This window comes from Brevundimonas sp. (assembly GCF_035935935.1).
Classification (GTDB): domain Bacteria; phylum Pseudomonadota; class Alphaproteobacteria; order Caulobacterales; family Caulobacteraceae; genus Brevundimonas.
Genome location: NZ_DASYWO010000008.1, coordinates 1 through 54,792, shown reverse-complemented (window position 1 = coordinate 54,792; position 54,792 = coordinate 1). Strand labels below are relative to the sequence as shown.

Here is a 54,792-nt window from a genome sequence, read left to right as displayed (position 1 = left end):
TGCGTCCATGGGAAGAAGGCGACGTCTATGACGCCGAGCAAGTCGCGGAGCTTGAGCGCCGGCTGCTGGAGACGGGCGTCTATGACGGCGTCGGCGTGGCGCTGGCGCCGGCGGAGCAGGTGACGGCCAACGGCCATCGTCCCGTGATCGTCACCCTGACCGACCGACCCCGCCGGATTCTTGAGGTGGGCGCCACCATCTCGACCGGCGAGGGCGCCGGCATCGACGCCATCTGGACGCACCACAACCGGTTCGGTCGCGCCGACACGCTGCGATATCAGGCGCGGATCGCGAACATCGACAGCCGCATCGGGGCGGACCTGAGCCTGCCGCACTGGCGGCGCCCGGGACGGACCCTGACGCTTTCCGGGGCCGTGGTGAACGAGGACACCGACGCCTATGTCCGCACTGCGCTGACGGCCTCCGCGGACCTGCGCCAGCGCATCGGCCGGACCTCCTATTTCACTTACGGCGTCGGGCTGGACGCGGGTCAGTATCAAGAGAACCGGTTCGATCCTCTGACGCAGCTGCCGGTCAGCTTCGACCGGGATCTGGTGATCCTGACCGCCCGCGGCAGCGCCTACACGGACGCGTCGAACGATCCGCTGGACCCGACCCGGGGCTGGCGGCTGTTCGTGTCGGCGCAGCCGACGGCCGTGGCCGGCGAAGACACGGTGCTGTTCGTGCGCGCCGAAGCGCAGGTGAGCGCCTATCTGCCGATCCAGGACGACGCGCGGACGGTGCTGGCCGGCCGCGTGCGCCTCGGCTCCATCCTGGGCGGCGACGAACTGACCGTGCCGTCCGATCGCCTGTTCTACTCCGGCGGCGGGGGATCGGTGCGGGGCTACAGCTATCAGGGGGTGGGTCCGAGGCTGCCCGACAACACGCCGCGCGGCGGCATCTCCCTGTTCGAGACGTCCATCGAGGCGCGCCACAAGCTTCGCGGCGCGCTGGGCGCGGCCGTCTTCGTCGATGCCGGCGCGGTCGGCTTCGAGGAGTACCCGGACTTCGGAGACCTGCGCTTCGGCGCGGGCGTCGGCGTGCGCTACGACCTGCCGTTCGGCCCCATCCGGGCGGACATCGCCTTTCCGCTGGACAAGCGCGACGGCGACGCCGACTTCCAGATCTACGTCAGCATCGGCCAGGCCTTCTGATGGTCGACACACCGCAAGCTCCGGAGACGGAAGACCCGCCCGCGGTGGTCGAGGAGAAGAAGAAGCGCACGCGGTTGCAGGCGATCGCCTTCTTCGGCGGCATGGGTCTGGCCGCCCTTCTGGCGCTGCTGATCGTCGCCCTCGTCGGCGGGCGGCTTTACCTGCTGTCGGGCCCCGGGCGCGAGCTTGTGACAAGCTTCGTGGCGGGCAAGAAAATCGGACGGTACGGCCGCATCAACGTGTACGACGTGCGCGGCGACCTGTTCGACGACTTCACCATCGGTCGGGTGACGGTCACCGACCGTCAGGGCGTCTGGCTGGAGGCCACCGAGGTCCGCGTCGACTGGAGCTATCTGCCGCTGATCATGCGGCGGTTCCACGCCGACGAGATCAGTGCGCGGCGGATCCGCCTGCTGCGCCGGCCCGAAGTGGAGCCGTCCACCGATCCGCCCCGCCCCATGCCGCTCGACGTAAACGTCGACGCCTTCCGCGCCGAGGTCGAGCTGCTGGAGGGCTTCAGCAAGGAGTACGGCCGCTGGCGCCTGTCGGGCGACGCCGCCGTGCCGCGGGTGGGCCCGAAGGAAGGGACGCTGGCCGCGACCAGCCTGTCGCGGCCCGGAGACTATCTGAACGCCCGCTTCACCCTGGGCGACAGGCTGGCCGATCTGCGTCTGAACCTGCGCGCGCAGGAGGCGCAGGGCGGCCCGCTGGCCGGCGCCATGGGATATTCGCCGGACCGGCCGTTCAGCGCCGTGGCGGTCGTGACGGACTCGGTGGTCAACGCACGGGTGGTCAGCGGGACCTTCGTGCCGCTGCGCGTCGTCGGCAACTTTGGGCTCGAAGGCTCCAAGCTGTCCGGCTACGTCGACTTCGGCGGGTCGGACCTGCTGGCGCCGTTCGCCGAGAGGTTGGGACGGACCGCGCGGTTCGGCGTGGCGAGCGTTCCCGATCGGGATCGGGACGGCGTGCATGGCGTGGCGTGGGACCTGCGCGCGGAGAACATCCAGACCCAGGCGCGCGGCTATCTGCGCCTGAAGGACCAGGCCGTGCCCGACGGACTGGACCTGCGCGTGGTCACGCCCAACCTGGCACGGCTGACCGGCACGTCGATGGGCGGCGGCGCCGCCATCCTCGGACGCTATTCCGGTGAGCCGGACGACTGGAGCTTCGACGGCCAGGTCAGCGTGCTGAACGCCGACGTCGCCAGCTGGCGCGCGGCGCGCGTGGCCGGCCCCGTCGAGCTGAAGGTGGCCGGAGGCCGCATGGATCTGGAGGGCCGTCTGAACGCCACGGGCGGATCCAGCGCCGGCCTGGTGGGCGGCCTTCTGGGGCGGTCCGCCTACATGGAACTGGCGGCGACCCGCGAACCCGCCGGCGCGGTGCTGCTGCGCCGAATCGACCTGACGGGTCAGGGCGTGAAGATCGAAGGTCAGGGCTCGCGCGGCCTGACCGGCGCGCTGGCCTTCCGCGGTCGCGCGGAGATCACCGACGTCGGCCGCATCCGGCCCGGGGGCTCGGGAGCCTTCGGCGGGCCGATCACGGCGACGGCGCCGGCCGCAGGCGGGCAGTGGCGCATCGCCTTCGACGGCCGCGGTCGCCGACTGGCCACCGGCGTCGGGGAAGTGGACCGGCTGCTGGGGCCGCAGCCGCGTCTGCAGGCCGCGGGCACGATCGACGGGACGCGCGTCCTGATCGACACGGCCGCGCTGACAGGCGCCGAGGGCTCCGCCACCACCAAGGGGATCGTCGGCTTCGACGGGTCCATGCGCCTGGCGCTGGCGTGGCAGGCGGAAGGCCCGTTCGGCGTCGGGCCGGTGGAGATCGCAGGGGGCATGCGCGGCGACGGGGGGCTGACGGGCACCTTCGCCCAGCCCCGCGCCGACCTGCGCGCGGCATTCGACCGGGTTGAGATCGGGGCGCTGGCCCTGACCGAGGCGAGGATGACCCTGACCTTCGCCAAAGGCCCGAACGAAACGGACGGCCGCATCGCGGTCACGGCGGGATCGCCGTACGGTCCGGCGCGCGCGGTGGCGGCGTTCTCGCTGGCGCAGAACCGGACGCGGCTGACGGGTCTGGACCTCAACGCCGGCGGCGTGACGGCCCAGGGCGACGTCACGCTGTCGCGCGGTTTCCCGTCCAGCGCGGACCTGACGTTCGCGGCGCGCCCGGGGGCGTTCCTGCGCTCCGGCACGCTGGACGGGCGCGTGCGCCTGACCGACGGCGCAGCCACGGAAAGCGCCGTGCTTGACGTGAGCGGGCGCAACGTGACCTTCGCCGGCTCGAACCTGTCGATCCGCACGCTGGAGCTGCAGGGCGCCGGCTCGCTGGCCAACCTGCCCTTCACCGCCTCGGTGGACGTCGGCGGCGGCACGCCGATCCAGTTCCAGGGCGATGGCGTCTATGCGCGCACGGGCGGCGCACAGACCGTCACGCTGAACGGCGACGGACGCGTGCGCGAAATCGCCTTCGCCACGCGCAGGCCGCTGGTGTTCGCCATGGCGGAAGACGGCCGCGTCGTGCGGGCCGACGTCGCGGTCGGTGGCGGCGTGCTGATCGGCGAATACCGGTCCGACGCGCGGGCCACGTTCATCCAGGCGGATCTGACCAGCGTCGAGCTGGGATCTCTTCTCTCCGACCTGCGAGGTCGCGCGACGGGCACCGTGTCCCTGCGGGGAACCGGGTCGGAACTGAACGGCTCGGCGCAGCTGAATCTCGAAGGCGTGCGGAGCGTGGACGCCCCGCGCGACGTGTCGGTGGACGGCGTTCTGAACGCCACGCTGATCGACGACCGCCTCAGGCTGGTCGCTCAGGCGCGCGACGAGGGAGCGGTCGAGGCGTCGGCCGACGTCACCCTGCCGGTCGTGGCGTCGGCCGCCCCGCTGCGTCTGGCGATCGACCGGACGCGGCCCCTGTCGGGCGAAGTCTTCGCGCAGGGCGAGATCCGGCCGATCTGGGACCTGTTCCTGGGCGGCGAGCGGTCGCTGTCGGGCCAGGTCCAGGCACGCGCCCAGCTGGGCGGAAGCCTGAACGAGCTGCGCCTGACCGGTCGCATGGATCTGACGAACGGCGCGTTCCGCGATGGTTCGTCCGGTCTGCGGCTGGAGGACCTCGGTCTGGCGGTCAGATTCGACGACGAAACCGCGCTGATCGAGACCTTCTCGGCTTCCGACGGCGACGGCGGAACCGTGTCCGGAGACGGCCGCTTGGGTCTGCGTCAGGGCAGCGCCTCCAGCTTCCGCCTGCAGCTGGCGAATTTCCGCGTCATCGACAACGATCTGGCCAACGCGCGCGCCTCCGGCCCGCTGACGGTGGAGCGGCGAACGGACGGCAACATCACTCTGGCCGGGCGCCTGGACGTGGACGAAGCGCGCATCGAACCGAACCTGCCCGGGTCACGGGGCATCGTCGCGATGGACGTCGTCGAGGTGAATCGCCCCGGCGGCGCGCCCGACGACGAAGCTGACGAAGCCGCGCCCGCCGGGCCGCAGATCGGGCTGGCCATCCAGATCCGGTCGCCCGGGGGCGACGTGCGCGTCGTGGGCCGCGGCCTGAACGTCGAGCTGAACGTCAATGCCGAGGTGCGCGGCACGGTCAGCCGGCCGATCCTTACGGGCGTCGCCCGCGTGGTGCGGGGAGATTACGAGTTCGCCGGCAAGCGGTTCGTCTTCGACGAGGACGGCCGCATCGTGCTGTCGACCGATCCGTCCCAGATCCGCCTGAACCTGGAGGCGACGCGCGACGACCCGGCCCTGACAGCCACAATCCGGGTCACGGGGACGGCGGCGAAGCCCGTCATCGCCCTGACCTCGACGCCCGCCCTGCCTCAGGACGAAATCCTGTCGCAGGTGCTGTTCGGCCGATCGGCCTCGCAGCTCTCGGCGGTCGAGGCGGCGCAGCTGGCGTCGGGCGTGGCCTCGCTGGCGGGCGGCGGCGGGTTCGACGTGTTCGGCAGTCTGCGCGAACTTGCCGGGCTGGATCGGCTGTCGTTCGGGGCCGAGGCGTCCGGCCTGACCATCGCCGGCGGGCGCTACATCTCGGATGACGTCTATCTGGAGATCATCGGCGGCGGCGAAGGCGGGGCGGCGGTGAGCGTCGAGTGGCAGCCGCGCCGCAACCTGGCGGTCCAGTCGAAGTTCGGCGGTCAGGGCGAGGCCAGCCTGTCCATCCGCTGGCGACGCGAAAGCGGCCGCACCGACGGCCGGCGCGACCGGCGTCCCAACCGGGAGCGCGACGCCGACTAGGTCAGGCTTCGCGCCGCAACTGGGCCATCCGCGATACGCCCCGAAGCGCCACGGCGTGCAGCAGGATGCACAGCGCCAGCAGCGGCACGCCGATCAGCGTCCAAGCGCTCGCCTCGGCAGGTTTGAGCACAAGCTCCAGCAGGCGGTCGCCGAGGCGGTAGACCAGCAACACGAGGAAGACGATCGGGATGAAGCTGCCCGGCCGGCGCCAGTGCAGGGCGGCGGCGAGCACCTGTAGAACCGCCCAGGCGGCCACGATGACGACGCCCATCTCGACCATGCCGTTCTCGACCATGCCCTGGAGGATGGCTGAGGTCTGGGGCGACTGCTCCGCGAAGCGCCGCGCTTCCTCTGACGCCGCCATCCGCATGGCGTCGACGTGCTGGCTCATCAGCACGGCCCCGACGGCCGACATGGCCCCGGAGATCACCAAGGCCACGCTCGACGCGCCCGCGGCAGCCCGGGCCTCGCCCTCCCCGCGCAAGGGCGCGAGGGGGTTGATCAGATAGGTCCATCGCGACATCGGCACCGTCTCCCCTGCGATTCCCTGCGAATGCTATCCCCGGTCCGGCCGTGAACGAAATCGCGGTCGCCTTCACCTTTCGGGCGGGGACGGCTAAGCCGGACGCATGTCGTTGCCGCCCCCCGAAAAGGCCGTGCTGGATCGCGTCGCGGCCGAAGCTCCACGTCTGGTCGATCGGGCGGTGGCATGGGCGGGCGTGAACTCCGGCAGCGGCAACGCGGCCGGGTTGGCGCGGATGCTGGACCTGCTGGAGACGGAGGCGAGCCGCCTGCCCTGCGCGGTCGAGCGCGTCGCCACGGCCGATTCGATCACCGTCGGCGAACAGGGCGAGGTGACCGCCCGGGCACATGCTCCCGCCCTGCGGCTGACCTGCCGGCCCGAGGCGCCGCTTCAGGTGGTTCTGACGGGACATTACGACACCGTCTTCCCCGTCGAATCGCCGTTCCAGACGGTCGTGACCCGCGCCGACGGCGCCCTGAACGGGCCGGGCATGGCCGACATGAAGGGCGGCATCTCGGTGATGCTGGGCGCGCTGGAGGCGTTCGAGACGCATCCCGCCCGCGAGCGCGTGGGATGGACGGTGCTGTTGTCGCCGGACGAGGAGATCGGATCGCCGGGCTCGGCGCCCCTGCTGGCCGAGCTGGGCGCGCGGGGCCATCTGGGCCTGACGTACGAGCCGTCGCTGCCGGACGGGACGCTGGCGGGCGCGCGCAAGGGCAGCGGCAATTTCCATCTGGTGGTGCACGGCAAGGCGGCGCACGCGGGGCGCGCCTTTCACGAGGGCGCCAACGCCGTCGCCGGCGCGGCGGTGGTGGCGACGCGGCTGCATGAGCTGAACGGCCGACGCGAGCGCGTGACGGTCAATGTGGCGAAGATTTCGGGCGGCGGCGCCCTGAACGTCGTGGCCGACCGTGCGGTGGTGCGCTTCAACGTCCGGGTCCCGGACAGTCAGTCCGCCGCATGGGTCACCGACGCGATCGGCGAGATCGCCGCCGCCCCTCCCCTGCCCGGGCTTTCGCTGCATCTGCACGGCGGCATGACGCGGGCGCCCAAGCCCATGGACGCGGCCCAGACCGAGCTGTTCGAAGCCGTACGCCAAGCCGGCGCCCTGCTGGGGCAGACGATCGCGTGGAAGCCGTCGGGCGGCGTGTGCGAGGGAAACAACCTGCATGCCGCGGGCCTGCCCAACGTCGACACCCTGGGCGTCGTCGGCGGAGACATCCATTCGGATCAGGAATTCGCCTGGCCGGACAGCTTCGCGGACCGCGCCCGCCTCAGCGCCCTGATCCTGTGCAGGGTCGCGTCCGGAGAGATCGACGCGGCGCGCCTGAAACGCCTTCGTCTGGAGACCGCGTAACCCGCATGCTCGTCGTTCGCCCCGCCGGCCCCGCCGACCTGGACTACCTGCTGGAACTGGCCATCCTTTCGGGACCCGGCTTCACCAGCCTGCCGGAGGACCCGGATCAGCTCAGCGAGCGTCTGGATCTGAGCCGCGACAGCTTCGCGGCCGCCGTGCCGAAGGAGCAGGCCTGGTACACTCTGATGCTCGAGGAGACCGACACCGGCGACGTCGACGGGGTGGGGTCGGTCAAGGCCACGGTCGGCCTGAAGCGCCCCTTCTTCAGCTTCCGCCTGCAGAACCATGTGCAGTCCTCGCCCAGCCTGGGCGTGCGGCTGGATCATCAGACCCTGAAGATCGTCAACGAGTGCACCGGCTGGACCGAGGTGGGCTCGCTGTTCCTGAAGGCCGACCGGCGCAAGGGCGGCGCCGGGCGCCTGCTCAGCCAGTCGCGCTACATGCTGATCGGGGCCCAGCCGGATCTGTTCGCCGAAAACGTGCTGGCCGAGCTGCGCGGCGTCTTCACGCCCGACGGCGCCTGCCCCTTCTGGGATCACGTGGCGCACAAGTTCTTCCCGATGGACTTCGACGAAGCGGACCGCATGACCGGGTCCACCGACAAGCAGTTCATCCTGGATCTGGCGCCGCGCGAGCCGATCTACGTCGAGCTGCTGCCCGAGCCGGCGCGGGCGGTGATCGGCAAGGTTCATCCGCAGGGCGTGCCGGCCATGGCCTTGCTGGAATCGGAGGGGTTCCGACCCAACGGGCTGGTGGACATCTTCGACGCGGGACCGACGGTCACCTGTCGCCGGGACGACATCCGCACGGTGCGCGACGCCCGGCCCCTGAAGGCGCGGATCGTCGACGCGCCGGAGGCGGAGCTGCCCGCGCTGATCTCGACGGCCGGGGTCGCCGCCTTTCGTGCCGTTCGGCAGAAGGCGGCGGTCAGCGGCGACCATGCCCATATCGACGCCGAAACCGCCGCGGCTCTCAAGATCCGCGACGGCGACCTGATCCGCGTGAAGAGCTGACGACATGACCCGACTGATTTCCACCGACCCCGCGACCGGTGAGACCGTCTGGGAAGGCGAGGCGGCGTCGGCGGCCGACGTCGAGCGGGCTGCGGCCGCGGCCCGGCGCGCCTTTCCCGACTGGGCCGCCCGGCCGCGGCAGTTCCGGATCGAGGCGCTGAAGCGGTATCAGGCGGCGCTGAAGGCCCGGGCGCCGGAGATCGCCGAGGCCATCAGTCGCGAGACCGGCAAGGCCCTGTGGGAGACCACCGCCGAGCTGGCGGCCATGCAGGGCAAGGTGGACATCTCCATCCGCGCCTATGACGAGCGGACGGGAGAACGCGAGACGACGACCGGCTTCGGCCGCGCCGTGCTGCGCCACCGGCCACACGGCGTGGCGGCGGTGCTGGGGCCGTTCAACTTCCCCGGCCATCTGCCCAACGGCCACATCGTGCCGGCCCTGCTCGCGGGGGACACGGTGGTGTTCAAGCCTTCCGAGGAAGCGCCCCTGACCGGGCAGCTGATGATGGAGTGCCTGCGCGAGGCCGACCTGCCCGAGGGCGTGGTCAACGTCGTGCAGGGCGGACGCGAGGTGGGGCAGGCCCTGCTGAGCCAGGACATCGACGCCCTGATGTTCACCGGCTCGGGAGCGGCGGGGGCGCACTTCAAGCGCCAGTTCGCCGAGAACCCGCACGTCATCCTGGCGCTGGAGCTGGGCGGCAACAATCCGCTGGTGGTCTGGGACGCGAAGGACGCCGAGGCCGTCGCCGGCATCGTCGCCATGAGCGCCTTCGTCACCACCGGCCAACGGTGCTCCTGCGCGCGCCGCCTGATCGTCGAGGTGGGACCCAGGGGCGACGCTGTGATCGAGGCCGTTGCGGCGATCATGGACCGGCTGATCTATGCGCCTTGGAACGCGACTCCCGAGCCGTTCGGCGGGCCCCTGATCTCGGCCCGAGCGGCGTCGCAGGCGCGCGAGGCGCTGCAGGCGCGGATCGACAGGGGCGCGCGCGTGATCCGCGACACGGGCCCGGTCGACGGGCTGTCGGACGCCTTTGTGAAGCCGGCCCTGATCGACGTCACCGACGTTAGCGTCCCGGACGAGGAGATCTTCGCCCCCTTCCTGTCTGTCCAGCGCGTGCCGATCTTCGACGAGGCGATCGAAGCGGCGAACCGGACCAAATACGGCCTGTCCGCCGGTCTGATCAGCGATGACCCGGCGAAGTGGGACCGGTTCGTCACCCGCATCCGCGCCGGCGTGGTGAACTTCAACCGTCCGACCACCGGCGCGGCGGGCGACATGCCGTTCGGCGGCCTGGGCTCAAGCGGCAACCACCGGCCCAGCGCCTATTACGCCGCCGACTACTGCGCCTATCCGGTCGCCAGCTTCGAGGCCGGCGAGGTCCGCAACATCGAGGGCGAGATGAAGGGGCTGCGGGCGTGATCACCCGCGCCGTGGAAGCCAACGCCGATGGGCTGATCGGGCCGACGCATTCCTATGCGGGACTGTCGCCGGGGAATCTGGCGTCGGACCGGAACCGGGGTCTGGCTTCGAATCCGAAGGCGGCGGTGCTGCAGGGGCTGGAGAAGATGCGGCTGCTGGCCGATCTGGGCCTGCCGCAGTTCGTGCTGCCGCCGCAGGAGCGGCCGGACATCGGTTTCTTGCGCTCGCTGGGCTTCGTCGGGTCGGACGCGCGGGTGCTGGAGGAGGCGTGGCGCGACGCCCCCGCGTTCGCCGCCGCCGCCTGCTCCGCCTCGGCCATGTGGGCCGCCAACGCCGCGACGGTGACGCCCAGCGCCGACAGCGCAGACGGACGGGTGCATTTCACCCCCGCCAATCTGGTGACCAACCTGCACCGCTCGCTGGAGCACCGGCAGACGACGCGGGCCCTGGACGCCCTGTTTCCCGATCCCGACCGGTTCGCCGTCCACGACGCCCTGCGCCCCGTCGCCCATCTGGCCGACGAGGGCGCGGCCAACCACGTGCGCCTGTGCGCCGAGCACGGCGCGCCGGGCGTCAACCTGATGGTCTGGGGCCGCGAAGCGTGGGAGGGCTGGAGCGGTCCCTTCCCTGTCCGCCAGACGCGCGAGGCGTCGGACGCGATCATGCGCCGGCACGGCGCGAGCGGCGCGGTGCTGGCGCGGCAATCGCGCGACGCCATCGCCGGAGGGACCTTCCACAACGACGTGGTCTGCGTCGGCGCGCTGAACGTGCTGTTCCACCATGAGCTGGCCTTCGAGGACACGGCCGCGACGCACGAGGCCATCCGCCGCGCCGCCGACGGCCGGTTCGAGCCGGTTTTCGTCGAGGTGGCCGACGCCGACCTGCCGCTGGGCGACGCCATCTCCAGCTATCTGTTCAACTCCATGCTGATCCAGATTCCCGGGCAGGACCGGCTGACGCTGATCTGCCCGACGGAGACGCAGGAGAATGCGCGCAGCCGCGCGGTCACGGAGCGGCTGGTCGCCTCCAACGGTCCGATCGGCGAGGTTCGCTTCGTCGACGTGCGCCAGTCAATGCGCAACGGCGGCGGCCCCGCCTGTCTGCGCCTGCGCGTCGTGCTGACCGACGCCGAGCTGGCGGCGACCAATCCGTCGATGCGGTTGACGCCGGCGTTGCACGGGCGGCTGATCGACTGGGCCGGGCGGCATTATCGCGACGAGCTGCGCACCGCCGACCTTGCGGATCCGAAACTGCTTGTGGAGAGCCGGGGCGCGCTGGACGAGCTGACGGGCATCCTGGATCTGGGCGGGGCCTTCTACCCCTTCCAGCGCCCCTAGGCCGCGAAGCGTCCGCCCTTGGCCGCATAGGCCTGGGTACCGTGGGTGAAGACCTCGTCGTGGTCCAGCACGGCGTCGATCGGGATGGTCTCGGCGTCCCTGAGCCGGGCGTAGATCGGGCCGAAGTCCTGCAGCGTCTCGCGCTTCAGGCGTTCGATCGAATCGATGACGAAGTAAACCTGCTGGAAGTCGTCGATGCGGTAGAGGGTGCGCATCACCCGCTCCAGATCGAAGCCGATCCGGTTCGGCGACGGGTCCTCGACGGCGAAGACGCTCTCGGTGGCCGACGAGACGATGCCGGCCCCGTAAATCCGGAGGCCGCCCGGATCCTGCATCAGGCCGAACTCGACCGTGTACCAGTACAGGCGCGCGAGGTTCGGCAGCATGCCCAGTCCGGCGGCGCGCTGCCCGCCCTTGCCGTAGGCCTCCATGTAGTCGGCGAAGTCGGGGTCCGTCAGCATCGGCACGTGACCGAACACGTCGTGGAAGATGTCCGGCTCCTGCAGGTAGTCCAGCTGGTCGGGCTTGCGGATGAACTGGCCCGAGGGGAAACGCCGGTTGGCCAGATGGTCGAAGAAGACCTCGTCCGGGACTAGGCCCGGCACGCAGACGACGGTCCAGCCGGTCAGGGCCCGAAGCTTGGGGTTCATCACCTCAAAGTCCGGGATGCCGCCGGTGTTCAGGTCCAGCGCGTCCAGTCCTTTCAGGAAGACGTCGGCGGCGCGACCGGGCAGGATCTTCATCTGCCGCGCGTAAAGCGTGTTCCACGTCTCGTGCTCGACCGGGGTATAGGCGCCCCAGTTCTGGGGGATCGTCCAGTCCTCGGCCGCGCCTTCCGGCGGCTTGTCGAAGACGTGTTCGAAGTCGGACATGGGACGCTCTTTCCTGCCGTTCCGCGCTCTGCGGCGCGCTGGCGGCAAACCTAGGCGTCGACGCGCGTCGGCGCCAGCGTCACTGAAGTCTGTGCGCGGCCGGCGTCATCCGGCCCGAAACGTCCTTGCGCAGCCAGCCCGCGGGCAGGTCGATCGCCTCCGCGCCCGCCGGGGTCAGCACGTCCTCGGCCGCATAGGCCACGAAGCCGCCCTCGTCGCCGACGGCGAGGACCCGATAATAAGGCTGGGCCGCGTCGATCTCGCCCACGTCGGCGGGCATGCCGGCGTAGGCCGCATCCACGTCCACCACCACGCCCGCGAAGGCGTGGTCGCGATGGCGGACGGTCTGGCCGAGTCGAAAACGGGCGACGGGGAACTGGGTCATGAGGCCGGGATACGTCGTCCGCGCCGAACCGGAGCCGAGCGCGCCGTTCATCTTCCCGACAGCCTCGGCATTGCGCGGACGGTTCGTCGCGCTATCGTCGTGCGCGACGGGGGTCGCCTTCGGACCGCCCAAAGAAAGCTCGGCCATGCCGGAGATCGACGGCGCGCCCCGGAAGCGCGACGCCCGGTCCCCTCGCCGCGACGGCGACGGTCGTGACGCGCCCCTGTACGGCGCGCTCGACCTGGGGACCAACAACTGCCGCCTGCTGATCGCGCGTCCGGCGCGCGAGGGGTTCCGCGTCGTGGACAGCTTCAGCCGCATCGTGCGCCTGGGCGAGGGCGTGTCCCGCAACGGCCGGCTGGACGAGGCCGCCATGGACCGCGCCTACGAGGCGCTGGACCAGTGCGCCGAGCGGCTGGCCCGGCACGGCATGGACGGCACGCGGCTGAGCGCCGTCGCGACGCAGGCCTGCCGTCAGTCGGCGAACGGTGCGGCGTTCGTGGAGCGGGTGCGCGAGGGCACAGGCCTGAAACTGCGCATCATCGGGGCGGAGGAAGAGGCGGCGCTGTCCGTCGAGGGTTGCCGCAACCTGCTGGACGCCCGGCACGCCGCGGCTCTGGTCATCGACGTCGGCGGCGGATCCACGGAGCTGTCGTGGATGCGCGCCGAGGGGCGCGGCTTCCGCACCGTGGCGTGGATGAGCGCGCCCGTCGGGGTCGTGACCCTGGCCGAGGCGCATCCCGAGCCGGACGCCGGACTGGACGACTGGTTCGAGGCCATGGTCGCCACGATGACGCGGGCGCTGGAGGCCGCGACATGTCCTGAGGATCTGGCCGCCCTGTTTCATGACGGCCGGGGCCATCTGATCGGGACCTCGGGCGCCATCACCAGTCTGGCGGGCGTGCATCTGGGTCTGAAGCGCTATCGCCGCGACCTGGTCGACGGACTGTGGATGACGCGCGGCGACTGCGAGGCCGCGGCGACCCGCCTGCTGCGGCTGGGCCCGCAGGGCCGGGCGGCCGACGGCTGCATCGGGCAGGATCGCGCCGACCTCGTCATGGCCGGCGCGGCCATTCTGGAAGCGGTGCAGCGCGGCTGGCCCAGCGAGCGTGTGCGCGTCGCCGACCGTGGCCTGCGCGAGGGCCTGCTCCTGCAGCGCATGCGCGCGGACCGACAGGGCGGCCGTTCGAAGCGTCGACGTCGCCGCCGCGGCGGTCAGCCGGCCGGCGGCGGGGGCGGAGGCGGCGGGGAGATCTGAACGGGCAGGTTCAGGTCGCAAACCGAGAAGTCGGCCCCCCGGTCTGTCCGCATCTGCGCGACCATTCCGCCGAAGGCCGGGTTGTCGGCCCGCATCACATGCACCACCGGCCGCTCGCTCTCTGGCAAGTCGGCGACGACGCGGGCGCGGATCATGCGGTCCGGCTCGGTCACCACGCCGGAAGGATCGGTCCCGGCCTTCAGCGCGCGGACCACGTCCAGCCCTTCCAGCGTCATGCCCCAGATGGTGTAGCGCTTGTCCAGCGAGGGATAGGCCTGCCGCATGATGAAGAACTGGCTGTTGGCGGTGTCGGGGTCCTCGTCGCGGGCCATCCCGGCGACGCCGGGGCAGTAAAGACCCCAGGCGTGGACCTTGCCGTCCGAGGTGCCCGCCATCAGGGCGTCGGGCTGGGTCTGCACCGGCAGGCTGTTCATGAAGCCGAGAACCGCGCCGGTGGGGGCTGAGGCGGCGGTGAACGGCAGGTCGGAACCGCGGCGGAAGGTGAACTCGCCCGCCAGGTCGGGATACGCGCTCTGCCCCTCACCCGTGCCCAGCGGATCGCCCGTCTGGGCCATGAACCAGTCGATCACGCGATGCCAGACGAGCCCGTCGTAGATGCCGAGCCGGGAGAGGAGCCGGATGCGCTCCACATGCTGGGGCGCCGCCTCGGGCATCAGTTCCAGGATGATGCGGCCCTTCGTGGTGTCGATCAGGAGCAGGTTCTCCGGCGCCACGCGACGCCAGCCGGCTTCGTCGACCGCGGCGACCGACGGCCCGGGCGCGGCGCCCAGACGTGGATCCTGAGCCCTCGCGTTTCCGCCGAAGGCGATGAGGGCTGCCGAAGCGGCGAGAAGCGTCAGGGACTTCACGAGATCACCTCAACCGTGGGCATGAGATCGCAGACATTGAACGCCGGCCCCCGGGCGGTACGGACGGTTTCGATGGACGCCTGATAGGTGGGGCTGGCGGGCTCCATCACGCGGATCGCCGGGCGTTCGCCTTCCGGCAGGGCGGCGGCGGTGCGGACGCGGACCATGCGGTCCGGTTCGCCCTGGACGGCGCCGTCGCGGGCGTCGTCCCCCGCCTTCAGCGCGCGAACGGCGTCCATGCCCTGAAGCACCCGCCCGAACGGCGTGTAGGCCCCGTTGAGCCGATCGTTGCGCCCCGTCATGAGGTAGAACTGGCTGTTGGCGCTGTCGACCGGACCCGAGCGGGCCATGCCCACGACCGCGGGGCAGAAGAGGCCGGTGGCCGGCGTCTGCTTGTCCACGGTGAACATCATCTGGGCGTCGGGCTGGCTGGACACCGGCATGGAGCCCATCAGGCCCACCAGGCCGGCGCCCGCGTTCGGAACAGCGACGAAGCCGTCCGCCGCGCCCCGACGGAAGGCGAACTCGGCCTTGACGTCCGGAAGGTCGCTGCCGCCGGCGCCGGTCCCCGTGGGATCGCCGGTCTGGGCCATGAAGTCGGGGATGACGCGGTGGAAGGCCACGCCGTCGTAGAAGCCCCTGTCGGCCAGGGTGCGCACGCGCTCGACGTGGTTCGGCGCCATCCGCGGCTCCATCTCGACCAGGATGCGACCATGAACCGTGTCGATCACCAGCAGGTTGGCCGGATCGACGGTGCGCCAGACGTCCTGGGCCGAGGCCGCCCCGGCGGTGAGGGCGGCGGCGACGGAAAGGCAGGCGGCGAGCTTCATTCTCATTTCCCGATGTTGACCTTGGCCCGGACGGCGGCGGCGACGCCAGGGCTGACGAAGCTGTCGATCGCGCCGTCCAGCCGGGCGATTTCCTTGACCAGCCGGCTGGCGATGGCCTGGTGCCGCGGATCGGCCATCAGGAACACGGTCTCGATGTCGTCATTGAGGCGCTGGTTCATCGCCGTCATCTGGAACTCGTACTCGAAGTCGGCGACGGCGCGCAGGCCGCGGACGATGACGGTCGCATCCAGTTCTTCGGCGAAATGCATCAGCAGGCTGTCAAAGGGGCGAACCTCCACCACGTCGGCGAAGTGGGCCACCTCGGCGCGGACCATGGCGACCCGCTCGTCCGTGTTGAACAGCGGCGCCTTGTCGTCGTTGCGGGCGACGCCGATGACCAGCCGGTCCACCAGCTTCACGGCCCGGCCGATGATGTCGAGGTGGCCGTTGGTGATCGGATCGAAGGTGCCGGGATAGAGCCCGATGCGCATGCGGTGTCCCCTGTGCCGCTCCGTCATGATCTAGCAGGCGTCGCGGGGCTTGGTCACGTGGTCGTTCGGGCCGGGCCTATCAGATTTTTTGCAGCGGCGACTCCGACCACGCGGCCGTCAGCCGCGCGATCAACTCCGGAGCAGGCGCGAGGACGCGGTCGCCGATCGCGACGAGGGCGGCGGCCGGCGTGGCGCTGTTGCAAAGGAAGGCGTGATCGAAGCCGTCCAGATCGTCGAGCATGACGGTCGCCGTCCTCTGGCAAAGGCCCACGTGCGCCAGACCCTGTGCGATGAGCGCGCGGGTCACGCCCTCCAGTTTCGGGCCGTCGGGCCACGTCACCTCGTCGCCGCGAACGAAGCCGACGTTCCACAACGTGCCCTCCAGAACGCGGCCGTCCGCGTCGGTGAACAGGGCGTCGTCGAAGCCGGCCCGGGCCGCGGCGCGACGGGCGCGGATCAGGCCGAACGTGGCGACGTGCTTCAGGTGGGGGGCCTCCCGAAGGTAGGTCAGCGGCATGACCCGGACGTCGGGGCCCAAGGGCGGCGGGGGCGCAAACGCGCCGACCATGACCCGCGGGCGCCCGGTCCAGGTCACGGTCCGATGCGTGATCTCGGGCGCGAACAGGCTGATCCGCACGAAGGCGTCGACCCGGTCGCCCAGCGCGTCGCGCATCAGGCCGCGCAGACGGTCTTCGCCGACCGACGCGCCGAACAGCTCGATCGACGCCGCCTCCAGCCGCGCCAGGTGCAGGTCCAGCCCCCTGATGCCGCCTGCCTGAACACGAAACGAGGTGTAGGCGCCGTGGTTGACCAGCGCGGGATGGGTCAGGGCCTCCGCCGTGGCGGGGACGCCGTCGATGAAGAGGGCGGGCGTCAGCCCTCCCCCTCCCCCGCCTCGCCGACGTCCGAGGGGACTTCGTCGCCGCCCGAGTCCGGCAGACGTTCGACCGAGACGACCTTCTCGCCTTCCGCCGTGCGGAAGATGGTGACGCCCTGACTGGCGCGGCCGACGATGCGCACCTGGTCCATTCGGGTGCGGATCATCTGGCCGCCCGAGGTGACCAGCAGCAGGTCGTCGGTCTCCTCGACCGGGAAAGCGGCGGCCAGCCTCGTGCCGGCGCGCCCGCCCAGACCGTGGGCCGTCAGTCCTTTGCCGCCGCGACCCGTGCGCCGGTATTCATAGGCCGAAGACCGCTTGCCGAAGCCGGTCTCGGTGACGGTCAGGATGAACTGCTCGGCGGCGCCGAGCTGGGCGATCCGCTCGACAGACAGGACGGCGTCGGCCACGGCGTCCTCATCCTGCTCCACGACGACCTCATCTTCACCTTCCCCATTCGCCGCGCGGCGCATGGCGTTGGAATGCTTGACGTAAGCCGCCCGCTCTTCCGGCGTGGCATCGACGCGGCCGAGGATGGCCATGGAGATGACCTCGTCGCCCTCCGCCAGACGCACGCCGCGCACGCCGGTCGAGTCGCGGCCCTTGAACACGCGCACGTCGTCGGCCTTGAACCGGATGGCCTGACCCAGCGCGGTCGTGAGCATGACGTCGTCCTCGCCGGTGCAGAGGCCGACGCCGATCATGTGATCGCCGTCCTCCAGCTTCATGGCGATCTTGCCGGCGCGATTGACGGTGGCGAAGTCCGACAGCTTGTTGCGGCGCACGTCGCCGGAGCGCGTGGCGAACATGATGTCATAATCGCCCCACGTCGCCTCGTCCTCCGGCAGCGGCAGGACGTTCATGATGGTGTCGCCCGGCTCTATCGGCAGCAGATTGACGAAGGCCTTGCCACGCGACTGGGGATTGCCCAGCGGCAGGCGCCAGGTCTTCAGCTTGTAGGCCTTGCCGTTGGTGGCGAAGAACAGCACCGGCGTGTGGGTCGAGGCCGAGAAGACGCCGACGACGGCGTCGTCCTCCTTCATCGCCACGCCGCTGCGGCCTTTCCCGCCCCGGTGCTGGGTCCGGTAGGCGTTCAGGGCGACGCGCTTGACGTAGCCGCCGTGAGTGACGGTGACGACCATGTCCTCGCGCGGGATCAGGTCCTCGTCCTCCATCTCCCCGTCGCCCTCGCCGATCAGGGTGCGACGCGGGACGGCGAAGCGGTCCCTCACCTCCTGCAGCTCCTCGCGGATGACGCCCAGGATGTTGGCGCGGTCGCTGAGCAGGGTCAGGTGGCCCTGAATCGTGCCGGCCAGCTCGCGCGCCTCGCCGAAGATGTCGTCGCGGCCGAGGCCGGTCAGGCGGGACAGGGTCAGGGCCAGGATGGCCCGCGCCTGCTCGTCCGTCAGGTTCAGCTTGTCGCCGTCGATCAGCATGGAGCGCGGGTCGGCGATCAGTTCGACGAGGGCGATCATGTCGCCGACGGGCCAGGATTTGGCCTGCAGCCGCTCGCGCGCCTCCGACGGGTCGGCCGACGAGCGGATGATGTGGATGACCTCGTCGATGTTGGCCACGGCGACGGCCAGACCGACCAGCACGTGGCCGCGGTCACGGGCCTTGGCCAGCTCGAACTTGATGCGGCGGACGACCACTTCCTCGCGGAAGTCGAGGAAGGCCTCCAGCAGGGCGCGAAGACCCATCTGCTCGGGACGGCCGCGGTTCAGCGCCAGCATGTTGACGCCGAACGAGCTCTGCATGGCCGTGAAGCGCCACAGCTGGTTCAGCACCACGTCGCCGGACGCGTCGCGCTTCAACTCCACGACCATGCGCATGCCGTGGCGGTCGGATTCGTCGCGGACGTCGGAAACGCCCTCGATCTTCTTCTCGCGGACCAGTTCGGCGATGCGCTCGATCAGGCTCTGCTTGTTGACCTGGTACGGCAGCTCGGTGACCACGATGGCCTCGCGGTCCTTGCGGATGGTCTCGATCGAGGCCTTGCCGCGCACGACCACCGAGCCGCGGCCGTCGCGCAGGGCATTGCGCGGCGCGGTGCGGCCCATGATCTCGCCGCCCGTGGGGAAGTCGGGGCCCGGCACGATGTCCAGCAGGGCGTCGTCGCCGATGTGCGGATCGTCCAGCAGCGCCAGACAGGCGTCGACGACCTCGCCCAGGTTGTGCGGCGGGATGTTCGTGGCCATGCCGACGGCGATGCCGCCCGCGCCGTTGACCAGAAGGTTCGGGATGCGGGTCGGCAGGACGACCGGCTCCAGTTCCTTCTCGTCGTAGTTCGGCTGGAAGTCGACGGTGTCCTTGTCGATGTCGGCCATCAGGGCCGTGGCCGCCGAGGCCATGCGGCACTCGGTGTATCGCATGGACGCGGGCATGTCCCCGTCGACGGAGCCGAAGTTGCCCTGGCCGTCGACCAGCATCAGCCCCATCGAGAACGGCTGTGCCATGCGCACCAGCGCCATGTAGACCGAGGCGTCGCCGTGCGGGTGGAAGCGGCCCAGCACGTCGCCGACGACGCGCGCGCACTTCGAATAGGCGCGGTCCGGCGACATGTTGAGGTCGTGCATAGAATAGAGGATGCGACGATGCACCGGCTTCAGGCCGTCGCGCGCGTCCGGCAAGGCACGGCTGACGATGACGCTCATCGCATAGTCGAGGTACGACTTGCGGAGCTCGTCCTCGATGGTGATGGAGGCGACGTCGCCGCCCCGCGGGGCGCCGTTCTCAGGAGTGATGTCGGTCAAGGAATTCGGGCTTTCGTCCGGCGGAATCGGAACGTGTTCCGCGCCCCCGGTTTCTAGCATTCATCGGCCTTTGAGGCCAAGTCGAAGGGCCGGTCCGGAGCCCGCCGTCCACGGAGAAAATCATGCGTCGCCAGACCCTCGCCGCCCTCGCCGTCAGCCTCGCCGCGCCGCTGGGCGCCTGCGCCTCCATGGGGACGGCGGAGCGGGCGCCGCTGGGCGACTTCGGCGAGGCCACGCTGGTCAACGCCCAGGGCGCGCGGGTCGGCCGCGCGGTCCTGACGCAGGGGCCGACGGGTCTGCTGATCCGCGTCGAGGCGACGGGGCTGGCGCCGGGCTGGCACGGCATCCACCTGCACCAGAAGGCCGAATGCGAAGGCGCCTTCACCAGCGCCGGCGGGCACATCCACGGCGGTGAAGGCGGCAAGCCGCACGGCCTGCTGAACGCAGCCGGTCCTGACGACGGCGATCTGCCGAACGTCCACGCCGACGCCCAGGGCCGCGTGATGGCCGAGGTCTTCACCCCGCGGGCGCGCATTTCGGCGACCGGACCGGGCGCGTGGCTTTGGGACGAGGACGGCTCGTCGATCGTGATCCACGCCAGCGCCGACGATCACACCACCCAGCCGATCGGCGGCGCCGGCGACCGGGTGGCGTGCGGGATACTGGCCGCGGGCTGACGCTCAGGCCTTGGCCGCGCCGGCGCGCAGGCCGCGCTCGGCCAGGGCCACCACGCCGACGCCGGCGATGGTCAGGGCCGCGCCCGTGAGGATCTGAACGGTCAGGACGTCGCCGAGCCAGACCGCACCGATCAGGATCGAGACCACCGGGGTGGCGAGGAGGTAGGGCGTGACGCGTCCGGCCTCGCGCCGCTGGACCAGCCAGAACATCAGGGTCGTCGCCACGATCGACGACGCCAGTCCGGACCAGAGAACGGTGCCCCAGACCAGCGGCGTCGCCTGAGCGGCGGCCTCAAACTGACCTCGCTCCCACAGGGCGGAACCGGCCGCCAGGGTGGGCACGCAGGTCAGGGCCAGCAGGCCCTGCATCTTCAGCGGCGGGATGGAGGTCGTCCGGCGCGCGACCACCGTCGTCAGCGCCCACGCCGCGCTGGCGCCGACGACGATGACGATGGCTTTCCAGTCCTCGAGCGCGTGCGGGTCGGCGGCCATCCAGGCGATGCCGAGGAAGGCCACGACGAGGCCTGACAGCGCCAGCACCGTCAGACGCTCGCCGAGTATCAGGAAGGCGAACAGGGCTGTGAACGGAATCCACAGTTGCGTGGCGACGGAGGCGGGACTGACGTCATGCGCGAGAGAGAATCCGAGATAGATCAGACCATAGTGCACGGGCCCCCCCATCAGCACGATGACCAGCAGGCTCTTCCAGTTCGGGAACGGCGGCCGCACGAAAGGCAGCAGACACAGTCCGGCGAGGCCGAAACGGAGCGCGGCGGCGAACAATGGCGGCAGTTGTTCCGTGGCGACCTTGGCCGCCGCGTTGTTCGCGCCCCAGATGACCACGATCAGGACGATGGCCCCGATTTCGAGGGCGGTCAGGCGATGCGAGGCAGGCTGTGTCACCGTCCGGCTATGGCACGCGCGTGCGCGTCGTGCGCGTCAAACCGGGTGACGAACGGTTACGTCAGCCGGGCTTGGCGATCATGAGCCAGTAGATGCCCAGCACGGCGCCGAAGGCCGGAAAACCGAGGGCCAGCCAGATGCGGTAAAGCCGGTGGTAGGGCTCCGGCAGGGGTTCGCCGGCGGCGGCGGCAACGCGGGCGAGGTCGCGCAGGCGCATCTGGATCGCCACCACAGGCAGCCAGCACGCGCCGGTCAGGACGTAGAGCCCATAGGCCCACACCAGCCAAGGCTCGGTCAGGGCGTGGCCCTGAAGCCGGATCAGGATCAGGCCGCTGACCGGCTGCACGAGCACGGCGACGGCGGTGAAAAGGGCGTCGGCCACCACGACCGTGCCGGCCACGTGGGCCACGGCCGCAGGATCACGCGCCCGGTTGGCCCAGACCATGAAGAAGGCGATTCCCAGGCCGGTGCCGAACAGGACCGCGCCCGACAGGATGTGGATCATCTTCACCGCGAAGTAGAGGTCCATCAGCGACGGGCCTCGGTGGCGGCGACGTAGAGGGCCAGCATGACCCCCGGCAGGACCTTCAGCCATGGGCCCAGCGGATCCAGCCAGAGGTGCGGCAGGCTGAGCGTGCCTGCGATCAGATAGCCGATCGAGACCAAAGCCATGCCGACGGCCGCGCGCGAGGTCCATGAGCGTTTCAGCACGGCCACGCCGAGCAGGACGTCCACGACCGCGCCGCCGCCGGCGATGGCGGGCGACAGGGCGCCGAAGCCGCCGGCCTGCAGCGTGGCGACGGAGGCCTGCCAGCCGGGTCCGAAGGTGATCAGGCCGGAAGCGATCCAGAACAGGCTGAGCGTGACGATCGCGACGGGGCGCAGGAACCACAGCCGGGCATGGTGCACGTCCTGCACCGAGGCGGGGTTCTGGCGCAGCACGGCGTCAAGGCCGCGCGGCGGTGCGCCAAACGCGGCGGGCCAGGGCGCGTCGCGGCCGGCGACGTCATGGGCCATCTGCGCCAGCGACGTGGTGCGAAGCGGCGAGGCCCAGCCGAGGCGGCCCAGAACGTCGCCGACGGCCAGCGCAGGGCGGGCGAGCGTGAGCGGCACGCGCCAGACGGGGGCCGGGCGCAGCCCGAGCCACGCGCGAAGTTTCCGCAGCAGCTCGGCCTGCGTCACCGCCTGCGGGCCGCCGAGGTCGGCGGTCAGGCCGGCGGGCGCGTCGGTCGCGGCGACGATCGCCTGCGCCAGCTCCTCCACAAAGATCGGTCGGAACACCTGCTGCCCGCCGACCACGGGAATGACGAGCGGGAAGGCCGCCAGGGCGCGGATCAGGCCGGTGCCGCCGAACGCGCCCCGCCCGATCACCAGCGAGGGCCGCAGGATGACCCACTGCAGCCCGGAAGCGACGACCATGCGCTCGGTCTCCACCTTGGTGCGGGCGTAGTCGGTGTCGGCCGCGTCGTCGGCGCCGACGGCGGACACGTGGACGAGTCGACGCACGCCGGCGGCATGCATGGCCGCGATCATCCGACCGGGGCCGTCCACGTGGGCGGCGGTCAGGCTGTCATCGGCCCCGTCCTGAAGCGCGCCGACGCAGTTGATCACGGCGTCCACGCCGGCGAGGGCTCCGGCCCACTCGGCCCCCGGATCGGCGAAGTCCAGCGCCACCCATTCGAACCCCGGCGCGCGCAGGGACGACGCCGCCGGTCGTCGTGCCGAAGCGCGCACCCGCCAGCCGGCGCGGTCGAAGGCGGCGGCGACCTGCGCCCCGATGAAGCCGCCCGCGCCGAGGATCAGGACGCGGCGCTGCATCCCCCGCCCCACGGATCGATCAGAACGGGATGTCGTCGTTCAGGTCGTAGCTTTCCTTGGGCCCCGACGACTTGGCCGCGGGACCGCCGGAGAAGCCGTAGTCGTCGTCGGACCGACCGCCGCCCATCGAGCCGCCCTCGGCGCGGCCGCCCAGCATGGTCAGGTTGCCGTTGAAGCGCTGGATCACGACCTCGGTGGTGTATTTCTCGACGCCGTTCTGCTCGTACTTCCGGGTCTGGAGCGAGCCCTCGACATACACCGTCGAGCCCTTCTTCAGGTAGTTCTCGCAGACCTTCACGATGTTGTCGTTGAAGATCACCACGCGGTGCCACTCGGTCTTTTCCTTGCGCTCGCCCGACGACTTGTCGCGCCACGTCTCGGAGGTCGCGAGCGACAGGTTGGCGACGCGGTCGCCGTTGTTCAGCGAGCGGATTTCCGGATCCTTGCCCAGATTGCCGACCAGAATGACCTTGTTGACGCTGCCCGCCATGGGACGCTCCTCGTTCTGAAGTACCCGGAACCCATAGCGCAGCGCGCCGGATGTTCCAACTTTGTTCCGATCAGTTCGCCGCGGGCTCGGGCGGCGGCGCGATGACGCCGATCGGCCGGCCGTCGATGTCGCGCTGGATCGCGCCCGGGATGGCCAGCTGCCCGCCCGGCGCCCGTGCCAGGAAGAAGTACCGCCCGCCCGTCAGCGTGTCGCCGACCTTCACCCCGGTGGCGTCGATGAAGATGAACTTGCCCTGATACGAGCCCATGATCTCGCGGTTCGAGCCGCCGAGACCGACGAAGCGCAGGCGCATCTCCTCGAGACGTGCGGCGCAGTGCTCCATCTGCGGCTGGTCGCGGGCGACGACGTTGAAGCGAAGCCCGTTTTCCGCCGCCTCGTCCGGCACGACGTAGTAGCAGACGCCCGGATCGTAGGGCGCCTCGACGGCGCTGGAGCAGGCGGCGGCGAGGACGGTCAGCGCCGCCGCGGCGGCCGGAGGGATCAGGCGCATCAGTTGATCGGGCCCAGATTGCAGCGGCGGTCCTGCTCGACCAACGTGCGGAAGTCGGCGTTGTTCTCCGACCGTTCGACGCGGCCCGGGACGAGGCGCAGCGTGGTGTTGCCCCAGCGTCCGTAGAGGGCGTCGCCCGGGCGCACGCAGGTGCCGGAATACAGGGCCTGCACGCAGGCCGACAGGCTCATGCTTGAGGACACGGCACGCCAGTCGCCGCCGACATGGCGCAGGCAGCTTTCGCCCGCCGGGGCGACGGGCTGACCGGCGTCGGTCACCGGCGGCAGGTCCGGCAGCGGCTCCTGATCGATCAGTTCGGTCGGCTCGACCGGGGGCGGCGCGAGCGAGGCCGTGGGCGCGGCCGCGAGGGCCCCGGTCTCGTCGATGCCGACGTCCAGCGCGTCGGTGGCGAGGCCGTTGCGCTCGGCGCACTGGGCCAGGGTGGCCATGCCCACGAAGCGGCCGGCCACGAAGCAGCGAAGTTCGCGGGTGCTCTCAAGCGACGGCGCGTCGGCGACGTCGACGGTCAGGCCGCCCTGAGCGGCCGGGGGCGCCTCGGTCTGGGCCGGGCCCCGGCCGAACCAAAGAGCCAGCGAGACGGCCACGACCAGCACGGCGGCGCCGCCGGCGATCAGGAAGACTCGGTTGTCGGACGGCGTGGCCATGGGTTCGCTCGCGGAGGCTTGCCCCTCAATGACCCGCCGACGCGGGGGGCGTCAACCGCAACCCCGCCGACCGCCGGTCAGCCGCCGAGACGGGCCAGGGCGGCCTGGTAGTTGGCCAGCTGATTGCTCAGATAGGCCGGAACGGCGCCTGACGACGAGGACGTCGTCGTGGTTGGGTTCAGGGCGCGATAGGCGTCGCGCACGGCCTTCATGGCGGCCTGCAGCCGTTCGCCGGCGGCCTTCACGGCGTCGGCGTCGCCCAGCGAAAGCGTGCGGGGGAGGTTCAGCCCGAACGTCTTCGCCTCGCCCTCCTGCGCGGTCGGCCCGACGAAGCCCGCGGACAGTCCAAGACCGGCCAGCGCGTCGCGGCCCGGCTCTCCCGCCGTGAAGACGGCGCCTTCGCGGCCGTCGCGGGCCATGATCGAAAGGCGCTGCAGCCCCGCGAAGGTGGCGTCCAGCCCGGGGGCCCCGTCCGCCTTGGCGGCGTCGGAGGCGACGGTGACCTTGAGCCTGCCGAGCGCCGCCCCCTCGATCTTGCGGGCGAGCGTCTGCAGGGTGTCGCGAGCGTCGATGGTGACGGCCACCGTGCGGCCGCCGCCGGGCGGGCTCACGTAGAAGCGATCTCCGGGCCGGAGGGACGTCGCCTCGACCAGACGCTTCGAATCCGACTGGACCACATCGCCGCGGGGCAGGCCCAGCCGGTCCAGCACGCCGGCGGCGCCGGCGGCCACGGCGAGGGTCGCGGGCCTGGCCTGATCGCCCTCCCCTGCCCAGTCGCGGGTCCATTCCACGACGCCCGTCAAGGCGTCGAGGCGGGCCAGATATCCGCGCGTCGGCGCCTCCGCCTTCGCGTCCGCCGGTCGATCGGAGACCCCGGTGATCCACACCTTGCCGTCGTGCACCTTTACGTCGGCGACGTCGTCGTTGCCGGACCCTCCGAAATAGGTGAGCCGATCGTTCGTCCCGGGCGCCAGGTCCGACCCCATCGTCAAGAGATAGGCGTCGGTCCCGCCGGAATGGGCGTTCAGTGGCGTTCCGGCGTCGAGCGCGGCGTTGTGGGTCGTTCCAGAGACGACGACGCGCCCGCCCTCGACGGCGATCCCGGCCGGCTGGCCGCCGGCCACGCCAAGATCGCGCCGGGCGGCCAGGGCAGGCTTGCCCGCCGCGTCGAGGGTCCATTTGCGCACGATCAGGCGCCCATCCTCGACGCCCGTGGTGAAGACGTCCTGACCCACGGCCACTGACGCGGAGACGGAGTCCTCCGCGGAGGTGCCGAACTGGGCGACGCCCACCGGGGCGGCGGCGAAGGCCGCGCCCGGATAGGGCTGGGTGGCGCGGAAGCTCTGGACGTAGCCGTCCCAGCCGCCAAGGGACGCCCCGCCGGTCATGGCCGACTTCGCCCGACCGGCGACCACGACGGTCCCGTCGGCGGCGAAGGAGACGGACGTCGCCTCGTCCGCGGCCCGGGCGCCGCGGCGCTGGCTCCACTGTTCCACGCCCGCGGCGTCGAAGATGGTGACGAAACTGTCGGCGTCCGTCGGCACGTCTCCCGACTTGCCGGGCTCCAGGGCGCCGACCACCGAGCCCGCCACCGCCACCCGGCCGTCAGGCGCCACGGACAGGGCGTAGCCGTTGGCCTTGCCGGCCGCACCCAATGTGCGCGTCGACACCACCCGCCCGGCCGAATCCAGCTTCACCAGCGCAACGTCGGACGCACCCTTGATCGCCTGGTCCGCGACGGCCCCGTCGACGTCCGCCACCAGCCAGAGACCGCCGTCGGAAGTGGCGGCCGAGGCGCGGACGGCCGAGTAGCCTTCGGGCAGGGCCGTCTGGGAGACGCGGCCGTCGACCCACTGGGTCTCGCCGACCCGGGCCGACGTGGCCGGCGCGCCGCCGCCCTGGTCCGACTGGAACTTCAGAACTTCATGCAGGCCGCCCTTGCCCGAAGCCTGCACCACGTAAACGGCGTCGCGGGGCGCGGCCTCGGAGAAGGAGACGGTCTCGGACGGCGTGCCCCGGACGGCCAGCGCCCAGCGATCGGGTCCCGCCGGAAGGGTCACGGCCTTGCCGTTGACGGTCACTGTCTTCGGCTCCGCCTTGATCGCCTCGCGTCCGAGCCGTGTTTCGACGCCGGCGGCCTGAAGCGCGTCGTTGACGTGCTTCAGGACCGCGTCGAGCGTGCGGGGCGTCGCGCCCATGTCGGCCAGGTCGATCTGGATCGGCGTCGTGGTCGTGGTCGCGCCCACGGTCTTACGGACGCCGATGGTGAAGGCGACGTCGCCCTGAAAGGCGGCCACGACCTGATCGGCGGCGCCCTCGTGGATCGGCGCGGTGATCGACACGGCGGAGTCGCGGCGCACGGCCGTCGTGGTCTTCGAGGTCGCGGCGGTCGTGCCCTGGACCATGCGCACGTCCTGGAATTCCGCGCCCCCGAGCCACGTCCCGATCTCAGACAGGCCGGAGCCGAAGCGCTTCTGCAGCAGGGCCAGTTCGGAGGTGGAGATTCCCTTGACCGAGGCGCGGTTGGTGAGCGCGGTCAGGGTTTCGAGGCCTTGGTACAACGCGAACAGCCGTTTGTAGTCGCCTGACGCATCCGTCGCGTCGAGCGCATAGGCGTCCTCGTCTACGACCCTGCGGCCGCCCAGGGCGGCGCGAACCCGCTCGTCGGCCTGGGGCACGACGGCGCCGGTCGACCACGGAGCGGTCGGCTGACGCTTCTTCACCACCGGCGCGCCGGACGCGCCGAAGCCGGAGGACGACGACGTCCCGCCGAAGAGGCCCAGAAGATAGGTGTTGTCGATCATGTGGACGCCTGCGTTCAGGGTCTTCGATCGGTGCTGACGACGCGTTAACGTCCGCCTGCGGAACGGTGTTCGCACCGATTCGTTAAGACGCCGCCGATCCGTCACCACCGCCGAAAGGTATGATGCGATGATCCGTCCGCGTTCGCTTTTCGCCGCCCTGCTGTCCCTGTACGGCCTCGCCGCCAAACCCGGCCCGCGCGCAAGGCCCGGGCCGATCCAGATCGGCGCCCGGTCAGGCGGGCTGACCTACGCCTCGCGCCGCTGACCTAGCCGCGGAACAGCGACAGGATGACCTGCGGCGCCTGGTTGGCGATCGACAGCGCCTGCGCGCCCAGCTGCTGCTGCACCTGCAGGGCCTGAAGCCGCGCGCTCTCCTTCGCCAGGTCGGCGTCGACGAGATTGCCCACGCCCGACTCCAGCGTGTCCGACAGCTTGCTGACGAACTTGGCGTGAGCCGCGATCTGCTTGGATTGCGCGCCGATGTCGCCCAGCGCTGAATTCAGCTGGGTGATCGAGTCATCCAGCCTGTTCAGCGCCGACGTCGCGCCGGTGATGGTCAGCAGCGAGTTGGACAGGGACACCTCGATGATCGCGCCGCCCAGCGTCAGGTTCTTGGCCGACAGCGTCACGGTCTGGGTCGCGTCGGAGTTGGCGAGGAAGCGGATTCCGCCGGTGACCGTGTTGTTGAAGATGTTGGCGCCGTCGAAGGTGGCGTTCTGAATCGCCGAGTTGATGGCCCGCAGCAGCGCCTGGAAGTCGTTGTTCAGCAGCTGGCGGGACTGGGTGCCCAGAGACTGGTCCTTGGCCGCCACGACCTTTTCGCGCAGCTGGTTCAGCAGGTCCGAGATGCTTTCGCCCGCCGCCAGCGCGACGTCCGAGATGGCGGTGGCGCGGTCGAGGCTCTGCTTCACCGCGCCCAGCGAGGAGATGTCCGCGCGCTGGCCCTGGGCGATGGCCCAGATGGCGGCGTTGTCCTTGGCGCCCTGGACCTTCAGCCCGGTTGAGACGCGCCCCTGGACGTCGCCCAGCCGGTCGTTGGTGCGCGACAGGTTCTGCAGCGCGATCTGAGCGGCGGTGTTGGTGTGGACGCTGTTCGTCATCCGGCCCCGAGCCTCTTTGAGTTCGGCTCAAGGCTATGGGGCGAGTCGTGTGCGTATGGTTAACGTCGATTCACCACGACGAAACCCGCGCGGCCCGGCAGGCGGCGCGGCGGCGGATCGGAGGATCCCGGCGCGTCAGGCGCTGGTGTCGATCACCGAGCCTGAGGCGTAGTGCGGGCCCTGCATCAGTTCGACGACCTTCTCGCGCGGCAGCTGCCGCACGACCTCTCCGGTCAACCGGTCCAAGGTCTTGTAGATGTAGGAGCCGGCGCTGGGGCCCTCCTCGATCACAAGCCTGTACCGGGCCGCGTCGTCAGCCTGTTGCGAAGCCGGCGAGCGGTCGAAGTCGCCCGACGTCGCGGCGCCCGAGGGGGCGGCGACCGGGGCGATGCGGGCTACCTTGGCATTTGTATCCATCTCTCCTTACCGGCCGGTCGGGCCGGCGCCTCCTTCTGGAGGGCTTTCCGGACGTGCCGGCGGGCGGATCCCGAAGGAACCGCCCGCCGTACGTCTTGGGTCTGCCCTTAGCGGAAGAGTCCGAGCAGCATCGACGTCGACGAGTTGGCGATGGACAGCGCCTGCACGCCCAGCTGCTGCTTCGTCTGCAGCGCCTGGAGCCGAGCGCTTTCCTTGGCCAGGTCGGCGTCGACGAGGTTGCCCACGCCGGTCTCGATCGTGTCCTGCAGCTTGCTCACGAACTTCAGGTGAGTGCCCAGCGAGTTCGAGCCGGTGCCCAGGCGAGCCAGGGCGGCCGACACGTTGTTGATCGAGGTGTTGATCGTGGTCAGGGCCGAGGTGGCCAGCGTCGAGGTGCCGATGGTCGCCGTGGCGGCCAGGGTCACGTTGGCGCCGCCCAGCGACAGGTTTTCACCCGCCACCTTGATGGTCGAACCGGTGGCGTTCGACAGGGCCTTGAACCCGTTCGTGCCCGTCGAGTTGTTCAGCAGGTTGACGCCGTTGAACGACGCATTGCTGACGACCGTGGCGATCTGGTCGCGGATGGACTTGAAGTCCTCGTTCAGCGCCTTGCGGGCCGAGGTGGTCAGCGACGTGTCGGTGGCCGACAGCGCCTTCTCCTTCAGCTGAACCAGCAGGTCCGAGACCGATTCGCCGGCGGCGATGGCCACGTCCGTGGCCGACTGGCCGCGCTGAAGGCTGTCCTTGACGGCGTTCAGGGCCCCGATTTCCGAACGCTGGCCCTGGGCGATGGCCCAGATGGCGCCGTTGTCCTTGGCCGAGGCGATCTTCTTGCCGGTGTTGATGCGAGCCTGAACGACGCCGAGTTCGGAGTTGGTCGTTTGCAGGTTCTGCAGGGCGATCATGGCGCCCACGTTCGTGTTGACGCTGTTCAGCGACATGGCACGTAGTCCTTCTTTCAAGGTGTCCGACGCCATTTTGGCTGCCGGGAGCGTTTTGCTCGGCAGTCTTCGCAGCAAGGTCGGGGCCAGCGGACCGATTCGGCGGCGTCCGGGTTGTCGTTGTATTTGCTGCGGTACTTCTGATTCACCACGTCGAACGCCCGGCAACTTGTGCCGGGCGTGGGGTCGAGGCCGGCATATTCTGCCGGGACGGCGGGCAGAATTTGCCCGGTCAGGGGCGCGTCAGCGCACGCTCGGCCTCCAGGGCGTCGACGGCCAGCCTCCGTGCGCCGTCGCAGGCGACGATGGCCGCGCCGCGCTCCACATAGACCCTCTCCAGATCGCCGTGGGTCGGTGCGTCAGGGAGAACCGGCAGGCGGCACGGCGTCGTGATGGCGGCCGGGAGGCTGAGGTGTGGGCCTGCAGAGCTCGGGGGCGAGGCCGCACAGGCGGCGGTCAGCGTCGCGAAGGCGAGCGGCGCGATCAGGGGACAGGGGTTGCCGGGCATCTGAAGCCTCCGTGGACATGACGGCGAGATCGGCGACCACGCGGTCCGCGTCCGCCTTGGTGCGGTAGTGGGTTTCCAGGCGCGCGCCTTGGGCCGCCTCCTCGGCCGCGAGCCGGGCGGCCGCCGAAGCGGCGGCCTCGGCCCGCTGAAGGCGAGCCTCGAGTTCGGAGATGCGGCGGTCCGCGCGGTTGAACGGATCCCAGCGGAAGCCGAGGGCGGGCGCCACCAGCAGCACCGTGACGACTCCTGCGAGGGCCAGCGCGCCCCCGGACAGAAGAAGGCGTCGAAGCGAGGCGGGCGTCATGGGTAGACCTTCCGGTCGAGTTCGAAATGCGGCCCGTCGCGCAGGCGCGGCCAGTCGCCGCCCCAGATCAGGCTCACGCCCCGTCGACGTGCGGCGGCCTTCATGGCGCCGGCGATGCGGGGATAGAGCGGCCAGTCCCACCGCACCTGCCCGTCGACGAAGGCGGCCAGATCCACGGCGTGTCCCGTCAGGTGCCGCGAGTTCAACGTGCGGCTGGCGCCCGCCCGCACCAGCTCCGCCTGACGTCGCGGCGAGCGGAGGCCCTCGGTCACCATGAAGTCGACGGGGGTGTGTGCCAACGCCTCGACCACCACGCCGACCAGGTCCGGGTGCACGCCGACGAGGCGGCTTCGGGATCGTTCCGACAGACGGAAGCTCATGCGCGCATCCCCCGTCGCAGCTGCGCGACGAAGGCGATCAGCTGTTGGGCCGTGGGCGCGACGAGGTAGAGCACCACGGTGAGGCCGAGCAGCATCAGCACGCCATCCGCCGCGCGGGCGGCCGTCGCGGCGTCCATGCGGTCGAGGACGCGCTCCAGCAGACGGAGGAGTCCGGCGGCCGTCAGGAAGACGAACAGCCGACGCCACAGCCAGCGACCTTCCGCCAGCGGCGGGACCGTTTCGGAAAGCGGGCTCAAAGCGACGACTCCCCGTCTTCGGAACGATCCGGGCGCCGGGCGGGGAAGGACGTCTCTTCCAGACATTCTTCCCACGTCAGGTGATCCGGCAGCTCCCAGAGCTCGGGGTCAGGGACGCCGAGGGGGTCGCGAGATGCGGTCGCGTCCATGGCTCACCCCACCGCCGTGATGACGACGACGCCCGCCGCGCCGGCGCCGCCGGTCCCGCCGGTCGACAGCCCGCCGCCGCCTCCGCCGCCACCGCCGCCCCACAAGCCGCCGGAGCCGCCTGCCCGCCCCGTGGCGGCGGCCTCGCCCCCCCCGCCTCCGCCGCCGCCTCCCGCGCGACACAGATCCGGCGCGGGTGCGTCCGCGCCCGGCGTCCCCGCGGCTCCTGCTCCGCCGTCTCCGCCGGAGGCGTTCACCGACATCACCGCGCCGGTCCCGCCGCCGCCTCCCGGCTGGGCCACGTTCGAGGCGCCGACGGCTCCGCCGCCCGCGCCGCCGCCGGGCCCCTCCCAGTTGACGGACGAGATGCCGTTGCTGGCGGGGGCCGACGGATAGCTGGGTCCGCCGCCGTTGGCCGGCCGAACCGCCAGGCCGCCGTCGCCGCCGACGCCGTCGGCCGATCCGCCGCCGCCGCCGAACGCCCGCAGGACGACCGCGCCGGCGACCATGACCGAGCTTTGGCCGCCATGTCCGCCGGCAAGGCCGGCTGCGCCCCCTTCGCCTCCGGCGCCGACCGTGACCGACAGTGAGCCGGCCAGCGCCGCCGCAGGCCAGGTCCCGTCGGCCTGGCCGCCCGCGCCGCCCCCGCCGCCACCCATGCGAAGCGTGGATGCCGGCCCTCCCTGACCGCCGCCACCGCCGCCGCCGCCGCCGATGGCCACGGCCCTGATCTCGCGGGCCCATGCGGGCGGCAGGTAGGTTCCGGACGTCGTCAGGACCGTCGTCTCATGCCGGCCGGCCCCCAGCGGAAAAGCCACGCGCCCGTCGGAGGGATCGACGCCCAGTGCCTCGTGCCACGTCATGCCGTCGGCGCTGACCTTCAGCGACAGCCGGTCGTCTCCGACCAGTCCGATCTCCGCGCGTCCCGAATAGGCCGACTGGAAGACGACGGAAGCCACGTCGCCGTCCGCCTCCCTGTTGACGGACAGACGGACGTCGCCCGTGCCGCCGTCCCCGACGGTCAGCGCGGTGAACAGGGCGCCGTTCAGCCGCGCGGCGAGACGGTTGAGGTCGTCCGCGGCCGTGCCGACGCCCAGGCCATCGAGCTGGTCCAGCGCGCCCAGCACCTCTCCCAGCGCCGCCCATCCCGCCTCCGTCCGGATCACCGCGCTTCCCTCGTCGGAGATCAGGACGAGGGCGCCCGGCGGCGGATCCAGACGCACCCAGCCGCCGTCCTGGAAAGCCGCGACGGCGCCCTCGGCCATGAGACCCCACGCGCTGCCGGTCGCGCCCGACGGCAGCAGCCAGGCGTCGCCGTCGACCGCGTCTTCCGGCTGGGTCGAAATCGTCCGGCTGTGCACGGCGAGGTGGACCAGCGCGTCGAGACGCGACAGGGCCGCGTTCAGGGTGACGTGCTTCTGCAACTGCCCGCCCGCCAGAAACGGCAGGCCCAGGCGGGCGGAAAAATCGTCGGACATGCGTGGGCTCCCGTTCTGATGTCGGGAGCAGGCTGCTTCGTGAGGCGAGCGACGACGGCGTGCGCCGCGAAATCGTCGGACGCCCCTTGTTGCAAATGCGGATTTCGGCGCGGGTCGTCATAACGACGGCGGGTTTTCGCGCGCATGGGCGACGGGGAGACCGAGGAAGGGCTTGGACCGGCCTCCCCGTCAGACGGTCCCCGGCGGCGCCCGAAGGGAGACGACCGACGGGTCCGTCGCCGCAACTACGAGGACGTCGTGACGCCGGATGCGCGCGTCAGAGCTGTTGCAGACTGCCGCTGGCGACCACGGGACCGTCGGGCGAATCGACCTCGGGGGTATGCCCGGGCTGCTCCATCGACACGGCCACCTGCGCGGCCTGACCTGCGAGGTCGTGCACGACGCCGCTGAGCGTGTGGCGGGAGGTCGCGGAGCCGTCGATGGCCCCGACCAGCCGCACTCCGCCTTCCGGCAGCAGCAGCCACAAGTGCGGCACGCGAGGGTCACCCTGCATCTTGTCGGTCGGCGCGAGGTACAGCTCCCCGGTCGCCGGATCATAGGCCAGGGTCATGGCCACGCCGCCGTCCTCCAGCGTCAGGGTCGCCACCCGGGTGATGGGACCGACGGCAGGCGCGGGCGTGACAGGCTCAGGACGCAGAACGAGGAAGACGACCGCCGCCAGGCTGGCGGCCAGCAGCGCGGTCGAGCCCACGGCCCAGCGGCGCCAGAAGCGCAGGGCCGGACGCGGGTCGTTCGCCGCCCCCGTGACGGAATCCACGCGCGGCCACACCATTTGGCCCGGTGCTGCCGGCGCGATCTCGTCCGCCAGCACGCCGAAGCGCTCGTCCCAGTCCTCGACCCGACGCGCGAAGGCCGGGTCCGCGCCGGCGCGCGCACGGGCGGCGGCCTCCTCGGCCTCCGACAGGACGCGCAGCGACAGTTCCGCGGCCAGCGCGTCCTCATCCTCGGCGGGGGTCAGGGGAAGGTCGCTCATCTTTCCAGACAGGCCCTGAGCCGAAGCAGACCGCGACGGATCCAGCTTTTCATCGTGCCGAGGGGCGTGCCCTCGGCGGCAGCCAGCTGCTCATAGGTCGCGCCCTGGAAGAAGGCGGTCCGGATGGCGGCGGACGTACGGACGTCCAGCTCATCCAGACAGCCGGCGAGACGCACGGCCTGCTGTTTGCCCTCGACGAGGGCGTCTGCCGGGGCGCCGTCGTCAGCAAGGCCGAAAGCCTCGTCGACGGGCACCGATTTGCGGATCGCCGCGCCCGAGCGCAGGCGGTCGATCGAGCGGTTGCGGGCGATGGTCACCAGCCATGTGATGGGGCTGGCGCGCGAGGCGTCGAAAGCCCCGGCCTTGTTCCACACGGCGACGTAGGTTTCCTGCAAGACGTCCTCGGCGAGCTGCCTGTCGGACAAGATACGCAGGCAGACGCCCATCAGCTTCGCGGAGGTGGATTCATAGACGCGACGAAAGGCGGCGCGATCTCCCTGGCCCACGCGGGAAAGCGCCGCGCTCAGTTCGTCACGGGTCAGGCTGACGTTCAAAATCAATCCCCTGCGGACGCTGGCGGCCCTGCCGCGACTTGGCCGCTCCAGAGGGCGCCCGTCAAGCCGCGGTCAGTCGTGAAGATAGACGATCCGCTTCAGTTTGCGGTCGCCGCGCACCTTCTCGACGTGGCGGTCGTGCTCCCCGCTGGCGCGTGCGTCGGCATAGGAACCTTCGACCCAGTGGGTGGTCTCGATGTGGTTCTGGAGCGCCTTCGCCGCCAGCAGGTGGCCCGGGAACAGGACGTCGACCACGCTGGGCACGAAGTCCAGAAAAGGCACCTCGCCGATGGCCGTCGTGGCGCTGTCGAGGCCCAGATAGCCCAGCATCTGGACGACCGTGCCGGCCGGGGCCTTCGCCTTCACCGCCTGCATCAGCAGCCATCCCGCCGCGCCGACGGTGTAGGCGGTGCCGACGACCGGTATCCACGTCAGCAGGCCGTCCAGCCCGATGCCGAACGGACCGAAGCCCACGACACGGTCGGACGTCTTCTTCAGACGGTCGACATTCAGCCAGATCTTCTCGATATCGGCGATGCTGCGGCGCGCCATGCGTCCGGTCTCCCTGCCCGCCGGCCGTAACGCCCAAGCTCAAGCGCCGTTCACCATGTCACGTTTTCCCGTTCGCGCGCAGACCGTGGTGGCCGGACTGGCCACGACCGCGGCCCTGTCCCCGCCGGCGGCGATCGCGGCCGCCGATCTGGCCGGCGTCGGCCACCGATGGTTCGACCTCGCGGCGCAGTTTTCCGCCCCCGCGGCCGTGGCGGCGCTGGCCGTGACGCTTCTGCTGTGCCTGCTTCGCCGGCGCCGCAGCTTGATTGCAGGCGCGGTCGTGACGGCGGCCTGCGCCCTCGCCGCGGCGCCCCAGGCTTTCCCGCCCCGGACGGAGCCGCAGGCCGGCGCACCGACGGTGCGGCTCTATTCCGCCAACCTCTGGGTAGGGAACGACGACGTCGCGGCCATCCGCGACAGCATCGCGCAGGCAAAACCCGACGTCGTTATCCTGATCGAGACCAGCGACGTGCCCTACGGCGCGATCGCGGAGCTGACGCCGGACCTGCCCCACCGCGTGGCCTCGCCGCGCATCGACTGGCGCGGAAGGGGCGCCCGCACCGTGGTGGCGTCCCGCTGGCCGCTCACGCCGCTGCGTGAGGAAGCCGGCGTCCACGCCCAGACCACGACGGTACGTTCGCCGCTGGGACCGCTGCGCGTGACCGCCGTGCATCTGACGCGGCCGTGGCCGTACCAGATTCAGTGGGAGCAGATCCGGCAGATCGAGGCGCTCGGCGAGGCGGTCGCGGCGCATCCCGGCGCGGCGCGGGTCGTCGCCGGCGACTTCAACAGCGTGACGGACGCCCGCATCGGCCGATCGTTCGCCGCCCGCAGCGGCATGGCCCCCGCGCCGGCGTTTCCCGGCACGTGGCCGTCGACGCTGCCGTCATGGCTCGGGATCGGCATCGACAACGTCTGGCTCAGCCCCGACGTGGCGGTGGCGTCGCGGAAGGTGGGCGCCCCGAACGGCTCCGACCACCGGCCGGTGATCACGGTGCTGACCCGCGCACGGCGCTGACGGCGGCGGCCAGACGTGCGTCGACGTCTCCGGGCGGGAAGTCGTCGGCCATCCAGGAGCTCTCGAAGGCGCGCAGCACGGCGCCGGTGTCGGGCCCCGGAGCCACGCCCAGGCGCGCCACGTCCCTGCCACTCACGGGCATGCGCGGCGGCGTCCAGCTGCGGGCGACGTCCAGCACGCTGTCGCGTGCCGTCAGGTCGGCCGACTTCAGGGCGCGATCACACCCGGCCTGGGCCCCGACCCGGTAGACGAGCCGGCGGGCGGCGGACGGATCGGCGGCGTCGGCGGGAAGGGTTTCGGCCGCGTCCTCCAGCCGCTTCCATGCGGCGCGCGGAAGGCGGAGCCGGCGGGCGGCTTCGGCCACCAACGCCCGGTCGTCCGGCCAGAGGGCGGACAGGCGAACCAGCGGATCTGCGCTCAGGGGCTGCACGCGAGCCAGACGCGCGACGTCGGCCTCCGTGCCCAGAACCCGGCTCAGGATCCCGGCCTCGGCCATGGCCCGCACGGCCGGCACAGGGTCCGGTGCGGCCAGCAGCTTGACCAATTCCGCGGAGATCCGCTCCGCCGACAGTCGTTCGACCCCCTCGGCCATGTCGGCACAGGCGGCGAGTCCCTCGGGATCCGGAACGCCGCGACCAAACCACGCGAAGAAACGGAAGAAGCGGAGAATGCGAAGATGATCCTCCGCGATCCGTCGACGCGCGTCGCCGACGAAGACGATGCGCCCCGCCAGAGCGTCGGCGACACCCTCCTTGGTAGGATCGAAGACCGCTCCGTTCCGATCGGCGTAAAGGGCGTTCAGCCGGAAATCGCGGCGGCGCGCGTCTTCGTCCCAGTCCGTCGTGAAGGCGACCACGGCCCGCCGGCCGTCGGTCGCCACGTCGCGCCGCAAGGTGGTGATCTCGAATGGCCGACCGGCGCTGACGGCCGTTACCGTGCCGTGCTCCACGCCCGTCGGCACGGCCTTCAGACCGGCCGTCCCGAGCGCCGCGATCACCTGGGGCGGCTCCAGCGTCGTGGCCAGATCGACGTCGCCGCCGTCCCGCCCCATCAGGGCGTCGCGCACGCAGCCGCCCACGAAGCGCACGCCGTCCGCCCCGCCCTGCGCCGTCAGGGCGTCGACGACGGCCAAGGCGGCCGGATCACGCAGCCATGGCGCGTCGACGCGCGTCATGCCGCCCGCCCCGCCGCAGCTCTTCCCAACCGTTCCGCCAGCCCGACGATCATGCCCGCAGTCGCGCCCCAAATGCGCCGCTCCCGCCAGTCGATCGACCAGAACTGCCGGCGCACGCCCTCCAGATCGTAATGGTCCTGTCGTCGGTTGTTCGGATCGGAGAGGAAATCCCACGGCACGTGGAATATCTCCGCGACCTCGGCGGGTGAGGCGGTCAATCGCGGCAGGGTGTCGACCCAGGCGACCACCGGCGTCACCAGATAGCCGGTGCCCGTCCGGTAGCGGTCGCCGGTTCCAAGCAGCCGGACGGCGCCGGGCGGCAGGCCGATCTCTTCCATCGCCTCACGGATGGCAGCCTCGCCGGGACCTTCACCCGGGTCCAGACGGCCGCCAGGAAAGGCGATCTGCCCCGTATGACGCGCCAGGGTGTCGGCACGGCGCGTCAACGTCAGGGTCGGTCCCTGTTCGCGCGGCGTGAAGGCGACCAGAACCGCGGCTTCCGAGGGCGGTTCCGACGGCGGGATCAGTCCGGGATTGAGATCGAAGTCGGAAGCCCGCGGCTCGTCGGCCGCGCGCCAGCTGGACAGCGGCAGCAAGGCCGCGGCGAGGCCGTCCGGAGTCACGCCGGGTCCCCCACCGCGCCGAGGTCATGGCGCGCCTCGCCGACGTTCAGGACCAGCCGGCCGTGTTCGACCTCCGCGGCGTCGACCAGTTCGTAGAAGACGGCCCGGACGACCCGCGCCCAGAGATCGCCCCGCACGCGCACGCGCGGCGCCGGCTGCCCGTCAGGCCCGTGATCCACCACCAGCGGGTGGTCGGCGTCCACGTCGACGACGTCGCCCATGTCGGTGGTGAAGCGGAGCGCGTCGCGGCGATCGACCGTCACGGCGCGAAACGGCAGATCCTCCACCTCGATCGTCAACTTCTCGACCGGCGTCACCAGACAGTAGCCGTCGGCGTCCTTGCGCAGGACGGTGGAAAACAGGCGCACCAGCTCAGGCCGGCGGATGGGTGAGCCCTCGTGCAGCCAGGCGCCGTCCGCGCGGATGACGATGTCGATCCGGCCGCAATGCGGGGGATTCCACAGGTGGACGGGGGGCAGGCCGCGCGGCGTCGCCGCGGCGATCCGGCTCAGGGCGTCAGGGGGAGCGCGGTCCGTCATTCGCGAAAGCTAGGCGCTGTCGCGCCCGGTGCAAACCGTCAGTCACGCACGCCCATGACGGCGCCGACCGGCGCGGCGACCCCGAGCGGTCGCCAGAGCACGCGTCGCGGGTCGACGGGCCCCGGCAAGGCGACGCCGGAAATCGCGTCGAAGCCAAAGCGCTGGAAGTAGGGCAGGTCTCCGACGAGCAGCACCCCGCCGGCGCCTTCGCCGACCGCGCACTGCAGGGCGGCTTCGATGAGGGCCGTCCCAAGACCGGCCTTTCGCGCCTGAGCTTCCACGGCGATCGGACCGAGAAACAGCGCGGGCGTCGCGCCGACGTCGATGCGCCAAAGCCGAACCGAGGCGATCACCCGACCGCCCTCACGGACGACGAAACCGCAGGCTGCGGAAGACGCTTCCCGAAGGCGTTCAGCAGTCTTCGCGAGGCGCCCCGGACCGAAGGCGGCGTCGACCAAGGCAAGCACCTCCGCGCCGTCGGCGGCGGTCTCGGGTTCCACTGAGATCGGGTTCAGGGGCGCGGGCATGGCGGACATGGGCGCGCGCCTTTACGCCCGCGGCGCGCGCGCCGCAATCGGTCAGCCGAAGTTGGGCGCACGCTTCTGGCTGAAGGCCATGAAGGCCTCCATGGCCTCGGGGCTGCGCATCTGCGAACCGAAGGCCTCGCCCTCGGCCTGCATCAGCGTCCACAAGCGCTCCGCATCGCGCATCAGGACCTTGGTCTTCCGGATCGAGTTCGGCGCACGCGACGCCAGCCTGGCGGCGACGTCGGCCGCGAGAGCGTCGACCTGGTCGGCCGGCGCCGCCCGGTTCGCCAGTCCCCACGCCAGCGCCGTCCGTCCGTCGATCGGCTCGCCGAGCGCGAAGATCTCGAACGCCCGCTGATGACCGAGAACATGCGGCAACAGCATCGACGAGGCGGCCTCGGGCGCCAGCGCCAGATTGACGAAGGGGGCCGACAGCAGCGCATCTTCCGCCACGACGACCATGTCGCAGTGCAGGAGCAGCGTCAGGCCAATGCCGACGGCCCGGCCCCGCACGGCGGCCACGGCGGGCTTGTCGAGGTCGGCCAGCGCCTTGAGGAAGTGGAAGACCGGAGCGTCGGTCAGCTGACCTTCGCCCGCGCCGCCGATGGCGATGAAGTCCGCGATGTCGTTGCCGGCCGAGAAGCTGTCGCCCTCGCCGCGGAACAGGATGACGCGCACCGCCGCGTCGTCGCGGGCGCGCCGCGTGGCCTCGGCCAGCGCGGCATACATGGCCTGGGTGATGGCGTTCTTCTTCTCCGGACGGGCGAGGGTCACGGTCAGGACGCCGTCGGTCAGGTCGGTGCGGACGTGGTCGGTCACGAGATGTCTCCAATGGCGGTCCAGCGGTCGGCGCCGTCGTCGCCCGGCATGCGCCGGACGCGGCCCTGCCGCTCGAGATGGTTGAGATGAGCGATCGCCTCGCCGGTCGCCATGCCCAGCAGGCCCTCGCCGACGGGACGTCCGAACAGGGTTGCGAAGACGTCGACCGCGCGCGCCGGGTCCCGCAACCGGCGCTCGAGTCGCGTCAGGGACGTGGCATGGCCCCGCGCAAGCGCGTCGAGACGCGCGTGCACGCCCCGGAACGGCTCGCCGTGCGAAGGGAGGATCAGCAGATCGGCCGGCAGAAGCGCCCTCAGCTTCGCGATCGACCTCAGCCAATCCCCCAGGGGATCTGCCGCCGGTTCGGTCGGCCAGACGGACACGTTGGAAGAGATGCGCGGCAATATCTGGTCGCCGGCGATGAACACGCCGTCCCGCTCCCGCCAGAGACAGACGTGCTCGGGGCTGTGGCCGTCGCCGACCACGACCCGCCAGACGTCGCCGCCGATCTCCACCACGTCGCCCTCGGACAGCCGGACGTAGGTCGGGGGCAGCGGCTCCACCGCGGAGCCGAACCGACCATAGCCCTTGCGCCACGTCTCGATCTGGTCGTCGCTCCAGCCCGCCCGCCGATAGAAGGCGGCGCCTTGGTCCGGCGCCGGTCCGACGTCGGCGATCAGCATGCGTCCGGTCACATACTCGAGCCGCGACATCAGCAGCGGCGCGTCGAACCTGCGGCACAGCCAGCCCGCGAGCCCGATGTGATCCGGGTGCATGTGGGTGCAGATGACGCGGGTGACGGGCCGCCCCCCGAGCGAACCGGCCAGGGCCGTCTCCCACGCGTCGATCGAGGCCGGCGTGCGGAGGCCGGCGTCGACGACGACCCATCCCTCCCCGTCGGCGATCGCCCACACGTTGACGTGGTCCAGCGCCATGGGGAGGGGCAGGCGCATCCACAGCACGCCGGGAGCCGCTTCCACCGCCGCGCCGGGCTCAGGCCAACCCGAAAAGGGATATGACAGTCCGCCCGTACCCGGTCGTGCCTGGCCGCCGTCGCCCAAGGTCCGTCTCCAAAAACAACTTGCGAACTTAAGCGAATGCAGAGCTTCTCGTCCATAGTCGGAAGGCTGCCTTGACCCTGCCCAGATGGGCCTCCATGACTTCCCGATCTTGTTCAGGAAGGCGTTTCCGATGCTCAAATCCCTCGCTTTGGCGCTCGCCGTCGGGTTTTTCGCGGCCGGCGCGGCTTCGGCCCAGTCTTCCAATCCGGATTACGGCGGGCGCAACGTCCAGCCCGGCGACGAACAGCCGGTGGACATGCGTCGTGAGACGTCGGCTTCGCGTGTTCGCGACGATCGCCGGGCGCGCCAGCCTCAAGCCCCTACGGCTGAAGAGGTCATGGCCGCGGCGCGTCCTCTTGCCGCAGCCGCCGCTCCGGCATGCCAGGTGACGGAGGCTGCGTTGCGGGGCGCCCGTGAGGACGGCACCAAGCTTTATGAGGTCGCTTGCGCGTCGGGACCCGGCTACCTCCTCGAAGACATGGCGGCAGGTCCGAAGGCCAACGACTGCGTGCTGCAGTGGAGCTACGGCGAGATGGCGCGCGACGCGGATCCCGCCGCCGACGTCGGACTGCAGTGCAGCCTGCCCGGCAATCAGAACCCGATGCAGGTGATCGCCACCTACGGCCGTGAAGCGGGACTGGATTGTCAGGTGGATCAGGCCCGGGCGCTTGCCGTCGACGTATATGAAGTGGGTTGCGCCGGGCGGGACGGCTGGCGGCTGGAGAAGGTCGGCGCCTCGTGGAAGTCGTCTCCGTGCTGGGACCTCCAGCTTCGCAGCGACGCAGTCTGCAACTTCTCCTCGGAGGACGAGAGCCGGGCCGTCTGGCCCAGACTGGTGGCGGGTTCGGATGCCGCCGCCTGCGTTCCCGTCGACGTCGCGTGGATGGGAGACAATGCGGATCGTGGTTCCTTCTACGAAATCAAGTGCCAGTCAGGTGAGGGCATCATCGTCCGCTTCAAGGATGATGCCGCGCAGCAGACCTATTCATGCCTCGACGCTCCCCAGATCTTCCGCAAGGAGTGCACGCTGACGCCGGCCGCCGCGACCGGCGGTCGCGCCTGACTTCTCTGCCGAGTGCTGCGGTCCTCGACCGCTTGACTCTCGCGTAACGGCCATACCCAATGCCGTCTCACGCGGAGGGTGCGGCTATGTGGAAGCTGGGTCTGATCATCGCCTCACTCTGCGTCGCGGGCGCCGTCCCCGCCGAGGCGCAGAGCCTCGGGCCGCTTCAGCCCTCGGCCGCCGGCCCGCCCTCCAACCCGGAATACGGCGGGGGCATCCCGATCGGATCAAACGTCGACCCCAACAGGGTGTCCGTGACCAGGGACACGTGGGCCTCGCGGCGGCGCGACCGTCGACGCAGCGACGAAGCGACCGCCGCGGCGCCTCCGCAGGTCAGGGAAGCCGCCGAGCGTCTCGTTGCGGCGGCCGGGCTGGATTGCGCTCTCGTCGACGCCGCGCTGCGCGTGACCCGGGAAGATGGAACCAGATTGTACGAGGTCGCCTGCGACGGAGGCCCGGGCTATCTGATCGAGGATTTGAGGTCGGGCGCCCGTGCGCAGGACTGCGTGTTGCAGTGGAGCGCCGCGGAACTGGGCCGCCGCGAGGGGCAGCCGTTCGACGAGTCCCAGTTGTGCAATCTGGCCGCAAATCCGGATCCGGTGGACGTGATCGCCGGGTACGGCCGGGAAGCGGGCGTCCAGTGCGACGTCGACGAGGCGCTGGCGACGGCGGAGAACGTCTACGAGATTGGGTGCTCCGATCGCGACGGCTGGCGGCTGGAGCGACGTGGAAGCGCGTGGAAGACGACGTCATGCTGGGAGTTTCGTCTGAGATCGGACGCGACCTGCCGCTTTTCCGGAGAAGCGGATGCCCGCGCCCAGTGGCCGGGTCTGGTCGTGGGAACGGACGTGTCGGGATGTGTTCCCGACGCCGTGGCCTGGATGGGCGACAACGCTCAGCGGGGCGCCTTTTACGAGGTGCGCTGCAGCACGGGCGACGGGTTTTTGGTCCAGTTCAAGGACGGGGCGACCCAACGCACCTTCCCGTGCTCGGAGGCCCCGCGCATTTTCCGGAAGCCCTGCAGTCTTTCCGCTCCAGAAGCGTGATCAAGCCCTGATCGACCACTTCCGGCAGAGGGCGACGCGCGTTAGCGTCGGCTCTCATGCGCATCGCCACCTGGAACGTGAACTCGGTCAACGCCCGCCTGCAGACCGTGCTGGCATGGCTGGAAGCCGCGCAGCCGGACGTCGTCGGCTTTCAGGAGATCAAGTGCATCGACGAGAAGTTTCCGCGCGAGGCGTTTGAATCGCTCGGCTACAACGTCGAGACCAACGGGCAGAAGACCTACAACGGCGTCGCCCTGCTTTCGAAATTTCCGGTGTCCGACGTCCGTCGCGGCCTGCCGGGAGAGGACGCATCGGGCGTCGAGGTGGACGGGCCGCAGGCCCGCTACATCGAGGCCGTCGTCGAGGCGCCCCGGCCGGTGCGGGTGGGGTGCATCTATCTGCCCAACGGCAATCCGGTCGAAAGTCCGAAGTTCGCCTACAAGCTGGACTGGTTCCAGCGACTGCACGCGCATGCGGCGGACCTGCTGAAGCAGGAAGAGGCCTTCACCCTGATGGGCGACTACAACGTCATTCCCACGCCGGAGGACGCCAAGAATCCTGCGGCCTGGGTCACCGACGCCCTGTTCCAGCCCGAGAGCCGCGCTGCGTTCCGGGCCTTGAAGGGACTGGGCCTGTACGAGGCTGGCGAGCTGGGCCGGCAGCCGCCGGGGACCTACACCTTCTGGGATTATCAGGCAGGCGCCTGGCAACGCGATCACGGCATCCGCATAGACTTCCACCTGTTGTCGCCGCAGGCCGCCGACAGGTTTCGCGGCGTCGAAACCCATCGCGACGCCCGCGACATGGACAAGCCGTCGGACCATGTGCCGGTCGTCGTCGAGCTGGAGGACTGAGCCGTGGGCGAGGCGATCCGGCTGTTCCTGCTGGTCGCCCTCGTCGCGGCGGCGGGCACCACGGCGGTGCTGGGCCTGGCGTGGTGGATGGAGCCGGAGCGGCGGATGCGCCGCGCCATGCTGAAATCGCTGGGGGCGCCGGCCGAGACCGACGCCTACTCCGCCGCGGAGGGACGCGCGGCCGGACTGGACTTCGAAGGCGGACAGGTCGCCGTGCTGTGGGACCGCGGCGGATCGGGACTGGTCTACGCCTTCGAGGAGATCGAGGGCGGCGAGGTCATCGTGGACGGGCATGTGCTGGCGCGCGTCCGACGCGGAGAGCAACGTCGATCGCTGGACGTTCCCGCGCCAGATGCGGAGCAGGTCGTGCTGCGCCTGATGTTCGCGGACGCGCGCCACCCCGAGTTCGAGCTGGATCTCTGGAACGTGACGTCGCCGACGCAGACGGGGTCGCCGGCCGAGGCGTTGCGGCTGGGCCGGCGCTGGCTGTCGCATCTTGAGGCGTTGCTGCGCGGTTGAGCCGAGGAACGGCGGGGGCTAGAAGCGCGCTTCCCTTCCGCCTCCCCTTCCGAGAAGTCCCGTGGCCCGCCTGTTCGACGCCTACATCATCGCCGACTGGACCGCCGCCGAGGGCAAGAAGCTGGGCGACAACTCCGTCTGGATCGGCGTAGCCAAGCGCGACGTGCGCTTCCGCCTGTATTCCGAGACGCACAACGTGGCCACGCGGGCCGAGGGCGAGCAGCTGATCGCCGACCTGCTGACCGACCATCGCAGGCGCGGCGACCGGGTGCTGCTGGGGTTCGACTTCAACCTGGGTTATCCGGCCGGGACGGCGAAGCGGCTCGGTCTGGAGGGCACGCCGTGGTCCGCGATGTGGAGGTTCGTCGCTTCCAACGTGGTCGACAAGGCCGACAACACGAACAACCGCTATCAGGTCGCCGCCAAGATGAACCGGTTGATGACCGACGCGGCCTGGCCCTTCTGGGGCGCGCCGGCGAAGCAGACGCAGCGCTGGCTGACGGCGACCAAGCCGCCGGAGGGCACGGGCGGCATGCCCGAGTTCCGCGCCACCGAGCTGGCCGTCCGCAACGGCAGGCTGCAGCCGAAGAGCGTGTGGCAGATGCACGGCGCGGGCGCGGTGGGCGGTCAGACCCTGGTCGGCATCGCCGCCGTGCGACGCTTGATGGAGAAGCTGGGCGAAAGCGCCGCCGTGTGGCCCTTCGGAACCGGCTGGCGCAAGCTGGACGTCGCAGACGTCGAGCCGCTGTCGACGCTGGTCGTCGAGGTGTGGCCGTCGATGTGGGACGCCAGGCCGAACCCGGGCGAGTTCAAGGATCAGGCCCAGGTCCGGGTCACCGCCGAGACCCTGGCGCAGATGGACGAGGCGGGCACGCTGTCGACCGCTTTCGCGCCGCCAAAGGGCGCGGCCGAGGACCTGATCGCGCAGGTCGAGGGCGAAGAGGGCTGGATCCTCGGCGTCTAGCCTTCGTCGCGCCCGACGAAGTCCTGGGCGAATTCCGGCGCCGCGTCCTCGAGGTCCAGCAGGTCCTCGGCGTCCTCATTGGCGCCGGGCTGCGGAACTTCGAAGCCGGCCGGGATGGCGAAGTCGAGGAGGCCCGCCGCCTTCATGTCCTGCAGGCCCGGCAGGTCGGCCAGGCTGGCCAGGCCGAAATGCTCCAGAAAGCGGTCGGCCGTGCCGTAGGTGACCGGGCGGCCGGGAGTGCGGCGACGACCGCGCAGACGGACGAAGCCCATCTCCAGCAGCAGGTCGAGCGTCCCCTTCGAAAGCGAGACGCCGCGCACGCTTTCGATTTCGGCGCGGGTGCAGGGCTGGTGGTAGGCGATGATGGCCAAGGTCTCCAGCGCCGCGCGCGACAGCTTGCGCGGCTCGTCGCGCTCCTCGGTCATCAGGAAGGCGAGGTCGGGGGCGGTTGCGAAACGCCAGCGGTCGGCCACGCACTCCAGACGCACGCCCCGGTCGCCGTAACGGTCCTTCAGCGCCATCAGGGCGGCGGTGACGTCGGCGCCGTCCGGCAGTCGACGCGCCAGATCGGCGGCGGACAGGGGCGCGGCGGCGGCGAACAGCAGGGCCTCGACGCGGCGCTCGACCTCCGCCTCGTCGGGCTGGAACCTCAGGTCGGTCACGGCGTCAGCTCCAGCGGAAGCCCCTTGCCGCGCCGCTTCACGTACAGGTCGGCGAAGACCGCCTCCTGCCGAACGTCCATCGCTCCCTCCTTCACCAGTTCCAGCCCGGCCGAGAGGGTCGAGGCCAGATAGCTGGCGCGGGTCGGACCATCGGGGTCGTCCGGATCGGCGTCCGGCGCGACGGCGGTCAGCGGGGTCCAGGTCTGCACGGTCGGCAAGCGGGCCCGCAGCCAGTCGCGCGCGGCCTCCAGCGGAAACGCCTCGACGCGCTGACCCGGCGTGTACTGACGCCGCGCCTCGCGGCGCCGCTGCGAGACATAGGCGCTCATCAGGCCGTAAAGGTCGGCGTCGATGCGGTCCGACGGGACGATCACGGTCGCCTCCGGGTCGCCCCTCATGAAGATTTCGCGCCCCAGAACGGGACGCTGGGTCAGGGTTTCGCCGGCCTTCCGCATCGCCTCGAGCTTGCGCAGGCGAAAGGCCAGGGCCGCGGCCAGTTCCTCGGCCGGAACCTCGCCCTCCTTTTCCTTCTCCGCGCGCGGGATCAGCAGCCTGGACTTCAGGAAGGCCAGCCAGCTGGCCATGACCAGATAGTCGGCGGCCAGGGCGAAGTTGCGCCGCCGGGCCTCCTGCACGAACGCCAGGTACTGTTCGGCCAGCGTCGTGATGGAGAGCTTCAGCAGGTCGACCTTCTGCGCGCGGGCCAGCGCCAGCAGGACGTGCAGCGGCCCTTCGTAGCCCTCGAGATCCACGACGAAGGCGTCGGCCGCGTCGGCCTGCTCGACCGCCGAGAAGTCCAGATTCGGCTGAAAGGCCTCGGTCATCAGGCCTCCGCCACGTCAGGGCCCCTGGCGGCGTCGAGCCGTCCCGCCATGGCCGCGTTCAGCCGGGCCCGGGCCTCGCGCTCGTCCAGCGGCTCGACGTCGCGCGAGATGCGGGCAAGGGCGGCCGCGGCGCGGCGCGCCGCCCCTCCCCTCAGTTTGCCGGTCCCCTCCGCCACCTGACGCATCTCGGCCATGTCGCCGTTCCAGTGGATGACGACGTCGCACCCGGCCTTCAGCGACTTTTCCGCCCGCTCCGTCAGCGAGCCGGAGAGCGCGTTCATGACGAGGTCGTCGGACAGCAGCAGGCCGCCGAAGCCCAGTCGCTCGCGGATCAGGCGGATCGCCTTTTTCGACTGGGTGGCCGGACGCCTGGCGTCGATGGCGGTGAAGACGATGTGGGCGGTCATGCCGATCGGCATGTCGGACAGGACCCGGAACGGAGCCCAGTCCCACGCCTCCAGCGTCTCCAGATCGGCGTGGACGGTCGGCAGTTCCTTGTGCGTGTCGGCGAAGGCGCGGCCGTGACCCGGCATGTGCTTGACCACCGGCAGGACGCCGCCGGCCAGCAAGCCCTCGGCCGCCGCGCGGCCGAGCTGGGCCACGGTCGCCGGATCGCGCGCATAGGCCCGGTCGCCGATGATGTCGTGCGCCCCCTGCACCGGCACGTCGAGCACCGGCACGCAATCGACGTTGATGCCGACCGCCCGCAGATCATGCGCCATCAGACGCGCGCCCAGCCGCACGAGCTCACGTGCGGCGAACGGATCGTTGGTCGCCTTCAGCCAGGCGTCGGCCGGCGGATACTTGGGCCAGTGGGGCGGGCCCATGCGCTGGACGCGCCCGCCCTCCTGATCGATCAGGACCGGCGCGTCGCGGCCGACGGCCTGGCGAAGGGCGTCGGTCAGACGGCGCACCTGTTCCGGCGACTGGACGTTGCGGCGGAACAGGATGAAGCCCCATGGGTCGACGTCGGCGAAGAACCGCGCCTCCTCCCCGGTCAGCTCCGTTCCGGCCAGTCCATAGATCGCCGCGCTGGCCATCCGGCCTCAGCGCACGATGCAGTCGCCGCCGGCGGCGCGGATGCCGCCGCACAGGGCACGGGCGTTGTCCGGCGTGAGCCCGGTGATCGAGGTGCGGTACAGCGTCGAGCCGGACGACGACGTCACCTCCTGAACCCGCTTGCCGGCGCCGCCCGTCAGTTGCGGATAGCGGCCCACGGTGGCGGCCCACTGCTGGTCCGCCTGCCCGGGCGTGGAAAAGGCCCCGATCTGGACGGCGGCCGTGCCGCCGGCGGGCGGCGGCGCGGGCGTTTCCTTCGCCGGAGGCGCCTCCTTGGCGGGAGGCGGGGTTTCGGTCTTCGGCTCGGGCCGTGGGCGCACCGGCTCGGGCGGCGGCGCGAAGGTCGGCGCCGTGTCCGGAGCCACCGCCTCATCGTAGACGTCGATGCCGGCGGCCGGATCGATCGGCTGGGCGTCGGCCGGAGCCTCGACCTTCAGCTCACCCACAGGCGTGCCGACCGTGGGCGGCGCGTCCTGCGAGCCGCGCGGGCCGGCGCGGTAATAGAGGATCACCGCGATGATCAGCACCAGCAGGACGCCGGCGCTGACCAGAAGGGTCACCGGCGGAGCCTTGCCGCCGCCGCCGCCTCCACCGCGCGGGCGCGGGTCATAGCCGCCGCGGCGAAAGGCCAGGTCGTCGTCGGTCGGCGGCGTGTAGGCCCCCCGGTCCTGGCGGTGCGGATCTTCATGCGACATGGCGGCCTCGCTGGCGGTCCGGGCGAATCGAATGCGCGGACGCTCATTCTAGCGCCGCGCGGTCGTCCTTCGCATCACAGATCGAGGGCCAGATCGAGGCTGAACAGGCGCTTGTGCTCCTCGATCGCATAACGGTCGGTCATGCCGGCGATGTAGTCGCAGACGGCGCGCGCCTTCCTCGACTCGTCGCCGCCCAGCGCCTTGTCCGACCACTCGGGCGGCATGACCTCCGGCTCGGCCATGAACAGCTGGAACATTTCCGCAAGGATGCGTCGCGCCTGGCTGCGGGTGCGGTTGACGCGGTAGTGCCGGTACATCCGCTCGAAGAGGTGTTTCCGCAGCACGGCGAGGTCGGCCAGCATGGCCGGCGAGAAGGACACCAAGGTACGGCGCGCCGCACGCACGTCGTCGACCGTCACGATGCCGTCGGACGCCAGCCGGGCCTCGGTTTCCGCCAGCACGTCCTCGACCATGACGCCGATCATGCGGCGAACCGCCTCGAGGCGGACCATGCGATCGTCGCAGTCGGGCCAGTCACGGCGTGTGGCGAGGAGCTGCGGTCCAATGAGCGGCACCGTTTCCAGCTCGGCGAGACTGAGCAGGCCGGCCTGCACTCCGTCGTCCACGTCATGATTGTTGTAGGCGATGTCGTCGGCGATCGCGGCGGCCTGCGCCTCCAGCGAGGCGAAGCCGGCGGGTTCCACGTCCCACTGCCGGTGGTACTCGCGGATGGGCGCCCACGCCGGCTCGTCCAGCCTATGGGCGATGGGACCGTTGTGCTTGATGACGCCCTCAACCGTCTCCCACGACAGGTTCAGGCCCTTGAAGGCGGGATAGCGCTCTTCCAGCTTGGTCACGACGCGGAAGGTCTGGACGTTGTGGTCGAAGCCGCCGAACGGCGCCATCCGCACCTGCAGCTCGTCTTCTCCAGCGTGACCGAAGGGCGGATGACCGAGGTCGTGGGCCAGGGCGACGGTCTCGGCCAGGTCGACGTCTAGCTTCAAGGCATGCGCCAGCGACCGCGCGATCTGGGCCACCTCCAGACTATGGGTCAGGCGGGTGCGATAATGATCGCCTTCGTGCGCCACGAAGACCTGCGTCTTCTCCTTCAGTCGGCGAAAGGCTGTGCAGTGAATGATGCGGTCGCGGTCGCGGGCGAAGGCGGTGCGGGTGCGGCTGATCGGCTCCGGCACCAGGCGGCCGCGCGAAGCGGCCACGTTCTCGGCATAGGGGGCCAGGCGGCGGTCTGGGGTGCTCAACGGGTCTGCGCCAATGACGGCGGGCCTTTGCGAACGCCCGCCCACGCCTCATATAGACCGGCGTGAGCATCGTCCAATCCACCGAGTTCCGCATCGAGTCCGCCCGCACCTCAGGTCCGGAGCTGACGCTGACCTCAGCGGCCGCCGCGCGGCTCGCGGCGCTGTCGGCGCAGCAGGGGCGCCGGCTGATGCTGCGGGTCGCCGTGGACGGGGGCGGGTGCTCGGGCTTCCAGTACCGGTTCGAGCTGGTCGAGGCCGCCGAGGCCGATGACCTGCGGATCGAGACCGACGGTCGGGCGGCGTTGGTCGATCCCGTGTCCCTGCCCTTCCTCGTCGGGTCGGCGGTGGACTTCGTCGACGACCTGAGCGGCGCGCAGTTCGTGGTGCGCAACCCCAACGCGGCCTCCAGCTGCGGCTGCGGCGTCAGCTTTTCGATCTGACCGCATGGCGCGCTTCCGCCCGCATCCCGCGGACGCCGCGACGGGGCTGGTCGTGGTCGCCATGGCCTCGGCGGCGGTTCTGATCGCCGCGATCGGCCCGACCCGCTCGCTGCCGGTCGCCTGGGGCTGGCACGGCATGGCTGAGGTCTTCGCGTCGAGGGAAGCCGCCGCGCTGCTTCTGGGCTGCGCCGCCGTCGTCGTTCTGCTGCTCGGGGCGGGCCTGGGTCTGGCTGCGCGGACGGCGTCCGACCCGGTGGACAGGCGCCGCGTCCGCCTGGCCCAGACGGGGTGGGTTACGATAGCGTCCATGGCCGCTTTCCTGTGGGCGACGGCCAGTCTGAACGGCGTGCTCAACCTCTCCGCGCCGGTGCCGCTCGCGATCGTTGTCCTCGCGCTCCTGATCATGGGCGGGATGGGCATGCGCGTGGTCAGGGGGCGTCGTGCGTGGCACAAGTCGGAACCACCTCGTGACTGACTGATGAGTGACCCATGCTGAGCCTCGCCCTCGCCGTCGCCCTGGCGCTTCAGGATCCGGTCGGCGTGCCGGTGCAGGTCGCAAGCGAGGTCGCGCCGCTGCACGGGACGCTGCTGACCCCCGGCGAAACGCGGGCGGCGGCCGTGATCATCGCGGGCAGCGGCCCGACCGATCGCGACGGCAACAGCCCGATCGGCGTCAGCGCCGGGACCTACCGCCTGCTGGCCGAGGGACTGGCGCAGCGGGGCGTCGCCACGCTGCGCTACGACAAGCGCGGCGTGGGCATGAGCATGTTCGCGCTCGGCTCCGAGGAGGACCTGCGGTTCGACGACATGGTCGACGACGCGCTGGCGTTCGCGGCGCTGGCGCGGGAGCGGACGGGGCGGGACTGCGTCTGGCTGATCGGGCATTCGGAGGGCGCGCTGGTGGCGCTGGCTGCCGTGGACCGCGGCGGCGAAGGGATTTGCGGCCTGGTGCTGCTGTCCGGCGCGGGGCGGAAGGCGCGGGCCGTGCTGGAGGAGCAGCTGGGGCCGCAGCTGCCGGAGCCGTTGCGGACGCAGGCGTTCAAGGCGCTGGCGACGCTGGAGGCCGGCGAGCTGGCGCCCGACGCGCCGCCGCAGCTGGCGGCGCTGTTCCGGCCGTCGCTGCAGCCGTATCTGATCAGCTGGCTGCGTCTGGATCCGGCGGCGCTGGCGGCGGCCTATCGGGGGCCGATATTCATCGGTCAGGGCTCGACCGATTTCCAGACCACGGTGACGGACGCCGAGGCGCTGAAGGCGGCGCAGCCGGCGGCGACCCTGCGGGTCTGGGAGGGCGTGAACCACCTGCTGAAGGTCGCGCCGGCCGAGCGGGCGGCGAACGTGGCGACCTATTCGAACCCGGACCTTCCGCTGGCCGGGGGCGTGGTCGAGGACGTGGCGGCGTTCATCCTCGGCCCGCGCTGAGCGTTTCCATGAAGCGGACGGGTCGGCCGTGGGCCGTGCCCAGAAGCTGGCCGTCGCGCATGACCTGACGGCCGCGGACGATGGTGGCCATGGGCCAGCCCCTGGCCTCGAAGCCGTCGAAGGGGGTCCAGCCGCAGCGGCTGGCCTGCTGGTCGTGGGTGATGGTGCGGCGCGCCTTCAGATCGACGATCGTCAGGTCGGCGTCGTAGCCCTCGGCCATGCGGCCCTTGCCGGCCGTGCCGAAGACGCGCTGGGCGCCGGCGCTGGTCAGGTCGATGAACCGCTCCAGCGTCATGCGGCCTTCGGCGACGTGCGTCAGCATGACCGGCACAAGGGTCTGCACCCCCGGCATCCCCGACGGCGAGGCGGGATAGGGACGCGCCTTCTCCTCCAGCGTGTGCGGAGCGTGGTCGGAGCCCAGGACGTCGACGACGCCCTGCCGGACGCCGCGCCACAGGCCGTCGATGTGCGGGCGGTTGCGGATCGGCGGGTTCATCTGGGCGAAGGCCTTCAGCCGCGCATAGGCCTCGTCGCCGTCGATCGTCAGATGCTGGGGCGTGACCTCCACCGTGGCCACGTCGCGGTGACGGGCGAGAAACTCGATTTCCTGCGCGGTGGAGACGTGCAGGACGTGGATGCGGGCGCCGGTTTCGCGCGCCAGCCGGACCAGACGCTCGGTCGACTGGATCGCGGACTGGGCGTCGCGCACCTCCGGGTGGCTGGTCCAGTCGCCGGTGCGCGCCAGCTCCCGGCGCTCGGCCAGACGATACTCGTCCTCGGAGTGGAAGGTGGCGCGGCGGCGCACGTTCGACAGGACCTGACGCACGCCGTCGTCGTCGGCGATCAGCAGGTCGCCGGTCGAGGCGCCCATGAAGACCTTGACCCCGCAGCAGCCGGGCAGGCGCTCCAGCTCGTTCAGGTGGTCGGCGTTGGCGTGGGTGCCGCCGACGTAGAAGGCGTGGTCGGTCCACATCCGGTCCCGGGCGCGGGCCAGCTTGTCGGCGAGCGTGTCCGGGTCGGTGGTGTTGGGATTGGTGTTCGGCATTTCGAACACCGCGACCACGCCGCCGAGCGCTGCGGCGCGGCTGCCGGTCTCGAGGTCTTCCTTCCACTCCAGACCCGGCTCACGGAAGTGGACCTGGGTGTCGATGACGCCGGGCAGGACGGTCAGGCCGGAGGCGTCCACCGTCTCGCCGGCCGAGGCCCGGGACAGGTCGCCGATGAAGACGATCCTGCCGTCGCGCACCCCGACGTCGGCCATGCCGCGCCCGGCATGGTTCGCCACCTCGCCGCCGCGGACGATCAGGTCGTAGGTCTGGGTCATCAGGCGCGCTCCAGCCGCTTCACGGCGGCCTTGAACACCCTGTCGGCGGGCAGGTCCAGCAGATGCTCGATGGCCTGGTCCAGACGGGGGTCGATCGCGCGGTATTCGTCCATCGTGCGCGGGCCGCGGCAGACGACTTCGCCGAAGGGGCCGCGGACCGCGTCGTCCGAGGGACCGAACGCCGCGACCACAGGCGCGCCGGCGGCCACGGCCAGCTGGGTCCAGAGGCTGTCTCCGCCCAGCACCAGCGCGGCGCGGGACAGGGCGGCGCAGGTCTGGAGCCGGGTCAGATGGCGGGTCTCGATGGTGCGTTTCAGCGGCGCGGCCATGCGCAGGGCGGTGCGCGTCTCGCCGTCCAGATCGTCGCCGACGATCAGCAGGCGGCCGCCGGCCAGCGGCCCGTCGGCGGCCAGCAGGCGGGTCGCGACCTTCACGTAGCGGTCGGCCGGCCAGACCTTGCCGATCCAGTCGGCGGTGGGCGCGACGGCCAGGATCGGCCCCTCCCCCCTGGCCAGCAGGGCGTCGGCGGCGGCGCGGGTTTCGGCGGAGAGGAAGAGGCGGGGACGCGGCGTCTCGTCCAGCTGCAGGGTGCGGGCGGCGGTCGTGGCGGCGTGCTCGCCGGGTTCGGGCTTCACGCGGACGGCGCGCTTCTGTCGCTTCAGCCGGGCAGACAGCTCCGTGCCGCGCATGTCGACGACCAGCCCCCACCGGCGATCGCGGACCTGGCCCCAGAGCTTGAGCCAGTCGAGGCGCCCTTCCCGCTCCAGCACGATCAGGCGGTCGAGGCCGGGCAGGTCGGCGAAGAGCGGCGCGGACTGCGGCGAGCCGACCACGGTGACGCGGGCGCCCGGCATGGCCTCGACCACATGGGCCAGGGCGCCCGAGGAGAGCACGGCCTCGGTGGGATCGGCCTCGGCGACATAGAGGATGGGAAAGCCCGCCATCGGTCGACCGTATACGGATTCTCGCGGTTTCACGGGGACGGGCGAGCGACTATCTGGGGACGCATGAGCCCGAAGATCGCCCGACTTGAGGATCGCGCCGTCGTCGCCGTGACGGGGCCGGACGCCCGGTCGTTCCTGCATGGGCTGCTGACGCAGGACGTGCTGACTCTGCAGGCCGGACAGGTGCGGTTCGGGGCCTTCCTGTCGCCGCCCGGGCGACTGATGTGGGACCTGTTCCTGTGGGGCGCTGACGACGGCGTGAGGCTGGACGTCGCCGCCGACCGGCGAGACGCGCTGGTGGCGAAGCTGACCCTGCACCGCCTGCGGGCCCAGGTGACGATCGCGGCGGAAGACACGCCGGTCTTCGTCTGCTGGGACGGCGCGGCCGAGGGCTTCGTGCCCGATCCCCGGCTGGCGGCAGTGGGGGGGCGGCGGCTGGGAGAGGCGCAGGCGAACGCCACGGCCGACGACTGGCAGGCGCATCGCCTGGCGCTGGGCGTGCCGGACCCGGACCGCGACGGCGGCATGGACCGCACCTATCCGCTCGAGGCGAACTTCGACCTGCTGAACGGCATCGACTTCCAGAAGGGCTGTTTCGTCGGTCAGGAGACGACCTCGCGCATGAAGCGACGCGGGGCGATCAAGACCCGCATGCTGCCGATCGCCTTCGACGGCGCGCCGCCCGCCGAAGGCGCCGAGGTGCTGACCGAGGCCGATCTGCGCGCCGGGCAGGTGCTGACCGGGCGCGACGGCCGGGCCATGGCCCTGTTGAGGCTGGACCGCATCGACGGGCCGCTGACGGTGGACGGTCGGCCGGTGCGGGTCGAGCGGGCGGCGTGGATGGGGTGAAGGCACGATCGGACGCTCCGTCGTTGTCACGCGGAGTTGGAAAGGGCGGGCGGAGCGCCGGGCGCGGAGCCCGGATGCTGATGTGATTACCGTTTCGGCTTCGCGACGACGCTCCGCGCGGTCCGTCTGATCGAAAGCTGTCCGAGGTGGAGAGGACCACCGCATAGGGCCGCTGCTTGGCGACTAACGGACGCGCCTTCGGCGGGCGGGCGGGAGACTTGCGAACC

Annotated in this window: 57 protein-coding genes (1 of these 57 only partly in view); 19 read left to right on the top strand and 38 right to left on the bottom strand. The window is 71.1% G+C overall.

What is annotated here, in order from left to right:
- Both VGR32_RS08620 and VGR32_RS08615 read left to right on the top strand, forming a co-directional pair.
- Positions 1-1,154 carry the 3' portion of an autotransporter assembly complex family protein gene (locus VGR32_RS08620; protein ID WP_327449814.1) on the top strand. The gene continues 625 nt to the left of window position 1, outside the view, so only the last 1,154 of its 1,779 coding nucleotides appear in the window; its start codon lies beyond the left edge, outside the window; its stop codon occupies positions 1,152-1,154.
- Complete coding sequence (locus VGR32_RS08615; RefSeq protein ID WP_327449813.1) at positions 1,154-5,395, top strand: translocation/assembly module TamB domain-containing protein; 4,242 nt, start codon at positions 1,154-1,156, stop codon at positions 5,393-5,395. Before VGR32_RS08620 ends, VGR32_RS08615 begins: the two co-directional genes overlap by 1 nt.
- Position 5,396: 1 nt before the next feature.
- Here the strand turns inward: VGR32_RS08615 and VGR32_RS08610 are convergent, their stop codons facing one another.
- Entirely contained in the window at positions 5,397-5,918 is a 522-nt protein-coding gene (locus VGR32_RS08610; RefSeq protein ID WP_327449812.1) for a hypothetical protein, read from the bottom strand.
- A 106-nt stretch (positions 5,919-6,024) separates the two neighbouring features.
- Here VGR32_RS08610 and VGR32_RS08605 point away from each other — a divergent pair, with 106 nt between their 5' ends.
- From VGR32_RS08605 to astB, 4 genes are read left to right on the top strand one after another with little or no spacing between them, the layout of a single operon-like run.
- Positions 6,025-7,275, top strand: coding sequence for a hydrolase (locus VGR32_RS08605; RefSeq protein ID WP_327449811.1), 1,251 nt, complete (start codon positions 6,025-6,027; stop codon positions 7,273-7,275).
- Positions 7,276-7,280: 5 nt separating this feature from the next.
- Positions 7,281-8,288, top strand: coding sequence for an arginine N-succinyltransferase (locus VGR32_RS08600; protein ID WP_327449810.1), 1,008 nt, complete (start codon positions 7,281-7,283; stop codon positions 8,286-8,288).
- Positions 8,289-8,292: 4 nt separating this feature from the next.
- Entirely contained in the window at positions 8,293-9,711 is a 1,419-nt protein-coding gene (astD, locus tag VGR32_RS08595; RefSeq protein ID WP_327449809.1) for a succinylglutamate-semialdehyde dehydrogenase, read from the top strand.
- Entirely contained in the window at positions 9,711-11,048 is a 1,338-nt protein-coding gene (gene astB, locus VGR32_RS08590; protein ID WP_327449900.1) for an N-succinylarginine dihydrolase, read from the top strand. Before astD ends, astB begins: the two co-directional genes overlap by 1 nt.
- Here the strand turns inward: astB and phhA are convergent.
- Together phhA and hspQ are read right to left on the bottom strand one after the other, a co-directional pair.
- Positions 11,045-11,920: a phenylalanine 4-monooxygenase gene (phhA, locus tag VGR32_RS08585; RefSeq protein WP_327449808.1), complete on the bottom strand. Its 876-nt coding sequence runs from the start codon at positions 11,918-11,920 to the stop codon at positions 11,045-11,047. The genes astB and phhA overlap by 4 nt on opposite strands.
- 79 nt (positions 11,921-11,999) lie before the next feature.
- Complete coding sequence (hspQ, locus tag VGR32_RS08580; protein ID WP_327449807.1) at positions 12,000-12,305, bottom strand: heat shock protein HspQ; 306 nt, start codon at positions 12,303-12,305, stop codon at positions 12,000-12,002.
- A 145-nt stretch (positions 12,306-12,450) separates the two neighbouring features.
- Between hspQ and VGR32_RS08575 the strand changes: the two genes are divergently transcribed.
- Entirely contained in the window at positions 12,451-13,563 is a 1,113-nt protein-coding gene (locus VGR32_RS08575; RefSeq protein ID WP_327449806.1) for a Ppx/GppA phosphatase family protein, read from the top strand.
- Here the strand turns inward: VGR32_RS08575 and VGR32_RS08570 are convergent.
- The 5 genes from VGR32_RS08570 to gyrA form a co-directional block, all read right to left on the bottom strand.
- Positions 13,521-14,432 (bottom strand): peptidylprolyl isomerase, encoded by a 912-nt coding sequence (locus tag VGR32_RS08570; protein ID WP_327449805.1) that lies wholly within the window; start codon positions 14,430-14,432, stop codon positions 13,521-13,523. The two genes, VGR32_RS08575 and VGR32_RS08570, sit on opposite strands and share 43 nt — an antisense overlap.
- Complete coding sequence (locus VGR32_RS08565) at positions 14,429-15,262, bottom strand: peptidylprolyl isomerase (RefSeq protein ID WP_327449804.1); 834 nt, start codon at positions 15,260-15,262, stop codon at positions 14,429-14,431. Before VGR32_RS08565 ends, VGR32_RS08570 begins: the two co-directional genes overlap by 4 nt.
- 2 nt (positions 15,263-15,264) lie before the next feature.
- Positions 15,265-15,753: a pantetheine-phosphate adenylyltransferase gene (gene coaD / locus VGR32_RS08560; protein ID WP_327449803.1), complete on the bottom strand. Its 489-nt coding sequence runs from the start codon at positions 15,751-15,753 to the stop codon at positions 15,265-15,267.
- Positions 15,754-15,832: 79 nt separating this feature from the next.
- Complete coding sequence (locus tag VGR32_RS08555) at positions 15,833-16,612, bottom strand: aminotransferase class IV (protein ID WP_327449899.1); 780 nt, start codon at positions 16,610-16,612, stop codon at positions 15,833-15,835.
- 14 nt (positions 16,613-16,626) lie between these two features.
- Positions 16,627-19,443, bottom strand: coding sequence for a DNA gyrase subunit A (gene gyrA, locus VGR32_RS08550; protein WP_327449802.1), 2,817 nt, complete (start codon positions 19,441-19,443; stop codon positions 16,627-16,629).
- A gap of 62 nt (positions 19,444-19,505) precedes the next feature.
- Here gyrA and VGR32_RS08545 point away from each other — a divergent pair, with 62 nt between their 5' ends.
- Positions 19,506-20,060, top strand: a complete 555-nt coding sequence (locus VGR32_RS08545; RefSeq protein WP_327449801.1) for a superoxide dismutase family protein — start codon at positions 19,506-19,508, stop codon at positions 20,058-20,060.
- A gap of 3 nt (positions 20,061-20,063) precedes the next feature.
- Here the strand turns inward: VGR32_RS08545 and VGR32_RS08540 are convergent, their stop codons facing one another.
- From VGR32_RS08540 to VGR32_RS08510, 7 genes are all read right to left on the bottom strand, one after another.
- On the bottom strand, positions 20,064-20,963 hold the full coding sequence (locus VGR32_RS08540) for a DMT family transporter (RefSeq protein WP_327449800.1): 900 nt from the start codon (positions 20,961-20,963) through the stop codon (positions 20,064-20,066).
- A 61-nt stretch (positions 20,964-21,024) separates the two neighbouring features.
- A complete protein-coding gene (locus VGR32_RS08535) occupies positions 21,025-21,492 on the bottom strand; it encodes a DUF2269 domain-containing protein (protein WP_327449799.1) in 468 nt (155 codons plus the stop codon).
- Positions 21,492-22,781, bottom strand: a complete 1,290-nt coding sequence (locus tag VGR32_RS08530) for an SDR family oxidoreductase (protein ID WP_327449798.1) — start codon at positions 22,779-22,781, stop codon at positions 21,492-21,494. Before VGR32_RS08530 ends, VGR32_RS08535 begins: the two co-directional genes overlap by 1 nt.
- Positions 22,782-22,800: 19 nt before the next feature.
- Positions 22,801-23,271, bottom strand: a complete 471-nt coding sequence (gene ssb / locus VGR32_RS08525; RefSeq protein ID WP_327449797.1) for a single-stranded DNA-binding protein — start codon at positions 23,269-23,271, stop codon at positions 22,801-22,803.
- 70 nt (positions 23,272-23,341) lie between these two features.
- Positions 23,342-23,782, bottom strand: coding sequence for a hypothetical protein (locus tag VGR32_RS08520; protein ID WP_327449796.1), 441 nt, complete (start codon positions 23,780-23,782; stop codon positions 23,342-23,344).
- On the bottom strand, positions 23,782-24,447 hold the full coding sequence (locus VGR32_RS08515; protein ID WP_327449795.1) for a hypothetical protein: 666 nt from the start codon (positions 24,445-24,447) through the stop codon (positions 23,782-23,784). The genes VGR32_RS08520 and VGR32_RS08515 overlap by 1 nt, the downstream gene beginning before the upstream one ends.
- A gap of 77 nt (positions 24,448-24,524) precedes the next feature.
- Positions 24,525-27,251, bottom strand: coding sequence for a transcriptional regulator (locus VGR32_RS08510; protein ID WP_327449794.1), 2,727 nt, complete (start codon positions 27,249-27,251; stop codon positions 24,525-24,527).
- A 127-nt stretch (positions 27,252-27,378) separates the two neighbouring features.
- Between VGR32_RS08510 and VGR32_RS08505 the strand changes: the two genes are divergently transcribed.
- Positions 27,379-27,516 carry a hypothetical protein gene (locus VGR32_RS08505; RefSeq protein WP_327449793.1) on the top strand — a complete coding sequence of 46 codons (138 nt, stop codon included), beginning with the start codon at positions 27,379-27,381 and terminating at the stop codon, positions 27,514-27,516.
- Between the two features lies 1 nt (position 27,517).
- On the opposite strand, the gene VGR32_RS08500 is transcribed toward VGR32_RS08505, so the two are convergent.
- The 10 genes from VGR32_RS08500 to VGR32_RS08455 all read right to left on the bottom strand — a co-directional run bounded on the left by VGR32_RS08500 (position 27,518) and on the right by VGR32_RS08455 (position 34,883).
- Complete coding sequence (locus VGR32_RS08500) at positions 27,518-28,351, bottom strand: flagellin (protein WP_327449792.1); 834 nt, start codon at positions 28,349-28,351, stop codon at positions 27,518-27,520.
- 135 nt (positions 28,352-28,486) lie between these two features.
- Complete coding sequence (locus VGR32_RS08495; RefSeq protein ID WP_327449791.1) at positions 28,487-28,768, bottom strand: hypothetical protein; 282 nt, start codon at positions 28,766-28,768, stop codon at positions 28,487-28,489.
- A 107-nt stretch (positions 28,769-28,875) separates the two neighbouring features.
- The gene (locus VGR32_RS08490) at positions 28,876-29,709 is read right to left on the bottom strand and encodes a flagellin (RefSeq protein ID WP_327449790.1); all 834 of its coding nucleotides are present in this window, start codon (positions 29,707-29,709) and stop codon (positions 28,876-28,878) included.
- A gap of 359 nt (positions 29,710-30,068) precedes the next feature.
- Positions 30,069-30,521 (bottom strand): hypothetical protein, encoded by a 453-nt coding sequence (locus tag VGR32_RS08485; protein WP_327449789.1) that lies wholly within the window; start codon positions 30,519-30,521, stop codon positions 30,069-30,071.
- A complete protein-coding gene (locus VGR32_RS08480) occupies positions 30,518-30,901 on the bottom strand; it encodes a M15 family metallopeptidase (protein ID WP_327449788.1) in 384 nt (127 codons plus the stop codon). The genes VGR32_RS08485 and VGR32_RS08480 overlap by 4 nt, the downstream gene beginning before the upstream one ends.
- Positions 30,898-31,158, bottom strand: coding sequence for a hypothetical protein (locus VGR32_RS08475; protein ID WP_327449787.1), 261 nt, complete (start codon positions 31,156-31,158; stop codon positions 30,898-30,900). Before VGR32_RS08475 ends, VGR32_RS08480 begins: the two co-directional genes overlap by 4 nt.
- Positions 31,159-31,310: 152 nt before the next feature.
- Positions 31,311-32,783, bottom strand: a complete 1,473-nt coding sequence (locus VGR32_RS08470; RefSeq protein ID WP_327449786.1) for a DUF2793 domain-containing protein — start codon at positions 32,781-32,783, stop codon at positions 31,311-31,313.
- Positions 32,784-33,060: 277 nt separating this feature from the next.
- A complete protein-coding gene (locus VGR32_RS08465) occupies positions 33,061-33,777 on the bottom strand; it encodes an anti-sigma factor (RefSeq protein WP_327449785.1) in 717 nt (238 codons plus the stop codon).
- Complete coding sequence (locus tag VGR32_RS08460) at positions 33,774-34,331, bottom strand: sigma-70 family RNA polymerase sigma factor (protein WP_327449784.1); 558 nt, start codon at positions 34,329-34,331, stop codon at positions 33,774-33,776. The genes VGR32_RS08465 and VGR32_RS08460 overlap by 4 nt, the downstream gene beginning before the upstream one ends.
- A 72-nt stretch (positions 34,332-34,403) precedes the next feature.
- The gene (locus tag VGR32_RS08455; protein ID WP_327449783.1) at positions 34,404-34,883 is read right to left on the bottom strand and encodes a DUF4112 domain-containing protein; all 480 of its coding nucleotides are present in this window, start codon (positions 34,881-34,883) and stop codon (positions 34,404-34,406) included.
- Positions 34,884-34,938: 55 nt separating this feature from the next.
- On the opposite strand from VGR32_RS08455, the gene VGR32_RS08450 reads away from it, so the two are divergent.
- Complete coding sequence (locus VGR32_RS08450; RefSeq protein WP_327449782.1) at positions 34,939-35,901, top strand: endonuclease/exonuclease/phosphatase family protein; 963 nt, start codon at positions 34,939-34,941, stop codon at positions 35,899-35,901.
- Here the strand turns inward: VGR32_RS08450 and VGR32_RS08445 are convergent.
- Genes VGR32_RS08445 through VGR32_RS08420 form a run of 6 tightly spaced genes read right to left on the bottom strand, consistent with a single transcriptional unit; the run spans position 35,873 to position 40,536 of the window.
- A complete protein-coding gene (locus VGR32_RS08445; RefSeq protein WP_327449781.1) occupies positions 35,873-37,075 on the bottom strand; it encodes a CCA tRNA nucleotidyltransferase in 1,203 nt (400 codons plus the stop codon). The two genes, VGR32_RS08450 and VGR32_RS08445, sit on opposite strands and share 29 nt — an antisense overlap.
- A complete protein-coding gene (locus VGR32_RS08440; protein WP_327449780.1) occupies positions 37,072-37,698 on the bottom strand; it encodes a CoA pyrophosphatase in 627 nt (208 codons plus the stop codon). Before VGR32_RS08440 ends, VGR32_RS08445 begins: the two co-directional genes overlap by 4 nt.
- On the bottom strand, positions 37,695-38,237 hold the full coding sequence (locus VGR32_RS08435) for a DUF1285 domain-containing protein (protein ID WP_327449779.1): 543 nt from the start codon (positions 38,235-38,237) through the stop codon (positions 37,695-37,697). Before VGR32_RS08435 ends, VGR32_RS08440 begins: the two co-directional genes overlap by 4 nt.
- Positions 38,238-38,275: 38 nt before the next feature.
- On the bottom strand, positions 38,276-38,773 hold the full coding sequence (locus VGR32_RS08430; protein WP_327449778.1) for an N-acetyltransferase: 498 nt from the start codon (positions 38,771-38,773) through the stop codon (positions 38,276-38,278).
- 42 nt (positions 38,774-38,815) lie between these two features.
- Positions 38,816-39,583 carry an enoyl-CoA hydratase-related protein gene (locus tag VGR32_RS08425; RefSeq protein WP_327449777.1) on the bottom strand — a complete coding sequence of 256 codons (768 nt, stop codon included), beginning with the start codon at positions 39,581-39,583 and terminating at the stop codon, positions 38,816-38,818.
- Positions 39,580-40,536: an MBL fold metallo-hydrolase gene (locus tag VGR32_RS08420; RefSeq protein WP_327449776.1), complete on the bottom strand. Its 957-nt coding sequence runs from the start codon at positions 40,534-40,536 to the stop codon at positions 39,580-39,582. Before VGR32_RS08420 ends, VGR32_RS08425 begins: the two co-directional genes overlap by 4 nt.
- A gap of 238 nt (positions 40,537-40,774) precedes the next feature.
- Between VGR32_RS08420 and VGR32_RS08415 the strand changes: the two genes are divergently transcribed.
- The 5 genes from VGR32_RS08415 (at position 40,775) to VGR32_RS08395 (ending at position 45,090) form a co-directional block, all read left to right on the top strand.
- A complete protein-coding gene (locus tag VGR32_RS08415) occupies positions 40,775-41,707 on the top strand; it encodes a hypothetical protein (protein WP_327449775.1) in 933 nt (310 codons plus the stop codon).
- Between the two features lie 86 nt (positions 41,708-41,793).
- Positions 41,794-42,753 carry a hypothetical protein gene (locus VGR32_RS08410; RefSeq protein WP_327449774.1) on the top strand — a complete coding sequence of 320 codons (960 nt, stop codon included), beginning with the start codon at positions 41,794-41,796 and terminating at the stop codon, positions 42,751-42,753.
- 56 nt (positions 42,754-42,809) lie between these two features.
- Positions 42,810-43,607 (top strand): exodeoxyribonuclease III, encoded by a 798-nt coding sequence (gene xth / locus VGR32_RS08405; protein ID WP_327449773.1) that lies wholly within the window; start codon positions 42,810-42,812, stop codon positions 43,605-43,607.
- A gap of 3 nt (positions 43,608-43,610) precedes the next feature.
- Complete coding sequence (locus VGR32_RS08400; protein WP_327449772.1) at positions 43,611-44,126, top strand: hypothetical protein; 516 nt, start codon at positions 43,611-43,613, stop codon at positions 44,124-44,126.
- Between the two features lie 61 nt (positions 44,127-44,187).
- Entirely contained in the window at positions 44,188-45,090 is a 903-nt protein-coding gene (locus VGR32_RS08395; protein WP_327449771.1) for a cobalamin biosynthesis protein CbiG, read from the top strand.
- On the opposite strand, the gene scpB is transcribed toward VGR32_RS08395, so the two are convergent.
- The 5 genes from scpB to VGR32_RS08370 all read right to left on the bottom strand — a co-directional run bounded on the left by scpB (position 45,087) and on the right by VGR32_RS08370 (position 49,604).
- Positions 45,087-45,752 (bottom strand): SMC-Scp complex subunit ScpB, encoded by a 666-nt coding sequence (gene scpB / locus VGR32_RS08390; protein ID WP_327449770.1) that lies wholly within the window; start codon positions 45,750-45,752, stop codon positions 45,087-45,089. The two genes, VGR32_RS08395 and scpB, sit on opposite strands and share 4 nt — an antisense overlap.
- A complete protein-coding gene (locus VGR32_RS08385; protein WP_327449769.1) occupies positions 45,749-46,576 on the bottom strand; it encodes a ScpA family protein in 828 nt (275 codons plus the stop codon). Before VGR32_RS08385 ends, scpB begins: the two co-directional genes overlap by 4 nt.
- Positions 46,576-47,616, bottom strand: coding sequence for a beta-N-acetylhexosaminidase (nagZ, locus tag VGR32_RS08380; RefSeq protein WP_327449768.1), 1,041 nt, complete (start codon positions 47,614-47,616; stop codon positions 46,576-46,578). The genes VGR32_RS08385 and nagZ overlap by 1 nt, the downstream gene beginning before the upstream one ends.
- 6 nt (positions 47,617-47,622) lie before the next feature.
- Entirely contained in the window at positions 47,623-48,330 is a 708-nt protein-coding gene (locus VGR32_RS08375; RefSeq protein ID WP_327449767.1) for an SPOR domain-containing protein, read from the bottom strand.
- A 74-nt stretch (positions 48,331-48,404) separates the two neighbouring features.
- Entirely contained in the window at positions 48,405-49,604 is a 1,200-nt protein-coding gene (locus VGR32_RS08370; RefSeq protein ID WP_414642904.1) for a deoxyguanosinetriphosphate triphosphohydrolase, read from the bottom strand.
- A 47-nt stretch (positions 49,605-49,651) separates the two neighbouring features.
- On the opposite strand from VGR32_RS08370, the gene erpA reads away from it, so the two are divergent.
- Genes erpA through VGR32_RS08355 form a run of 3 tightly spaced genes read left to right on the top strand, consistent with a single transcriptional unit; the run spans position 49,652 to position 51,448 of the window.
- Entirely contained in the window at positions 49,652-50,029 is a 378-nt protein-coding gene (gene erpA / locus VGR32_RS08365; protein WP_327449765.1) for an iron-sulfur cluster insertion protein ErpA, read from the top strand.
- A gap of 4 nt (positions 50,030-50,033) precedes the next feature.
- Positions 50,034-50,504 carry a hypothetical protein gene (locus tag VGR32_RS08360; RefSeq protein ID WP_327449764.1) on the top strand — a complete coding sequence of 157 codons (471 nt, stop codon included), beginning with the start codon at positions 50,034-50,036 and terminating at the stop codon, positions 50,502-50,504.
- 14 nt (positions 50,505-50,518) lie between these two features.
- On the top strand, positions 50,519-51,448 hold the full coding sequence (locus tag VGR32_RS08355; RefSeq protein ID WP_327449763.1) for an alpha/beta hydrolase: 930 nt from the start codon (positions 50,519-50,521) through the stop codon (positions 51,446-51,448).
- Here the strand turns inward: VGR32_RS08355 and VGR32_RS08350 are convergent.
- Both VGR32_RS08350 and VGR32_RS08345 read right to left on the bottom strand, forming a co-directional pair.
- Positions 51,429-52,772 carry a dihydroorotase gene (locus tag VGR32_RS08350; RefSeq protein ID WP_327449762.1) on the bottom strand — a complete coding sequence of 448 codons (1,344 nt, stop codon included), beginning with the start codon at positions 52,770-52,772 and terminating at the stop codon, positions 51,429-51,431. The two genes, VGR32_RS08355 and VGR32_RS08350, sit on opposite strands and share 20 nt — an antisense overlap.
- On the bottom strand, positions 52,772-53,716 hold the full coding sequence (locus VGR32_RS08345; protein WP_327449761.1) for a glycosyltransferase family 9 protein: 945 nt from the start codon (positions 53,714-53,716) through the stop codon (positions 52,772-52,774). Before VGR32_RS08345 ends, VGR32_RS08350 begins: the two co-directional genes overlap by 1 nt.
- A gap of 63 nt (positions 53,717-53,779) precedes the next feature.
- Here VGR32_RS08345 and VGR32_RS08340 point away from each other — a divergent pair, with 63 nt between their 5' ends.
- Complete coding sequence (locus tag VGR32_RS08340; protein WP_327449760.1) at positions 53,780-54,565, top strand: folate-binding protein; 786 nt, start codon at positions 53,780-53,782, stop codon at positions 54,563-54,565.
- The last annotated feature ends 227 nt before the right edge of the window (positions 54,566-54,792 follow it).

What these genes read in the sequence shown, in the direction of transcription:
- VGR32_RS08615 (WP_327449813.1), top strand. Translation starts at nt 1,154, where the DNA reads ATGGTCGACACACCGCAAGCTCCGGAGACGGAAGACCCGCCCGCGGTG.
- VGR32_RS08610 (WP_327449812.1), bottom strand. Translation starts at nt 5,918, where the DNA reads ATGTCGCGATGGACCTATCTGATCAACCCCCTCGCGCCCTTGCGCGGG.
- VGR32_RS08605 (WP_327449811.1), top strand. Translation starts at nt 6,025, where the DNA reads ATGTCGTTGCCGCCCCCCGAAAAGGCCGTGCTGGATCGCGTCGCGGCC.
- VGR32_RS08600 (WP_327449810.1), top strand. Translation starts at nt 7,281, where the DNA reads ATGCTCGTCGTTCGCCCCGCCGGCCCCGCCGACCTGGACTACCTGCTG.
- astD (WP_327449809.1), top strand. Translation starts at nt 8,293, where the DNA reads ATGACCCGACTGATTTCCACCGACCCCGCGACCGGTGAGACCGTCTGG.
- phhA (WP_327449808.1), bottom strand. Translation starts at nt 11,920, where the DNA reads ATGTCCGACTTCGAACACGTCTTCGACAAGCCGCCGGAAGGCGCGGCC.
- hspQ (WP_327449807.1), bottom strand. Translation starts at nt 12,305, where the DNA reads ATGACCCAGTTCCCCGTCGCCCGTTTTCGACTCGGCCAGACCGTCCGC.
- VGR32_RS08575 (WP_327449806.1), top strand. Translation starts at nt 12,451, where the DNA reads ATGCCGGAGATCGACGGCGCGCCCCGGAAGCGCGACGCCCGGTCCCCT.
- VGR32_RS08565 (WP_327449804.1), bottom strand. Translation starts at nt 15,262, where the DNA reads ATGAAGCTCGCCGCCTGCCTTTCCGTCGCCGCCGCCCTCACCGCCGGG.
- coaD (WP_327449803.1), bottom strand. Translation starts at nt 15,753, where the DNA reads ATGCGCATCGGGCTCTATCCCGGCACCTTCGATCCGATCACCAACGGC.
- gyrA (WP_327449802.1), bottom strand. Translation starts at nt 19,443, where the DNA reads ATGCTAGAAACCGGGGGCGCGGAACACGTTCCGATTCCGCCGGACGAA.
- VGR32_RS08545 (WP_327449801.1), top strand. Translation starts at nt 19,506, where the DNA reads ATGCGTCGCCAGACCCTCGCCGCCCTCGCCGTCAGCCTCGCCGCGCCG.
- VGR32_RS08535 (WP_327449799.1), bottom strand. Translation starts at nt 21,492, where the DNA reads ATGGACCTCTACTTCGCGGTGAAGATGATCCACATCCTGTCGGGCGCG.
- VGR32_RS08530 (WP_327449798.1), bottom strand. Translation starts at nt 22,781, where the DNA reads ATGCAGCGCCGCGTCCTGATCCTCGGCGCGGGCGGCTTCATCGGGGCG.
- ssb (WP_327449797.1), bottom strand. Translation starts at nt 23,271, where the DNA reads ATGGCGGGCAGCGTCAACAAGGTCATTCTGGTCGGCAATCTGGGCAAG.
- VGR32_RS08520 (WP_327449796.1), bottom strand. Translation starts at nt 23,782, where the DNA reads ATGCGCCTGATCCCTCCGGCCGCCGCGGCGGCGCTGACCGTCCTCGCC.
- VGR32_RS08515 (WP_327449795.1), bottom strand. Translation starts at nt 24,447, where the DNA reads ATGGCCACGCCGTCCGACAACCGAGTCTTCCTGATCGCCGGCGGCGCC.
- VGR32_RS08510 (WP_327449794.1), bottom strand. Translation starts at nt 27,251, where the DNA reads ATGATCGACAACACCTATCTTCTGGGCCTCTTCGGCGGGACGTCGTCG.
- VGR32_RS08505 (WP_327449793.1), top strand. Translation starts at nt 27,379, where the DNA reads ATGATCCGTCCGCGTTCGCTTTTCGCCGCCCTGCTGTCCCTGTACGGC.
- VGR32_RS08500 (WP_327449792.1), bottom strand. Translation starts at nt 28,351, where the DNA reads ATGACGAACAGCGTCCACACCAACACCGCCGCTCAGATCGCGCTGCAG.
- VGR32_RS08495 (WP_327449791.1), bottom strand. Translation starts at nt 28,768, where the DNA reads ATGGATACAAATGCCAAGGTAGCCCGCATCGCCCCGGTCGCCGCCCCC.
- VGR32_RS08490 (WP_327449790.1), bottom strand. Translation starts at nt 29,709, where the DNA reads ATGTCGCTGAACAGCGTCAACACGAACGTGGGCGCCATGATCGCCCTG.
- VGR32_RS08485 (WP_327449789.1), bottom strand. Translation starts at nt 30,521, where the DNA reads ATGACGCCCGCCTCGCTTCGACGCCTTCTTCTGTCCGGGGGCGCGCTG.
- VGR32_RS08480 (WP_327449788.1), bottom strand. Translation starts at nt 30,901, where the DNA reads ATGAGCTTCCGTCTGTCGGAACGATCCCGAAGCCGCCTCGTCGGCGTG.
- VGR32_RS08470 (WP_327449786.1), bottom strand. Translation starts at nt 32,783, where the DNA reads ATGTCCGACGATTTTTCCGCCCGCCTGGGCCTGCCGTTTCTGGCGGGC.
- VGR32_RS08465 (WP_327449785.1), bottom strand. Translation starts at nt 33,777, where the DNA reads ATGAGCGACCTTCCCCTGACCCCCGCCGAGGATGAGGACGCGCTGGCC.
- VGR32_RS08455 (WP_327449783.1), bottom strand. Translation starts at nt 34,883, where the DNA reads ATGGCGCGCCGCAGCATCGCCGATATCGAGAAGATCTGGCTGAATGTC.
- VGR32_RS08450 (WP_327449782.1), top strand. Translation starts at nt 34,939, where the DNA reads ATGTCACGTTTTCCCGTTCGCGCGCAGACCGTGGTGGCCGGACTGGCC.
- VGR32_RS08445 (WP_327449781.1), bottom strand. Translation starts at nt 37,075, where the DNA reads ATGACGCGCGTCGACGCGCCATGGCTGCGTGATCCGGCCGCCTTGGCC.
- VGR32_RS08435 (WP_327449779.1), bottom strand. Translation starts at nt 38,237, where the DNA reads ATGACGGACCGCGCTCCCCCTGACGCCCTGAGCCGGATCGCCGCGGCG.
- VGR32_RS08430 (WP_327449778.1), bottom strand. Translation starts at nt 38,773, where the DNA reads ATGTCCGCCATGCCCGCGCCCCTGAACCCGATCTCAGTGGAACCCGAG.
- VGR32_RS08420 (WP_327449776.1), bottom strand. Translation starts at nt 40,536, where the DNA reads ATGCGCCTGCCCCTCCCCATGGCGCTGGACCACGTCAACGTGTGGGCG.
- VGR32_RS08415 (WP_327449775.1), top strand. Translation starts at nt 40,775, where the DNA reads ATGCTCAAATCCCTCGCTTTGGCGCTCGCCGTCGGGTTTTTCGCGGCC.
- VGR32_RS08410 (WP_327449774.1), top strand. Translation starts at nt 41,794, where the DNA reads ATGTGGAAGCTGGGTCTGATCATCGCCTCACTCTGCGTCGCGGGCGCC.
- xth (WP_327449773.1), top strand. Translation starts at nt 42,810, where the DNA reads ATGCGCATCGCCACCTGGAACGTGAACTCGGTCAACGCCCGCCTGCAG.
- VGR32_RS08385 (WP_327449769.1), bottom strand. Translation starts at nt 46,576, where the DNA reads ATGACCGAGGCCTTTCAGCCGAATCTGGACTTCTCGGCGGTCGAGCAG.
- nagZ (WP_327449768.1), bottom strand. Translation starts at nt 47,616, where the DNA reads ATGGCCAGCGCGGCGATCTATGGACTGGCCGGAACGGAGCTGACCGGG.
- VGR32_RS08375 (WP_327449767.1), bottom strand. Translation starts at nt 48,330, where the DNA reads ATGTCGCATGAAGATCCGCACCGCCAGGACCGGGGGGCCTACACGCCG.
- VGR32_RS08360 (WP_327449764.1), top strand. Translation starts at nt 50,034, where the DNA reads ATGGCGCGCTTCCGCCCGCATCCCGCGGACGCCGCGACGGGGCTGGTC.
- VGR32_RS08355 (WP_327449763.1), top strand. Translation starts at nt 50,519, where the DNA reads ATGCTGAGCCTCGCCCTCGCCGTCGCCCTGGCGCTTCAGGATCCGGTC.
- VGR32_RS08350 (WP_327449762.1), bottom strand. Translation starts at nt 52,772, where the DNA reads ATGACCCAGACCTACGACCTGATCGTCCGCGGCGGCGAGGTGGCGAAC.
- VGR32_RS08345 (WP_327449761.1), bottom strand. Translation starts at nt 53,716, where the DNA reads ATGGCGGGCTTTCCCATCCTCTATGTCGCCGAGGCCGATCCCACCGAG.
- VGR32_RS08340 (WP_327449760.1), top strand. Translation starts at nt 53,780, where the DNA reads ATGAGCCCGAAGATCGCCCGACTTGAGGATCGCGCCGTCGTCGCCGTG.